Raw genomic sequence first — 56739 nt, 5'->3', positions numbered from 1 at the left:
AGACCGGGCGGCGGCCTCCTCCGTCTCGCGCGCGAAGGCATCCGCGGCGGCCCGCGCGAACGGCAGCCGCCAGGCGTACACCGCCCGCAGCGGCGCGCCGCGCAGGGCCGCGCTCTCGAACGCGAACGCCAGTACCTGCTCGGCCGGCCGCGCCGCGTCGACTCCGACGACGACGGTGCGGTACGGGGTGTCCGCCGTTGGACGGCCCTGCGCGTCCAAGACGTGTTCGTCCTCAGCCGTCTGGCCGGCCCGTACCAGGACGACGGGCCGTGCCACGTGGGTCACCGCCTGGAGTGCCACAGAGCCGGCCAGGAAGCCGCCGAGTCCGCTGAACGCCCGGCTGCCGATCACCAGCAGCTCCCCGGCGTCGCCCGCGGTGACGAGCGCCTGCGCGGCGGGCGGGGCGACCAGCTCGCCGCTGAGGTACAACTCGGGGTAGCGGTCGTTGAGCTGTTCAGTGGCCTCGCGCAGGATGCGGCGTGCCCAGTGGCGCGGGACCGCGAGCTCCGGCAGGTCCGACGCGCCGGTGACCGGCACCTCGGCCGCGTGCACGAGGCGCAGCGGCAGGCCGCGACGCAGGGCCTCCCGTGCCGCCCAGTCGGCGGCCGTGAGGCTCTCACGTGACCCGTCCAGTCCTACGACTACGGGACGAAGCACGACCCTCACCTCCCTCGGATCCGTGCCCGCGTCCGGTGCTGCGGGCTCCGCACTACCAACGTCTCCGTGCGGGGCCGGTCGGGGCAGGGGCTGCCTGGCCCCGGGAGCGGGCCGAAAGTCCCTCACCGCCGGAGGGAGGGCGAACCCGGCGGTGTTCCCCCCTCGGCCGTGTGGGCCGCGCGCCCTCACCCGGCGGTGAGCGTACGCACGAGCAGTACCCCCTGGCCGGATTCCGGGCCGGCAGTCGGGCCGCCTCCGCCAGCGCCTCCTCGACGACGAGCAGCCGTCTGACGCCCTCCCTGTAGACGTTCTGACAGTCGATCATGATCAGCGCAGAGTCCGTGAGCGGTGCCCCCCGGTCGCCCAAGCCGAGCACGCCGCGAAGTGTCACGGACGGAACTGCCGACGACATGGTCCTCAGCTCCTCCTGTGCGGCGTTCGGCGGTCGTCGTTCGCGTGCGGCCTGCTGCCGCGCGGGACCGGGACGGGCGCTCGTCTCGGCGCGCCCGACGCAGGTCAGTAGTGACACGGTGGGTGAAACCTATTCCGAGTGGTGCCGGCACTGCTCCGCGTGCGGCGGGGCGGGGGCCGGGGGGATCCTCGAAGGAGAGGACGAAACGCTCCCGGCATGCAGACGGCGCCGGACCAGCCACCGGGTTCGGCTTGCTCACCGTCGTCTCCAGCCTCGGACGAGATGGAGGCCGTTGTCATGCAACCAGTCGTCACCGTGGGCCTCGACGGCTCGCCCGAGAGCCTCGCCGCTGCCCGCTGGGCCGCCGACGAGGCCGAGAAGCGCAAGCTCACCCTGCGCCTGCTGCACGCGTGGCCGACGCTGGCGCCGGAACCGGCCCGCGTGCCCGCGGAATTCGACCAGAACTACTGGGCGAAGCGGCTCGTCCACACCACGCGGGCGGAACTGAGGTCATGCCATCCGGGGCTGTCCGTCGTCGAGAGCCTGGTCGCCGACGACGCCCAGGACGCCCTGCTCCACGCGGCGTCGGATTCGGAGATGACCGTGCTCGGTTCGCGAGGGCTGGAGTCCGTACAGAGCTACTTCCTGGGTGACGTCAGCATGCCCGTCGTGGCACGGGCCGAGCGGCCGGTCGTGCTGGTCCGCGCCGAGAGCCCGGAGGGGGGACCGCCCTCGGTCGTCCCGGGCCGCGTGGTCGTGGCCCTGAAACTGCACGGGCCCTGCGACGACCTGCTCGACTTCGCCTTCCATTCCGCCGCGGCCCGGGGTGTTCCGCTGCTGGCCGTGCACGGTCGCAGCGTGCCGCTCCACGCCCGGGTGCCCTGGGGTGTGGACCACGACATCGCCGAAGAGATACGGCGGGACGTCCAGGTGCGGCTGAGCAAGGCACTCCATCTCTGGCGCGAGAAGTACCCCCAGGTGGAAGTGGCCGACGGCATCGGTCTCGAAAGCCCGGCGAAGGCCGTCGTGCAGGCTGCCGAAGGCGCGGCGCTGCTGGTCGTCGGGCGACGGGAACACCGTCATGGGCCGGCGCCCCACCTGGGTCCGGTGGCGCAGGCCGCCATCCATCACGGGCGCTGCCCCGTCGCGGTCGTGCCCCATGGCTGAGCCGGGCCGCCGTGCGCAGACGGTGGGGCCGACGCGACAGCCGGATGTGTCCGTGCTCCGGTCGGGCGCCCGTCACCACGGCGGGCCGCCGGCGCGCGCCGAGGTGTGCGAGACCCACACCGCGATCGTGTTCTTCGCCGGCGACCGCGCCTACAAGGCCAAGAAACCCGTGGATCTGGGGTTCCTGGACCACACCACCGTCGAGGCCCGCCGGGCCGGCTGCGAGCGTGAGATCGACCTGAACCGCCGCTTCGCCCCGGACGTGTACCTTGGCGTCGGAGAGTTCCGCGGCCCCGACGCGACGACGCCCGAGCCACTCGTGGTGATGCGCCGCATGCCGGCGGAGCGCCGTCTGTCCCGGCTGGTGGGACAGGGGGCCGCCGTCGACGACGTCCTGCGGGCCGTCGCCCGGCAGCTCGCCGCGTGGCACGCGGTGGCCCCCCGTGGCCGGCACGTGGACGAGCAGGGCACCCGAGATGCGCTGTCATCGCGCTGGGAGGCCGGTTTCACGCAGGTCCGCGCGTTGACCGCCGACGGCGAACACGGCTTGGGGCCCGGGGCGGTACCGGAGGCCGAGCGGCTGGTGCGCCGCTATCTCGCCGGCCGCAAGAGGTTGTTCGATGCCCGTATCGAGCAGGGGCGGGTGGTCGACGGACACGGAGACCTGCTCGCCGAGGACGTCTTCTGCCTCGACGACGGCCCCCGCGTCCTGGACTGCCTGGAGTTCGACGACCACCTCCGCTACCTTGACGGCCTGGACGACGCCGCGTTCCTCGCCATGGACCTGGAACAGCTCGGCGCCCCGGAGGCCGCGACGTTCTTTCTCGGCCGGTACTGCGAGTACTCCGGCGATCCCGCGCCGCCGTCACTGTGGCACCACTACGTGGCCTACCGCGCTTTCGTACGGGCCAAGGTCTCGGTGATCCAGGCTTGTCAGGGCGCGGTCGGCGCGGAGACCGCGGCACGACGGCTGGTCGCGACGACGCTGCGCCATCTGCGTGTCTCCGCCGTCGGCCTGACACTCGTCGGCGGCCTGCCGGGCAGCGGGAAGTCCACTCTCTCCGGGGCACTGGCCGACCGGCTGGGCGTCACCCTCCTCAGCAGCGACCGCGTCCGCAAGGAACTCGCGGGCATCCCCGCGGAGCAGCCCGCGGCGGCCCGCTACCGCGAGGGCCTCTACACACCCGAGTGGACGGCCAGGACCTACGCCACCCTGCTCGACCGCGCCGCCGTCCTGTTGTCCTGCGGCGAGTCCGTCGTCCTGGACGCCACCTGGTCCGACCCGGCACAGCGTGCGGCGGCCCTGCGCCTTGCCGAACGCACCAGCGCCGACCTGGTGGCCCTGCACTGCCACGTGCCCGGCGACGTGTCGGCGGCCCGCCTGGCCACACGCGTCGCCGGCCCGTCCGACGCCGGCCCCGACATAGCGACCGCCATGGCGGCCGCGGAGCGGCCGTGGCCCGAGGCCGTCGCCGTCGACACCAGCGGCCCGCTGGAGTCCGCGGTCGCCCGGGCGCTGACCGCCGTACGCCCGTGGGGCACCGGCGGGACCCCGGTCTTCCGCCGCCCTTACATGGAACCGGACTGAGACACGCCGGACGGCCGACTGCCGGCTGCCGGACCCGTGGGGGTGACGAGGCCGTGAGTACCATGCGAGCGCTCGTCCAACCCGCACCCGTCCCGCGCACGGAGGCGCATTGGGAAGACAGCGGACAGCCCGTTGCCGCTGGTTCTCAAAGACTGTCGTACTGCGGCACGGCGGCGTCGCCCCCGGCCCGCAGGGCCTCCACCACCGCCTGGTGCAGGTTGCGGCTTCCTTCCCGAGAAGGGCACCGCACCGGACTGCCCGTCAGGGTGAACCACTCGGCAGTCCCGCTGTACTGGATCTTCACCTCGGCCTGCCCGCCGTTCCAAATGGTCTGCACGGTCAGCTCGCCGGTGACGGTCCCCGCCTCGTCGGTACGAGCTCCCCCCGGCCCCGTGAACACGCCAGTCGTCGTCCATGAGGTCCGGATCATGGCGCCCTCGGCCTTTCTTCGTGAGTGCCGGGGCCGGTTTCCGCCGTCCGCCGGCCTGTTTGCCGCATCACCGCGGCATCCGCGGAGAGTTCGTCCGCCGGACGCTCCGTGCGATCCTTCGGGTGCTGACCGAGCGGCGGTCGTCCGCACCCGTCTGCCGCGTCGTACGGTCATGATGCCCGTGCGGCACCGGCGACGACAGGGGCCGAGTGGTCCTGCACGGATTGGTCGGCCCGCTCCCGGTGACAGCGGGAGCCCCGCTCTGCTCGGCGAACGCGGTCGGCAGCCGCACTGTGTGGTGTACGTCCGTGACGGTGGTCCCGGCGTCCGGGGGCGAGCGGGGTGCTTACCCCTCCTCCAGCGTCCGCGCCGTTCAGGTTGCGCGTCCTTCGCCTGGGTCCGGATGGGGAACGACGGCGACCGGGCACGGTGCGTGGTGCAGCAAAGTGTGCGCGATCCTGCCGAGTTGCAGCCCGAACGGGCCGTGCCGGCGCCGGGCGCCGACGACCACCAGGTCGGCCCCCGCCGCCGCTTCCAGCATGACGCGATGGGCGGGACCCTCGACGACCCGCCGACGGACCTCGACCCGGGGGTGGTCCCGGACGACCTCCCGCAGTGCGTCCTCCAGCGCGGCTGCCGCTCGCTCCTCGCGCAGCCGGGCGGCGTCGTCGGCGATCAGCATGTGGTCCACCGGCTCCTGGGACGGGATCCGCCATGCCCGTACAGCCGTCACGGCGCAGCCGCGCACCTCGGCCTCACGCAGGGCGAACCGTACGGACTCTGTCCCGCCGGCCGTCCCGTCGGCCGTCTCACCGACCGCCACCGCGACGCTGCCGAGGGCTCCCTCGCGGTTGCGTTCCGCGCCGCGGACCACGACGACCGGGCAGAGGGCACGGGCGGCGACCGCGAGACTGACGGACCCCAGCAGCGTGCCGGCCACCTCGCCACGCCCGCGGCAGCCTGTGACCAGGGCGAACGCCTCGGTGCCCGTCCGCAGTAGAGCGTCCACGGCGTCCTCGGGAAGCACCTCCGCCGACACCTTGACGTTCGCGTCGCGCTGCCGGGCACGCTCCACGCAGGAGGCGATGACGTGCTCCGCCGTCACCTCCCCGGCCGGGCGGCCGGTGCTGAAGGACGGCCTGGCCGTCTCGTATCTCTCCCACAGCGAGGCGTGGACCAGGTGCAGCGGGAGCCCGTGCCGGGCCGCTTCGCCGACCGCCCAGTCGACCGCCGCGAGACTGGAGTCCGATCCGTCGACGCCCACGACCAGGGGGAGTTCCATCGCCGCCACCGCCTTCTCCGTACGGGTGCCGAGCCCCTGTGAATACCGTCGCACCGTCGGCGGTGCGCCGCGACACACCACCGGTCCTTCGGCCGGATCGCGGCGTGCCGGTGGGTGCGGTGATGCTGGTGGCGTACGGCCGGGCGACTCGCCCCGGCACGCGTTCAAGGAGCGGGACATGCCCGATGTCCCGCACATCGTCGGTGACGTGATGACCGTGCCCGCGGTGGGTGTGGGGCGCGACGCGGACCCGGACGAGCGAGACGTCGTCGACCGGGCCGCGGAGCATGACGCCCCCGTCCCGCACGGACATGTGGATGGCGCCGAGCGCCTCGTCGGCCGGTGAGCGGTCGGGAGGGACGTTGCCCCGCACCAGGCTGTACCTCGTGCCTGGTCTCGCGCTCGCTCGCTGATGGCCGCCGGGCTTTCGATGACGGGTTGCTCGCCGGCGCTGACTCGCATGACCGCCGCCCGCTCCGCAGAATGGTGCTGTATCCGACCTGTCATGCGGGACCACCGCCGAGTGGGGCGGGAGCGCCGAGTCTGCCAGGTGGGGCGGTTGTATCCGGGAGGCACCATGCATCACCGAACGGTCGAGGAGCTCATGAGCCGGCCGGTCGTCCGGGCGCGGCGGGACACCGAGTTCAAGGAACTGGTCCGGCTGCTGGCGGAGAACGACGTCACCGCCGTGCCCGTGGTGGACGACCTGGGGCGCCCCATGGGGGTGGTCTCGGAGGCGGACCTGCTGCGCAAGAGCGCCGACCAGGCCGACCCGTCCGGCAGGGCCCCGATCCCGCACCTGGAAGCCTGGGAACGGGCGAAGGCGGAGGGTTCCCGGGCCGAGGAGCTGATGTCGGCTCCCGCGGTGTGCGCGCGTCCGGAGTGGAGCGTGGTGGAGGCGGCCCGCCTCATGGAGACCCAGCACGTCAAGAGGTTGCCCGTGGTGGACGAGGCGGACCGGTTGCTGGGCATCGTCAGCCGTGGTGACCTGCTGCGGGTCTTCCTTCGCCCCGACGACGCCATCCGTGAGGAGATCACCCGCGACCTGCTGCACCGCACGCTGGGGCTGGAACCGGCGGACCTGACGGTGCAGGTGCGGGACGGGCGGGTCGAACTCACGGGCACCGTGGAGTACCGGAGTCTGGTCCCGGTCCTGGAGCAGCTGTGCCAGGGCGTGGACGGAGTGGTCTCGGTCGCCGGGAACCTGACCTGGCGCAGGGACGACGCCCGGCCCTCGCCCTCCGCTCCGTGACGTCGTGCCCGGGACCTCACGGTCCGGAACCGGCCGCCTCCCCGGACCTGCCGACCGGGAAGCGCGTGGCATCCGACAGCGTGGTGAGTTCCGGGTAGTCCTCCTCGTCGATACGGACTCCCGTGCGCTCGGACAGCAGCTCGACCAGGCTGAGGAAGTCGAGCGAGTCGAGTTCGAGCACGTCACGGAACCGGTCGTCCGGCCGGACGAGGGTGAAGTCGGCGTCGGGGCCGATCCGTGTGATCGACTCCTTGATCACCGCCGCTGAACGGCTACGCGCAGCCTCCGCACCGGTCAGAGGCTTCACAGGACTCACAGTTCCTCCGGTCGTTGCAGCAGTCGGTCGACCGCCGTGAGGTAACGCGCTCCCACGGCGCCGTCCGAGGCCCGGTGGTCGGCGGCCAGAGTCGCGGTCACCACCGGCCGTACGCCGAGACCCGGACCGTCAGCAACCTGGGCGAGCAGGGTGTGGAGAGCGTGTACGGCGTCATCCATCCGCCCCAGGCACCGGCCGTCTCGCTGCCGCCCAGCCGTCCCCGGCGGGCGCGTTCGACCAGGTCCCCGAGGCGTTCCATGAGGGCGTCGGGCGACAGGGTGTCTGCCTCGTGGATCACCGGCGCCGGCAGCCCGCCCTGCCTGACTGAGACGGCAACACCAAGACGGACCTCCCGCGCGAGGGCGAACCCGTCGTTCACCCGGTGGCCGTTGAGGCTCGGCACCTCACATACGGCCGACGCCCCGGCCCTCACGAGCAGGGCCGCGGGCACGAGCCGGCCGGCGGACGTGCGGCCACGGTTGGCCCGGCGCAGCCAGTCAGTGGCGGCCGCGAGGTCGATGGTGGTGGCATCGACTCCAGCAGAGCCAGCCGGTGGGCGGCCTGGCGGTCGGGGCGGGTGCGGGTGGTGGTACTCACGCGGACCGCTCCGTCCTCTGCACGGGCTTCCGCGGGGCCTCCTGCGAGCTCCCCTGCCAGGAGGAGACACCGTGGGCGTAGGTCCTCCAGGGCGGAGATGTCGCCCTCGGGCAGGCCGAGTTCACGCGCCCGCAGCAGACGGCGCATGACCTTGCCGCCTCGGATGTGCGGCAGGTGCTTCTCCCGGCGCAGGCTGGGCCAGGCCGTGGCACCCCTCCTTCGGGGCCTCCTCAGATCATCCGTCCGTCCGGCCTCCCCCGCAGCGGGGCGACAGGCCTCCAGCCGGCGGGGCACCGGCGCTGCGGTGTGGGGCACCGCTGTCGGTGCCCCACACCGCTTTCCCGTTCGTCGCCTCAACGACCGCCGTGGCCTCCGCCACCGTGGCCACCGCCGTAGCCACCGTGACCGCCGTGGCCACCGCCGTAACCGCCATGGTCACCGCCGTGGCCGCCGCCGTAGCCGCCGTGGTCACCGCCGTAACCGCCGTGGCCGCCGCCGTAGCAGTCGTTGCCCCACCAGTCGTCGCCACATCCACGGTCGGAGTGGTGGGAGTAGGAGGATTCGTGTACCGGAGCCGCCACCGCGGTCCCGGCCGCGCCGATCGCAGCCCCGCCGGCCATCAGGGCGCCGGCTGCGGCAGCCGCGAAGAGGCGCTTCGCGCGCTGAGTGTGCATGGCTGCACCTTTCCTTGTCTCGTGTCGCATCCTTGTCTCGTGTCGCACCGCGGGAAGGTGCGAGATGGATGGCCGCGCCTCAAAGGCTGGCTCTGCAACGCGGTCCTGGGCGTTGCCGCATGAGGTGGTGACACGCTCGACCCAGCCGTGCCGGGCTGTACCGCCCGCGCACTGTGCGGGCGAGCGCTGCGGCGGACACGGCTCCCCGTGGGGCCGGCCGGACGGGATGCGCCCGGTCCTGCGGCTTCACCGCTCGTACACAAGCCTCGTCTCCGACCCACGCTCTCGCCAGGGCCGAACGGCCTTGGATCACGAGCCGAACGACCCCGGTCCCGCGCGCAACGCACCGTCACAGCTCCGCTCGGCCGCCGACGTGCCGGGGTGTCAGGCGACGCGGGTCAGCGCGGGACACTGCCAGGTCGCGTCGATCACCTCGGGGCGGGGCCGGTACATGCGCAGGGCCACGAACCAGCTGCCCTTCTTCGCGGTGGGCAGCCAGTTGGCCTCCCTGTCCTGGCCGGGGGACTCGTTTTGCAGCCGAACGGTAAGCCCGCCGTCCGCGTCCCACCGCAGGCCGGTGCTGCGGTCGCCCACCGAATAGCGGTCGGCCGGGTTGGCGATGAGGTTCATGTCCTCCCCGTAGGCGGTCAGGGACCAGAACGCGTCGACCGGTGGCAGGGCGTCGCCCGGGAACCGCAGTTCGTACCGGCCTTCGGCGGCCGGCTTCTCGCCGTCCGCGTCTTCGAAGGTGAGCAGGTAGACCGCTTCGGCGGGGTCGTTGGCGGCGACACCGATCAACGACTGGTCGGCGGCGCGCTTGAGAAAGTCGTCGCCGAAGCGTCCCATCTGCGGGGGCGGGTAGCGCCAGCCGTGGACGAGGCGGGCCCAGTCACCGCTCAGGATCTGCTGTCTGAGCAGCGGCACACCGACGGCGGCGGCCCGGATGAGGCCGCGTTTCACCGGGTCCGGCTGGACCTCGACATCGAGGCCGGGGCCCACTCCGATCTGCGCGAACTGCTGGAGAAGCACGTGGTGATGGGACGGCGGCGGGTTCTCGGCCAGCATCGCGTTCAGTGTCTTCCACGGCCCCAGCGGGTCCTCCTCCGTCGGGACCGGCGTCAGGACGTCACGGCTCTCGGGAACCTGCGCGTGCGGCCTGCCGAACAGGCTCAGCGGGGTGAGCCGGTACCGCTCCTGGAGTTCCCGGACCCGCGGCACGTCGTCAGACCCGTCGACGAGGGTACGGCCGAGGACGAGGACCCAGGGGCTGGGGGCCTCCTTCAGGCGCCGCACCCCGGTGGGAAGTTCTCCCCGCCATCCCGGACCGACCAGGGCGAAGGCGCCCGCGTCCGAGCCGGTGGTGCGCTGACCCACGTAGTCGAAGTTGTCGGACGTGATCCCCACCATTTCGAACGTGAAGTAGCGGTCACCCATGTCGGGATGGGAGAGGACGACCGGTTCGTCGGCGAGGCGCACCCAGGCCGCCGAATACAGGGTGTCGTTGTTGGGGCACCCGCCGTCGCGGTAGGTCGCGTCCAGCAACCGCTCGGCGTGCCAGAAATGGTTGACAGCCGCGTACGGAACCGTCGCGGGATTCCGAGGCTGCGTCACCCAGTCGTGCCTGAGCCCGGCGTTGTAGATGTACGGAAAACCGTAGACGAACGCCTGCTGCCCCAGCGTGTAGGCGTACTCGCCGCGCCAGTCGTCCACGCGCCCGGTCAGGAGCGGCTTCACCGCCTGCTCCAGCACGGGCACGAGGTCCGGCAGATGGCGTGCCCGCTCCACCGTGGACTTCGGATGAAGGACCGCCCGCCCGGCGGCCCGTGCCACCGTGACTGCCGCGTCGGCCACGTCCTCGGGTACCCGCCGCCAGGCAGGGCTCTGTGATGTTTCGGCCATGGCTACACCACTTCACTCAGCGGCGTGGCGGGCGGGGTCCGCGGACCCCGGCCGCGTGGTCAGTCCCCCAGCGGCCATCCTCTCCCGCGGTGCCGGCCGGTGCAGCCGGAGAGGTCCCGACCAGGTCACCCAGGGCGGCCGCCCCCAGCGGGGGACGTACGACGATCTCCGTGGCGTGCCCCATGCCGAGACCGTCGACTTCACCGACGATCAGTTCCGCGCCCTGGACCCGACCGCGCCGGCGGCGGAGTTCCACGGAGACGCCATGTGGATGAACGGGCCACGCCGAGCGCTCATGGACACCGCCACCGCGGCACAGCTCACCGTGCGGCGCACCACCCGGTGGCTCTTCCCGGAGGGCGGCGAGGCACGCCGACCCGGACCTGGACGAGAAACAGCCGGCCACGCTCGGGCAGCGCCTGCGCCTCCCGGAAGGCGGGGAGTACCGCGTCCGCACGCTCGACGAGGACCTGCGGGTGGGAGCCCACGGCGACGCGTACGTCCTCGACGAGTACGAGAACAACTGCCAGCGCCACAGCTGATCCTCGTCCCGGCGGCCCTGCTCCCTGGTCCACCAGAGGACGGTAAAGTGGGGCAAAAGCCTGCATTCCGCACTTGGCTGTGGCCAGGGACGTACGGCCCCTGCCGTCCACCCGAGCGGTCGGAACCGCGTCCCCGCGGCCCCGGAGGCAAGCAGGAAGGCATCTGTACCGAAAGAGGCCTGCCATGACCGCCGACGCCGACGTGAACACCTCACCAGCCCTCGCGCCCGACGGGCTCGTCATGGGCAAGGACGGATTGGCGGCTCTGGTGGACGTGCTGATCAGGCACGGGTTCACCGTGGTCGGACCCACGGTACGGGACGGTGTGATCGTCCTGGCGGAGCTCCGGTCGGCCGACGAGTTGCCGTACGGCTGGGGCGTGGAGCTGGAGGCCGGGCGCTACCGGCTGCGTGAGCGGACCGACGGCGCGGCCTTCGCGCATGCGGCGGGCCCGCAGTCCTGGAAGCCGTTCCTCCACCCGCCGCGGGTGCGGCAGTGGAGCGCCGACCGGACGGAGGACGGGCTGGTCCTCACGGCCGATCAGCCCGCGCCCCCGCGCTGTGCCTTCCTCGGCGTGCGCCCCTGCGACCTGCGGGCCATCGCCGTCCAGGACCGGGTACTGACCGGCGGGGCGTACCGCGACCCCGGCTACGAGGGGCGGCGCTCCGGAGCACTGCTGATCGTGGTGGAGTGCACGGAGCCCGGGGCCACCTGCTTCTGCGTCTCGATGGACACCGGACCCGCCGCCGGCCCCGGCTACGACCTGGTCATGACCGAGGTGGTCGACGAGTACGGGCATCGTTTCTGGATCCGGAGCGGCAGCCCGGAAGGCTCCGCGATCCTGGCCGAACTGCCGACCCGCCCGGCGGACCCGGAGACGAGAGAGGCGGCCCGCGCGGGCGTCGCGGACGCCGCGGACCGGATGGGCCGCACCATGCCCGAGGCCGACCTGCGGGAGCTGATGGCCGGCACGCTCGACGCGCCCCGCTGGGACGACGTCGCCGGACGGTGCCTGACCTGCGGCAACTGCACCATGGTGTGCCCCACCTGCTTCTGCACCACCACCGAGGACGTAACCGACCTCACCGGCGACCACGCAGAGCGCTGGCAACTGTGGGACTCGTGCTTCGACCTCGACTTCTCCCAGCTGCACGGCGGCCCGGTCCGCGCCTCCTCGCGCGGCCGCTACCGGCAGTGGATGACCCACAAACTCGGCACCTGGTACGACCAGTTCGGCTCGTCCGGCTGCGTGGGCTGCGGACGCTGCATCGTCTGGTGCCCGGTCGGCATCGACATCACGGAGGAAGCCGCCGCCCTGCACGACTGGACACACTCCAGGGCACCGGACGAGGGGAGCGGGCCGCCGTGACCACCGTGGCGCCCCCGCTGCCGTACCGGGTCGCCGGCACCTGGGCGGAGACCGCCGACACCCGGTCCGTCGAGCTGGTGCCGACCGGACACGGACTCCCGCCGTTCGCACCGGGCCAGTTCGCGATGATCTACGCCTTCGGGGTCGGCGAGGTGCCCGTCTCGGTCAGCGCCCTGCGCGGCCCCCATGGTGGCCTCGTGCACACCGTGCGTGCCGTGGGCGCGGTCTCGGCCGCCCTGTACCGGCTGCGGCCGGGGGACACCGTCGGCCTCAGCGGGCCGTACGGTACCGGCTGGGACCTGGCGGAGGCGGCCGGACAGGACCTGCTGGTGATCGCCGGCGGTATCGGACTGGCCCCGCTGCGGCCGGTCGTGCACGCCGTCCTGGAACGGCGGCACGGGTACGGCCGGCTCGCGGTCCTGGTGGGCGCCCGTACCCCCGCCGATCTGATCTACCGGGAGGAGATCGACAGCTGGTGCGGCCCGGCGCATGTGGCGGTGACCGTCGACCGTCCCGGCCCCGGCTGGCGCGGTGCCGTCGGCGTGGTCACCACGCTCCTGGACCGCCTCGACCTGCGCCCCGAACGGACTCGCGCGCTGGTGTGCGGACCGGAGGTGATGATGCGCCACACCGCACGGGGCCTCGTGACCCGGCGTCTGGCCCCCGACCGCGTCCAGGTGTCCCTGGAACGCAACATGCGCTGCGCCACCGGCCATTGCGGCCACTGCCAGCTCGGCCCGCTCCTGCTGTGCCGGGACGGTCCGGTCGTCGGATACGACCGCGTGGCACACCTGCTCCTCGTGAGGGAGTTGTGACATGGCCACCGAGCCTGCACCGCCGTCCCCCGACCTCCGGCCCACGCTCGCCGTGTGGAAGTTCGCCTCCTGCGACGGTTGCCAGCTGACCCTGCTCGACTGCGAGGACGAACTCCTCGGCCTCGCCGACCGGGTACGGATCGACCACTTCCTGGAGATGACCTCCGCCGAGGGCGGCGCCGACGGGCAGCGCGGTCGGCTGGAGGGCCGGGGGCCGTACGACCTCTCCCTGGTCGAAGGCTCGATCACCACCACCGACGACGCCGAACGGATCCGGCACGTCCGCCGCGTCTCCCGGTACGTGGTGACCATCGGAGCCTGCGCCACCGCCGGCGGCATCCAGGCCCTGTGCGACTTCGCCGACATCGAGGAGTTCCTCGCCGCGGTCTACGCCCGCCCGGAGTACATCTCCACACTGGAGACCTCGACACCGATCTCCGCCCATGTCCCGGTCGACTTCGAACTGCGCGGCTGCCCCATCGACCGCCGCCAGCTCCTCGAAGTCATCACCGCCTACCTGGCCGGACGCAAACCCCGGATCCCGAGCCACAGCGTCTGCTTCGAGTGCAAGAGACGCGGCACCACCTGCATCACCGTGGCTCACGGCACCCCCTGTCTGGGCCCGGTCACCCACGCCGGATGCGGCGCGATCTGCCCCGCCTACGGACGCGGCTGCTACGGCTGCTTCGGACCGTCGAACCAGCCGAATCTGCGCTCCATGGTCGCCCAGTTGCACCACGACGGGATGAGCGAGCGGGACATCCAGCGTGTCTTCCGCACCTTCAACGCCACCTCACCGGAACATGCCCCCGTACCCGAACTCGCGGCCGAGGAGTGCCACAGCTCCCGGACCGGCACGGAAATCCGCCCGGAAAGGCCCGCATGAACCCTCGCGGAACCCGCGTCCTGCGACTGGACGCGCTGGCCAGGGTGGAGGGCGAGGCGGCCCTCCACCTGCGCGTCCAGGACGGTTCGGTCACCGAGACACGGCTGCGCATCTACGAACCGCCGCGCTTCTTCGAGGCCCTCCTGACCGGCCGGAGCCACACCGAGCCCCCCGACATCACCTCCCGCATCTGCGGCATCTGCCCGGTCGCCTACCAGATGAGCGCCTGCCAGGCGATCGAGAACGCCTGCGGAGTCACGGTGGACGGCTCCCTCGCGGACCTGCGCCGTCTGCTGTACTGCGGCGAATGGATCGAGAGCCACGCCCTGCACATCTACCTCCTGCACGCGCCGGACTTCCTCGGCCGCGCGGACGTGGTGGAGCTCGCCCGCGACCAGCGAGCCGCCGTGGAACGCGGGCTGCGGATCAAGCAGACCGGCAACGCGATCCTCGAACAGCTCGGCGGCCGACCCGTCCACCCGGTCAACGTCCGGATCGGCGGCTTCTACCGGACCCCGGCACCGGACGAACTCCAGTCTCTGACGGAACAGCTGCGACACGCCCGGGAAGACGCCCTGGAGACCGTCCGCTGGGTGGCGGCGTTCGACTTTCCCGACGCCCGGTGCGAGCACGCCCTGTTCGCACTGCGCGACCCCGGCCGCTACGCCATCGACTCCGGGACGCCCACGGTCATTGATCCGGCGCCGGGCGAGATTCCCCTGCCCGGCCTCGAGTTCCCCCTGTCCGAGTTCGAAGAGCACGTCCGGGAAGAACAGGTACCGCACTCCACCGCGCTCACCGCGGCCTTGGACGGCCGCCGTTTCCTGACCGGCCCGCTGGCCCGTTACGCGATCAGCGGGCGCTGGCTGCATCCCGTGGCCGCCGACGCGGCGCGGGACGCCGGGCTGGGCGATCCGGGCGTGGGCGCGGTCTGCGACAACCCCTTCCGGAGCATCGTCGTACGCGCAGTCGAGGTCGTACAGGCCGTCGAAGAAGCCCTGCGGATCATCGACGGCTACGCACCGCCTCCTCGGCCGGCCGTCGAGGTCCCGCCGAGCGAGTCGGTCGGGGTGGGAGCCACCGAGGCACCCCGCGGCCTGCTGTACCACCGCTACGCCCTCGCTGAGGACGGCACGCTCACGGGGGCCCGCATCATTCCGCCCACCGCCCAGAACCAGACGGCCATCGAGGAGGACGTCCGCAGAGCCGTCCAGTCGCGCCTGGACCGGGACGGATCCGATGCCGAGGACGAAGAACTCACCCACCTGTGCGAACGGGCCATCCGTAACCACGACCCCTGTATCTCCTGCGCCGCCCACTTCCTCGACATGACCGTGGAACGCACGTGAGCGGCAGGGTCGTGGTGATCGGTGTGGGCAATCCCCTGCGCGGTGACGACGGGATCGGACCGGCGGTGGTGGAGGCACTGCGGGGCCTGGTTCCCGACGGCACCGTGCTGGCGGTCAGCGACGGCGAGCCCGCGCGGCTGCTCGGCCTGTGGCAGGGCGCGGACACCGTGGTCGTCGTGGAAGCCCTCCGTACCCGCCCGGCCCGGCCCGGCGAGCTGCACACGCTGACAGCGGCAGAGGCCGCCGGGCACCTGCGGGGCGCGGCGAGCACGCATGCCTTCGGCCTGGGAGAATGCCTGGCCCTGGCAAAGGCCCTCGACCGGCTGCCACAGCAGCTCGTGGTGCACGCCGTGGAGGTCACCGACATGGAACTCGGCGCGCGGCTCAGCGAAGCAGTGCGCTGCGCGCTCCCCGAACTGACCGACCGCGTGGCCACCTCCGTACGACAGGCGTACGAGCGGAAGCGGGGACCGTAGAGGCCGCGGAAGCGCCCGGCACGGACCGAGTGCAGGGGAGCGCGGCCGCCCGTGGTGCCGTACCGGGCCCTACCTCGTCTCGGACCCCTTGGGCGGGGGGCCCGCACGCACGCGCGTGACTCCCCGCCCGTGTGCGTGCGGCTCTCAGCCGAACAGACTCCGCACGCGGATGGTCTGGACGCGCCGCCAGGTACCGTCCGGCAGCAGCACCCAGTCGTCCCCCGCCCCACGGGCAAGCGGACTCCGTCGCCCCGCCCTGGCCGACGGCAGCCGGGCCCCGCAGCGGGCTCGCCGGTCTCGCGGACCGACTCGGGTGCGCTTGCTCATGGTCTCTCCGTCCGCGGGGGCATCGCCCCAAATCGGCACGCTTCCGTGCAGACCGCCCCGGACACCGGCGATCCGGCCGAGCGGCAGTGTCTCGTCCATGAACCTCGCCTCACCTTCCGGCTCACCTGTGCAGCGGGACAGCCTGCGACACCTACAGCGTGCGGCGGCGACCGTTCGCTCCGGAGGGGGCCGATCGGCTCCCGGCAGGGACATCCGGTCGCGAGTTTCTGAGCCGGCAAGTCTCCCAGGGGGTCAAGGACCGGCCGGGCAGCACTCCGCGCAGGGGACACGACCGTTTCAGCCGAGTCGCCGACCGCCGCTTCGGCACGCCGTCCCCCGCCGGAGAGCTTCCCGGGCGTGCCGATCCGCGTCCGTGACCAGGTCTTCGGCAACCTCTACCTGACCGAGAAGCGCGGCGGGCTGTAGTCCGACGAGCAGGACGAGTGTCCCTACTGCTCACGCCGGCCACGGCGGCCGGCGTGGCGATCGACAACGCCCGCCTTCAAGTCACGCACGCGATGCGGGCCGCTCCGCGCGTCGTACTCACCTCGTCGGGGCAAACAGTCATACCAGGCCGCCGCCTCCGTAAGGGGCGTACAGATCGAGCAGGCGGACCCGGGAGGCATGCAGTCGTTGAGCGACGACCCGCCCGACCCAGACGGCGATCGCCCGGCCGAACACCGGGTCCTCGGCGCACAGCGCACGGACCGCCCCGGCGTCGAACTCCCAGGCCCGCACCGGGCTCATCGCCTCGGCCCCCAACTGCCACAGGTGCGGCGGGAAGTGCCAGGACCAGCCGACGAGTTCACCCTGTCCGAGTGTCTCGATGACAGCAGGTCGACGCCCGGGCACATGCAGGTCCAGGGCGACGGTCCCGTTGCGCACGACCCAGAATCGTTCGGCACGCAGGCCCTCCTCGAACAGGCGGGTTCCGGCCGCGAAGGAGACCTCCCGGGCGAGCCGCATCAGCCGTTCGCGGTGCGCGGGCTCGAGAGCTGCGGTCATGGTGGCGGCGGAGGTCATCGCACAGGCTCCCTTCACTGGGGTGCGTGTACTTCCAGCCTGAGCGCATCCGGTGCCGGCCACCACCGGCCGATGCGGGTCCTGCGGTGAGCACGCCACCTCCGACAGATCCAGGCGGGACGACTGGGCGTCAGCGACCACGCGATTGGTGTCTGTCGCCAGAGGACCGCCTGGACCGCCCGTCCCGCCATGTCCTGGTGACGCCACAAGTGCCGGCGGCGCTCCGCCCGCGGCGCCGCCCTTTCGCGGGCGACGGCGGGAATGCGCACCGATCAGCTCTCCGGGACCACCAGAGTGCGCGTCTGCCCGGGAGCGATGGTCACCGCGCGGTCGTCCAGGACCACGCGGATCGGCGTCTCCTCCGAGGCGGGCACCCGGATCTGAAGCTGTCCGTCCGTGCGCCGCAGGCCGATGCCGCGGTGGCCGCGATAGTGCAGGGTGAACCCGTACTCGGAGAGCGCCGGGAGGGGGACCGGGTCCAGCCACAGGGCGTCCTCACGGGTTTCCAGTCCCGTCAGGCCGCGCTGGACCAGGTCCAGGGTGCCGGCCATGGCTCCGAGGTGGATGCCCTCGCCGGTCGTACCGCCCTGGAGGTCGGCGATGTCCGACTCCAGGGCCTCGTGCACGTACTGCCAGGCCTCGGCCCGTCTTGCCTTGGCGAGGACGACCCCGTGAACGAGTTCGCTGAGGGTCGAGCCGTGGCTGGTGCGCCGGAGGTAGTAGTCGACCGTCCCGCGCCAGACGTCGTCGTCCAGCTCGTACCCGAGGCGCCGGAACAGGGAGCGCAGTTCGGCCGGTGCGAACAGGTATCCGAGCATCAGGACGTCCGCCTGCTTGGAGGCCTTGTAGCGGTTGACCGTGTCACCCTCGGCCTCCAGGATCCGGTCCAGGCGCCGGATGTTCCCGTACCGCGCGCGGTAGGCGGCCCAGTCGAGCTCCGCGAGACCCTCGTACCCGTCGAACTGGCTGATGACGCCGTCGTGGAACGGCACGCGCAGCCGGCGGGAGATCTCCTCCCACCGTGCCGGTTCACCGGCGTCCAGCCGGATCCGCGCCAGCAACTCCTCGGTGTGCCACGCGGGGAGGCGCCGCAGCAGTTCCAGGGCGCGGATGAGGACCCAGGCGGCGGTGACGTTCGTGTAGGCGTTGTCGTCGAGTCCCGGCCTGACCGCACCCGGATAGCCGTCGTGGTACTCGTCGGGGCCGACCACGCCACGGATGCGGTAGCGGTTCAGGACGGGGTCGAAGTCCGCGAGGCCGGCCCAGAAGCGGGCGATTCCCAGCAGCATCTCCGCGCCCTTGGTGTAGAGGTACTCGGTGTCGCCGGTGGCCTCGCAGTACTGCCACACGTTGTAGGCGACCGCCGAGCCCACGTGGTGCTGGAGCCGGGAGTGGTCCGGCAGCCAGCGACCCGAGGCCGGGTTCAGATGCTGCTCCTGGGTCTCCTCGCGGCCGTCGCTGCCGCTCTGCCACGGGTACATCGCCCCGGTCCGCCCGGCCGCGGCGGCCGACCGGCAGGCCCGCGGCAGGCGCCGGTGGCGGTAGTCCAGCAGGGCCCGCGACACGTCCGGGAAATGCAGGTTGAGGTACGGCAGGACGAACAGCTCGTCCCAGAAGACGTGGCCCCGGTACGCCTCGCCGTGCAGCCCCCGGGCGGGCACGCCCACGTCCAGGTCGGCGGTGTGCGGGGACAGTGTTTGCAGGACGTGGAAGAGGTGCAGGCGCAGGATCCGGCCGGCCTCACCACGGACCTGGATGTCCGCGTGCCGCCACAACCGCTCCCACGCGGCGGAGTGAGACTCCAGCAGGCCGGGGAAGTCAGCCGCCGCACACACCCGGTCGACGGCTTCACCCAGCGGATCGCTGATCGCCCTGTCCCGGGACGTGTGCAGCGCCACCGTCTTGTCCACCGTGACCGGCCGGCCGGGGGCGATCGGGACCACCATGCGGTGGACGGCCCGGTGCCGGGACGTGCGGAGCACGGAGTCGGCCGGAGCCCCGTCGGCGCCGACCGTCGTCCGCGCGGCCAGGGCGACACCGATGTCCGACGTGCTGGTCCGGCAGGCCAGCCAGACGATGTCCGGCTCCCGCATGCCGGTCCGTACGTGATGGAGATGGCGTCGTTCGAGTGCGCGGTAACGGTGCACGTTGCCGTTGATCACCTCGCCGTCGAGACAGCTCTCGATCTCGATCTCGCCCGACCAGTCCTCGGCCGTGAACACCGTCCGCAGTGCCGCCAGATGCGGGTCCTCCATGTGCACGAGGCGGGTCTGCTCGACACCGAGCACACCCGTTTCCTCGTACCGGTGCCGTAAGGCCCTGGTGAGCGTGGCGTGGCGCAGGTCCAGGACGTGCCGCTGCTCCAGGCGGGAGTGCGGGCGAGGGGAGAACCACGGCTCCCACTCCCCGGCGCCCCGGCGTGCGCGGAAACGCAGGGGCAGCCAGTTGGGAAGGTTGACCAGATCCTCGTTGACCACCCGCCGTCCCGCCACCGTGGACTCCAGGCGGTTGTAGCAGCCGGCCGCGTAGGTGCCCGGGTAGTGGACCAGTCCGGCCCGGCACTCGGGCACCGCGCCGCGAGTGGCGAAGTAGCCGTTGCCGAGCGTGCAGAGCGCCTCCCGCAGCCGTTCGGTGGCGGGGTCGTAGCCCGGCCACTCCCAGGTCCAGTCCGTCATCCGCCGCCTCTTCTCCTCACGTCGGCCGCAGAGCCGCCCTTCCGCCCCGCAGGCCACCCTGTACCGGCTTGGCGGACGAGGACCCAGGTCCCGATCCGTGCGGCGGCCCGTGGACGGACGGCGCCCGCCGTCCGTCGGCTACCGGTCCGCCGCGGTGATCCGGCGGCCCGTCAGACTCGTGGGCCGGATCGAGATCCACGTCTCACGCGCACCGCCCGGCCACGGGGTGGTGTGCGCACCCCGGACGAGCTCGTGCACGGCCTCCGGATCGGTCACGACGCTCGCGGGGCCGACCGCGAGCACGCTCCAGCCCTGGCTCAGGGCCTCGTCCACGTGATCCACCTCGAAGGCCACCTCCCTCTCGGCGGCCGCCGCGGGCAGCGAGTCGGGCGCGGTCCGGAAGACGATCGCGCCGCCCACGACCTCGTAGTTGACCGGGACGACCGCCGGCCGTCCGTCGGGTCCCGAGACCGCGATGCGCCCGACGCCGTGCGTGGACAGCAGGGCCCGGCATTCCTGTGCGTCCAGGTCGCGCAGCCGGGGACGGATCAGGGCGCGACCTTGTCCGGGCGCGAGATCCATGCCACCGCCACGCAGCGCCGCGACCGAGGTGCCCAGCGCGGCGGCCAGCCTGATCAGAGCCGCCATGGACGGGTCGGCGGGTCGTTCCTCCAGGTAGGCAAGGTAGCCGGGGGCCATCCGGGCGCGCCGGGCGGTCTCCGCGCGGCTCAGTCTCCTCCTACGCCGTTCCTCCGCCACCCGGCGCCCGATGTCACCGGAACCGGCCGTCCCGGCCGGGCGCGCGGCCCCCGCCACGCCCGGCTCCGCCTCATGGCCGGTGCCGGGCCGGCCGTGCTCAAGATGGTGGATGTGGGCGTCGGCGCCGGGGAAGACGAGCGTCACCTCGTCGGTGTCCGACCAGCGCACGTCGTACGGGGGAGTGCCGTCCTCGTGGTGGAGTCCGACGATCTCGCCGTCGCGCCTGGCGGCACCGGTCGCCGGGCTTTCGATGACGAGCTGGTCGCCGAGGTGAGCTCGCATGATCGCCGCCCTCTCCGTGAAATCCCGCTGCGTCCAAGCTGCCACGCGCGCCGTGCCCCCGCACGGGCGAACGTGCTGCGCGTCTCCGAGGGTGACGGTCCATGCCCGAGGAGGCACGACGTCCCCCTCGGCACTCGTGAGGCTCAGGCCCGTGACGGCCTCCGGCGGAGCGCGTCGGCGAGGGATGTCCGCAGCGGCGTTCCTCGGGTGCGCCGCCCGCGCGCTGGCGGCATCAGACGGGCCAAGCGGCGGTCTGCCGGGTGTTCGGCCGGGATCCGGCCATGCCCTGGATGTCCCGGTCGGCGGTGTTCAGCAACTGCTGGGCGAGGTCGTCCATGGCCCTGCCCACCGCGAGTTCGTCGCCGATCTCCGGCACGTTCCGGTCCGCCGGGTTGCAGTGTGCGGTCCCGCTGCCGGACATCTCCGTCGTCCCGGTGTCCAGGACCACGTGCGCCTTCGTCGTTCCGTCGTCCTCCTCGAAGAGGTGGAGGCGTACCTTCCACTCACCTGTGTGCGACATCGCCTGCTCCTCGCCTCGGTCACGGGTCGTCTCGGCGGTAGCCGCCGCGACCCGCGAGCGGTCTCACGGCGGGGGACCGGCGGCCTCGCGGAGCCGGCTGACGACCGCCCGTCCGCCCTCCGTCCCCGACGGACCGCCGGCCGAGAGCCAGTTGCCGCTCGGTTCCCCGGTTCCTCCCACCATGGGACGCGGCCGCCGCACACCACAGGGCCGAAAGTCCCTGGCAGCCCGACGTCCGGCCCAAGGAAGCGGTGGATCATCGGTCCTGCTCCCGGACCACTCGGTACCGCTCCCCGGCCAGTCAGCCGACCCCGCCCGGCCGTGCCCACGACTCGGTCACGGTGCGAGGGAGAAGTAGTTCTCCTCTTCCTGGGTGAAGTGCAGGCGCAGCACGGTGTTCAGGCCGTAGAGGCAGGAGCGCAGATCGTCGAGTTGCTCGGTGGCCAGGCCACCGTCGGCACGGGCGAGCCGCAGGTGGGTGGCGATGCGGCGGGAGAGACGTTCGATCTCGGCGTGGGCGCGGCTCATGGTGGCGGTGGCCTCCGGACCGCCGAGCGACGGCGCGAGAGCGGGGTAGAGCTCGTGCTCCTCGGCGTACTCGTGCGGCAGCAGCCGTTCGGTCAGCAGCCGGTGGGTCTCCGCGACGGCCGCCAGGGCCTGGGGCCCGGGACTGTCGCAGAGGCGGTCGGCCGCGTCGCGCACGGCTTCCAGGACGTCCTGGAGGTCGTCGTGTTCGGCGGCGAAACGGTGGATGAGAGCTTCGGCGGCGGGCGTGACGGCCGGCCGCGCGCCCTGGCCGACGCGCAGAGAGCGCAGCGCGTTGAGAATGACGGCGATGTCGATGCCCTCCTGGAGCAGGGCGCCGGCCGCGGGCGGCAGGAGGCCGGCGGCGGCCGCGGCCATGGCGGCCAGGGACATCAGCATGCCCCCCAGGGCACTTTGGACAGCGATGCGCCGGGCACGCTGGGCGATCGTCACGGCGTCGGCCAAGCGGTCGACGCGGTCCGAGGTGAGCACGATGTCGGCGGCCTCAGAGGAGGCGGTGGAGCCGCGGGCACCCATGGCGACGCCGATGTCGGCGGCGGCGAGGGCAGGCGCGTCGTTGACGCCGTCGCCGACCATCACGGTGACCGCGCGTTCTCGTTCCGCGCGTACGGCGGCGACCTTGTCGGCCGGACCGAGTTCCGCGCGTACGTCGTCGAGGCCGAGAACGGCGGCGACCTCATGGGCGGGCGCGGCGCGGTCGCCGGTGAGCATCAGCAACCTGTCGATGCCCGCCGCACGCAGGTGGCGCAGGGTGCGCGGGGCGTCGTGGCGCAGGGGATCGCGCAGGAGCACGGCACCGGCCGCGGCTCCGTCGACGGTCAGCCAGGCGACGGCCGCGCCGTCGAGAAGCGCGCGGTTGTCGACTGCCTTCGCCCAGCCCGGCCGGACGGTCACGGCGCCCATACGGCCTACGGAGATCCGGTGTCCGTCCACCGTGCCCGTGGCGCCCCGGCCGGGCTCCTCCGTCACGTCGGAGGGGACCGAGAGCACCAGACCGCGTTCCCGGGCGGTGTCGACGATGGCCCGGGCGAGGACGTGCGGGGAGTACTGGTCGAGCGACGCCGAGAGGCGGAGGACTTCAGCGGGCTTGATGTCGGGCGCGGCGATCACGTCGAGGACGCGTGGGCGGCCGCGGGTGAGGGTGCCGGTCTTGTCGAGCAGGAGGGTGCGGGCGCGCCCGAGGTTCTCCAGGGCGCCGCCGTCGCGGATGACGACTCCGAGGCGGGAGGCACGGGAGAGGCCGGAGACGATCGCGACAGGGGCGGCCAGCAGCAGCGGACAGGGCGTGGCGACCACCAAGACGGCCACCGCCCGTACCGTGGAGCCGCTGACCAGCCAGGCCAGTCCCGCCACCACCAGGGACAGCGGGAGGAACCAGGCCGCGTAGCGGTCGGCGAGCCGCACGACCGGCGCGGACTCGGCGCCGGCCTGCCGGGCCAGCCGCACGATCCCGGCATAGGTGCTGTCCCGCTCGGTGGCCGTGGCCCGCAGCTCGAACGCGCCTCCGGCGTTGACCACCCCGCTGCGCACCGGCTCGTCCCGGGCCCGCTCTACCTGAAGGGACTCCCCGGTGAGTACCGACTCGTCGAGAACAGCAGCCTCGCTCCGCACCCGGCCGTCGACGGGGACCACCTCGCCCGGACCGACCACGAGCAGGTCACCGACGGTGACCTCGGCGAGTGGCACCGTGACCACGCCGGCCCCGGTACGGCGGCGCGCGGAACGGGGCGCATGCTCCAGCAGGGCCCGCAGGTCGTGACAGGCGCGCCGCTGGGCCGCGGCCTCCAGGGTGCGGCCCGTGGCGAGCATCAGCGCGATCAGCGCACCGGCCAGGTACTCGTGGACGGCCAGAGTGCCGCCGAGCGCGAGCACGGCGATGAGGTCGACACCCGCGTTCCCCTGTCGCAGCGCGGCGAGCACCCATCCCACGGCGGGGACGACGGCCGACAGGGCACCGAGCCCCCAGAGGAGGTCGGCCAGATTGCCGGCGCCCGTGAGCCAGGCGATGCCGCCGCCCGCCAGAGCGGCTGCGGTGACGGCCAGGAGAACGGGTTCGAGGCGTGACGACACGAGTGCCGGGGCCAGGTGGCGCAGCCGTGTGCTGAACGTGTGGTGGGTCATGGCGTACCTCGGTCCGTCCGGCGCGACGATCGTGGGGCCGGTCCCCCTCCAGCACACCGCGCCACCGGGTGCCGACGGGAGGGGACGTCCGACCCTGCTTCAGGGCCATGCGGACGATGGCTGCCCTTTTCGGTCATGACCGGGCCACGGTCAGGGCGGATGACCAGGGGAGCGGGGGGCGACGACTCGGCGGCACGGACCCGCAGTCGATCGGGTGCCGCCCGGTCCTTCACGACGGGGTGGTCCCGTGCGCCGAGGCCCGACCAGTTCGGGGAGCGTTCTCCGCCCTGCGTATCAGGGGCGTGGTGCAGTGCTCCTCCTGCCACGGAGGACGGGTCATGTGCTGCCGGTGTGCCGTTGCATCTGGAGAAAGCGGCCGTGCCAGGTGTGGTACCAGACCTGGCCGGTGCTCGCGTTCACCGAGAGCATGCCCACGATCCGGCCGTCACGCAGGGTGTGCAGCGTGAAGTAGCCGGGGAACCGGTCGGGTTCGGCAGCGTGCAGCCCGGGCCGGTGCTCGCTCAGCCACCGGTCGGCGATCCGCACCGCCTGGTCGGGTCCGATCGCCTCGGTGCCGGGCCGGGTGCCGGCGGGCATCATGCCGTAGGCCGTGTTCCACATCATGGCCGGGCCGAACTCCAGCCGGACGGTGCCGCTGAGCGAGTCGACGAGGACCGCGGTGGCGCCATTGCCGCCGGAGTCGAGGAGCTGGGCGTAGTAGCCGTTGCTGAACCGCATGACCTCCCCGACGTGCAGGTCCCACCGGTCGCCGAAACGTGCCGCGGCGCGTCCGGCGCCGGCCAGGTCGTGCACCTGGCCCTCGCGGGAGACCGCACGCGTCATCGTCCAGGGGCCCGGTCGCCACGACGGGGAGCTGTCTGCCGTCCACACGATCGAGGCGATCAGACCTGCCAGCGAGGCGACCAGTACGGTCAGTTGCAGCCAGCGGCCGCGGGGCCTGGTCACCGTGGCCTCGGACGGTGTGTGGCGAGACGTTCGCGGGTCTCGGTGTAGGTGTCCGTGTCGATCTCACCGGACGCGTAGCGGCGGTCGAGGATCTCCTCCGGGCTCTCCCGGTGCTCCTGGCTCTCCCAGCCGCGGCTGTGCTCCGGACGCCCGTGGGCCGAACCCTGCGTCAGGCGGATCACCGCCCAGACGGCCAGGCCGACCAGCGCGATCCACAGCAGCGGCATCAGGGCCATCCAGGCCCAGCCACCGCCCCAGCCGTTGTCCCAGTACATCATTGTGCCCACCTCCAAGGCGGCTTCTGCTCCCCACTCTCCGCACGGAGTACGGCGCGGGACAGGGGCCCTTCGGCTCGATCGCCGGACCGATCGGCTCCACTGAGCAGAGGCAGGCGTGCGGTAGCCACCTGACGCTCAGAGCTCGCGAATACCGTGGTGCCGCCGAGGGCCGCCACCGCGATCAGGTCCACACCGGCGTGTCCCCGGCGCAGGGCCTCCAACCCCCAGGCGACGGCGGGGACGACGGCGGCGAGGTGCCGTTCACGACGGTCCTCGGCCGGTCGAGGCCGGTCGACCACAGGCCGTCAGCCGTGGAGCCGTTCATGACACACACCTCCGGTGCCGGCACGGCAGCGGAGGAAGGGCGCCGCGCAGTTGTTGCCGCTACCGGACTCCGCGCCCGCAAGCCCCTGAGGAGGGCCGGTCGGTGCGCCGCTGGGTCCGGACGGCCCAGTGCGGGCCCCAACGGTCAGGCGGACGCTGACACCCGGACAGTGCGGCGGTTGCCGCCCGGCTACGGGCCCCGGCCGCACCATGCCGCCGCGTCCCGGTGCCCGGGAGAGGACCCGCGAAGAAGAAGGGGAGGGCCGCCATGAACGGTCCGGTTGTCGTGGAAGTGGACGGCTCACCGTCGAGCCGGGCCGCGGTGGAGACCGCCGCCTGGGAGGCCCGCCGGCACGGGGTGGGACTCAGGCTGGCGCATGCCTTGGCCTCGCCCGCGCGGGACGAGTGGTCCGACGCCGCGGGCTGGGATCCGGACGGCGGCGGGCTCCGCGACCGGGTGAAGGGCCTGCTCGCCGAGGCCGAGCGCCGCGCGCTCCGGGTCGCCCCGCACCTGTCGATCACCAGTGACGTCCTGATCGGCGAGCCGGTCACCGTGCTGAAGTCCGAGGCGGAGGACGCGTCGCTCGCGGTGCTGGGCGGTCCGCTCCCACGCGGCTCCGGCATCGGTCGGCTGATCGCGCCCGGCCAGTGCCCCGTGCTGGTGACACGGGGCCGTCCGACCCCGTCCGGCACCGTCGTGCTGGCGGTCGGCGCTCCGTCGGGTTCCTGGCGGGCCGCCGAGTTCGCCTTCGCCGAGGCCTCGGCACGCGGCGCCGACCTGGTCGTCCCGCACGCGCTGACCGTCTCCGCCGCGCGGCTGCTCGACGGCCCAGGTGGGGCGATCCCCGCGCTGCGCAAGCGGTATCCGGAGGTCACCGTGCGCCCGCGCCGGGGGCGCACCCGCCGCGCCCTGCTCCGAGCCGTCGCGGACGCCCAACTCGTGGTCGTCGGCGCACATGGCAGGCAGGGACTCGCCCCGGGCTCGGCAGGCCGCACGCTGTTGCGGCACGGGCACTGCTCCGTCGCCGTGGTCCCGGCCGGGAAGGCGTGACGTCCGGCGTGATCCCGGAGCGCCGTCCCGGGACCATCAGCACGTCCGCGGGCCGTACGGCCGCTCCCGCCGCACGGCACGGCGCAGAACCATCGGTTGCGCATCCCCACCGATCACCGCGCCCGGCACTTGTCAGCGCCACGCACAAGGAGCACAGCCATGTCCACGACCCCGACGGCCGGAAAGCGCGCCGCGCCTCCGGCCGCCCTTGGCCTCCCGGCCGCATCCGCCCTCGTGATCGGCAGCATCATCGGGACGGGAGTCAGGAAGCGGCTACCAGACCGTCTACTACGGGCTGTTCGTTCTCCTGCTGGGCGTGCCGGTCTACGTCTGGCTCAAGCGGGGCCAGGGCGTCTACGGCGAGGCGGCCACGGCCGCGCGGACGGTCATGCTCCCGTCCCAGGAGCAGCGGGCGCCGGACACCCTTCCGCCCGCCCCGCGCCTCTCCCGCGCCCTGCGCACCAACCGCGTCGGCGGCCGCCGCGGGCGCGACGACGCCCACCTCCACGACTGACCACCACACGACCGGTTTCCGAGCCGGGGCCGATCACACGACCGGCTTCCTAGCCGAGGCCGATCACACGACCGGCCTCCGTGCCACCGCCGACCGTGCGAGCGGCCTCCGCAACACCGCCGCTCGTACCTCCTGCCTCGTACCTCCGGGCCGTACCTCCGCCCCCCTACGACCGCCCTCCTGCCCCGCCGGCAGAAAGTCCCCGCCATGAACACCTTTCACGTCGACTCCGAGGTCGGCCCGCTGCGCCAGGTGATCCTGCACCGCCCGGGCCTGGAACTCGCCCGTCTCACCCCGCGCAACGTCGACGCGCTGCTCTTCGACGACATCCTGTGGGCCAAGCGCGCCCGCGAGGAACATGACGCCTTCGCCCAGGTGCTCCGCGACCACGGCACCCGCGTCCACTACTTCGCCGACCTGCTCGCCGGGTCCCTCGGCATCCCCGAGGCCCGAGACTGGCTGCTGGAGCGGGTCGTCACCCCGGCCACCGTCGGCCCCGCCCTCGTCGACCCCGTCCGCGACCTGTGCGCCGAACTCGACGGCGAGACGCTCGCCGGATACCTCATCGGCGGGATCCTCAAGAGCGACCTGCCGCTGGCCACACCGCACAGCCTCGTCTGGAGCGCGCTGGACGCGGACGACTTCGCGCTCGCGCCCCTGCCGAACCACCTCTTCCCGCGCGACAACTCCTGCTGGATCTACGACCGTCCGTCGGTCAACCCGATGGCCAAGCCGGCCCGGCGGCGCGAGAGCCTGCACGCCGAGGCCATCTACCGCTTCCACCCGCTGTTCGCCGGCACATCCCTGCTCGACGGTGCGGCACGGGCGGCGGAGGCGTCCCCGTCACCGCGGACCCCGACACCGGAGCCCTCACCGGCGTCGAGGCGGTCGTCGACAAGGACCTCACCGCCGCCCTGCTCGCCGCGGAGCTCAAGGCCGACTTCCTGCTCATCCTCACGGACGTGCCGTGCGTGTACGAGGGCTACGGCACCGAGCGACAGCGCCCGCTGGACGACGCCACCCCGAGCCGACTGCGCCAGGGCGGCTTCCCGGACGGCTCCATGGGCCCCAAGACGGAGGCCGCCGCCCGGTTCGTCGAGCGCACCGGCGGGCTGGCCGCCATCGGCGCCCTGGACGCCGCGTACGAGATCGTCCACGGCCGCTCGGGGACCCTGGTCCGCCCGGACCTCATGGGCCAGTGAGCGGCTGCGCGGGGGCCGTCCGGCCCCGCGACCGGGACCGGGCGGCACTCCCTGTGATCGCCGCCAGCGACCACCATCCGGAGTGAGAGCCACCGAGGCGAGGAGAGAACCGACGATGACGGCCACCACGACCGCCGGCTTTCGCACGACCGATCCCTGGCGCGGCTTCGCCGGCACCCACTGGTGCGAGCACATCGACGTGCGCGCCTTCATCCAGGCCAACTACACCCCGTACGAGGGTGGCCCGGAGTTCCTGAACAGCCCCACCGAGCGGACTCGTACGGTCTGGGAGAAGGTCAGTTCACTGTTCCCCGAGGAGCGGCGCCGGGGCGTCCTCGCCGTCGACACCGCCACCCCGTCCACGATCACCTCGCACGCACCCGGTTACATCGACCGTGACCGCGAGCTGATCGTCGGCCTCCAGACGGACGCCCCGCTCAAGCGCGCGATCATGCCCAACGGCGGGCTGCGGATGGTGGAGAACGGCCTGCGGGCGTACGGCTACGAGCCCGCCCCGTTCGTGACCCGCGTCTTCGGCACCTACCGCAAGACCCACAACGACGACGTCTTCGACGCCTACACGCCCGAGATGCGCGCCGCCCGCAAGGCAGGCGTCATCACCGGGCTGCCCGACGCCTACGGCCGCGGCCGGATCATCGGCGACTACCGGCGCGTGGCGCTCTACGGCACAGACCGGCTGATCGAGGCCAAGAAGGCCGAGCGGGCCAAGCTCGACGCCTGCGGGTCCGGCACCGAGGTCATCCGTGACCGGGAGGAACTCGCTGAGCAGATAAGGGCGTTGGGTGAGCTGACGCAGATGGCGGCGATGTACGGCTGCGACGTCTCACGGCCCGCCGCCACCGCACACGAGGCGGTGCAGTGGCTCTACCTCGGCTACCTGGCCGCCGTGAAGGAGCAGAACGGCGCAGCGATGTCACTCGGCCGCACCTCCACCTTCCTCGACATCTACCTCCAACGGGACCTGGCCGACGGCGTCATCGTCGAGAACCGTGCGCAGGAACTGATCGACGACTTCGTGATCAAGCTGCGGATCGTGCGATTTCTGCGCACCCCGGAGTACGACGCCCTGTTCTCCGGTGACCCGACCTGGGTGACGGAGTCCATCGGCGGCATGGGCGAGGACGGCCGCCCCCTGGTCACCCGCACCTCCTTCCGGTTTCTACAGACTCTCTACAACCTCGGCCCCGCCCCCGAACCCAACCTGACCGTGCTGTGGTCGCCACGGCTGCCCGCCGGTTTCAAGGAGTTCTGCGCCCGGGTCTCGATCGACACCAGCGCCGTCCAGTACGAGTCCGACGAACTGATGCGCCCGCGCACCGGCGACGACACCGCGATCGCCTGCTGCGTGTCGGCCATGCGGGTCGGCCGGCAGATGCAGTTCTTCGGCGCCCGGGTCAACCTCGCCAAAGCCCTGCTGTACGCCGTCAACGGCGGCCGCGACGAGATGACCGGCGAACAGGTCGCGCCCGCCATGCCCCCGCTGACCGGCGAGTACCTCGACCACGAGGAACTGTCGGCGGCCTACGACCACGTCCTGGACTGGCTGGCCCGGACGTACGTCAACGCACTCAACGTCATCCACTACATGCACGACAAGTACGCCTACGAACGCATCGAGATGGCCCTGCACGACTACCCCGTGCACCGCTTCATGGCATGCGGCATCGCCGGTCTCTCGGTCGCCGCCGACAGTCTGTCCGCCGTGCGGTACGCCCGGGTCAAGGTGTTGCGGGACGCCACCGGACTCGCCGTCGACTTCCGCACGGACGGCGACTTCCCGGCGTACGGCAACAACGACGACCGCGCCGACGACATCGCCGTCGGCCTGGTGGAGTCCTTCATGGCGAAGGTCCGCCAGTACCCCACCTACCGGGGAGCCGAGCACACCCAGTCCGTCCTCACCATCACCTCGAACGTCGTCTACGGCAAACACACCGGCAACACCCCCGACGGCCGCCGCGCCGGACAGCCCTTCGCCCCCGGCGCCAACCCCATGAACGGCCGCGACCGCCACGGGGTGGCGGCCTCCGCCCTCTCGGTGGCCAAGCTGCCCTACGAGCAAGCCCGCGACGGCATCTCCCTGACCACGACGATCACGCCCGAGGGCCTGGGCCACAACCCGGCCGAACGCGCCGGCCACCTGGTGGGCATCCTCGACGCCTACACGGCGGCCGGCGGCTTCCACATGAACGTCAACGTCCTCGACCGGACCACTCTGGAGGACGCGATGGCGCACCCGGAGAAGTACCCGGACCTGACCATCCGCGTGTCCGGCTACGCCGTCAACTTCGTCCGCCTGACCCGCGAGCAGCAGCTCGACGTGATCAGCCGCACCTTCCACGGATCGCTGTGAGCACGATGACGGCGACCGGCCGGATCCACTCCTGGGACCTGTCCACCGGCGTGGACGGTCCCGGGACCCGGTTCGTCCTCTTCGTCTCCGGCTGCCCCCTGCGCTGCCTGTACTGCGCCAATCCCGACACCTGGCACATGCGCGACGGCCGGGAGACAACCGTCGAGGAGGTCATGGCCGAGATCGGGAGATACCGCGCCTTCGTCACCACGGCCGGCGGCGGAGTGACCGTCACCGGCGGCGAACCACTCCTGCAACCCGCCTTCACCGGCGAGATCCTGCGCCGCTGCCAGGAGGCCGGGCTGCACACCGCCCTCGACACCTCGGGCTTCCTCGGCGCCCGCGCCCCGGACTCCCTCCTCGCCGACACCGATCTGGTCCTGCTGGACATCAAGGCCTTCGACGTCCCCACCTATCGGGCTCTGACCGGTGGCGACCTCGCCCCCACCCTGACCTTCGCCGCCCGGCTCGACCGCCTCGGCGTACCCATGTGGATCCGCTACGTGCTGGTCCCGGGCTGGACCGACGCCCCGGAGGCCGTCGACGGCCTGGCCCGCTTCGTCGCCGGCCTGCCGGCCGTGCGACGGGTGGACATCCTGCCGTTCCACAAGCTCGGCGCGGCGAAGTACGACGCGCTCGGTATCCCCTTCCGGCTGCGCGACGCACCACGTCCCTCCGCGGACCTGGTCGAACGGGTACGGGAGCAGTTCCGCGCGCAGGGACTGGCGGCCTGCTGACCGGCGGGCCGGCGATGCACGACCGCCGGCCGGGGTCGGTCGGTCCCCCGCCCGGGACCACTGGCCCATGCCCTGCGACCGCGCCCGGACCCGACGCTGAACTCGAATCCGCCGCGCCCGGCCCGCTCGGCCGGCGGATCCCGCTCCCCAGGAGGTGGAGATCATGCTCCGTACCGTCACCGTAGGCCTCGACGCCTCGCCCGAGAGCCGGGCCGCCGCCGAATGGGCCGCCCGAGAGGCAGGACAGCGCGGTCTGGTCCTGAAAATCGTCCATGTGCGGGAGCCCGCTCCTGCCCATGTCGCACAGGCGCCGCCGGTCGGAGCCGAGCCCCGGGCGACCTGGGCCGAGGAGCTTCAGCAGGAGTCCGCGGAGGGACTCCGGCTCCGCCACCCCGGTGTCGAAATGATCACCGAACTGCTCACCGGGGGCCCACGAGAGCTGCTGACCCAGGAGGCGGACGCCGCCGAACTGCTCGCCCTCGGCTCCCGAGGCCTCGGCGGCTTCGGCGGTTTCCTGCTCGGCTCCGTCGGGCTGCACGTAGCGGCCCACGCCCGGCGGCCGGTGGTGCTGGTCAGAGCGGGGGAGCAGGCAGCCGACGAGCATCTGACGGACCCCGCGGGCATGCCGTCCGCGGCGGCACCGTTCCGGCCTGTCGTCCTCGGGCTCGACATCGAGGAACCGGACGAGGCACTGCTGGGCTTCGCCTTCGACAACGCCGCCCGCCGTGCCGCGAGGCTGCGGGTCGTCCACGGCTGGAGCCTGCCCCCCACCTACGAGTACGGCGCAGCCGTCGGCTACGACCCCAGGGACACGTTCGGGCGGCACATGGCGGCCGAGCTGGCCGAGGTGCTCCGCCCCTGGCGGCAGAAGTTCCCGGACGTCGAGGTGGTCGAGGCGAGCCGGTACGGCAGTGCCGCGTCGACCCTGCTGCAAGCGGCCCGGGACGCCTCGCTGGTCGTCGTCGGCCGCCGGATCCGCACGGGCGGTCTCGGCGCGCACATCGGCCACGTCACCCACGCCGTCCTGCACCACTCCACCGCCCCCGTCGCCGTGGTTGCGCACGGCTGACCCACCTGAACCCCTGAGGAGCAGACACCATGAAGGCAGCGGTCGTACGAGCCTTCGGCGAGCCCCTGGTCATCGAGGACCGCCCCGACCCCGAGCCCGGACCCGGCGAGGTCCGTATCCGCGTCGAGGCGTCCGGGCTCTGCCACACCGACGTCCACGCCGCGCGCGGCGACTGGCCCGTCAAGCCGAACCCGCCGTTCGTGCCCGGTCATGAGGGTGTCGGACGCGTCGAGAAGCTCGGCGAGGGCGTCACCCACCTGAGCATCGGGCAGCGGGTGGCCGTCCCGTGGCTCGGCAAGGCGTGCGGGCGGTGCGAGCACTGCCTTTCCGGCTGGGAGACCCTGTGCGAGCAGCAGGTCAACACCGGCTACGGCTGCGACGGCGGGTACGCCGAGAAGATGCTGGCCTGGGCGGACTTCGCCCAGCCCGTGCCCGACGGCGTCACGGCCGTCGACGCCGCCCCGCTGACCTGCGCCGGCGTGACGACGTACAAGGCACTCAAGGTGGCCGGTGCGCGGCCCACCCAGCTCGTCGCGGTCTCCGGGATCGGGGGCCTCGGCCATCTCGCGGTGCAGTACGCGAAGATCGCCGGAGCCACCGTCGCGGCCGTCGACGTCACCGACGAGAAGCTCGAACTCGCCACGGCGCTCGGCGCCGACCTCGTCATCGACGCCCGCAAGGACGATGTCGGCGCGGTGCTCAAGCGGCACGGCGGCGCCCACGCGGCCATCGCCCTCGCCGTCGACGACGCCGCCTTCGAGGCCGTCAACTCCGGGCTGCGGCGCGGCGGCAAGCTGGTCATGGTGGCGCTGCCCGCGCACGGCACCGTCCGTGTCCCGGTCTTCGACACCGTCCTGAACGGCACCAGCGTCATCGGCTCCATCGTCGGCACCCGCCAGGACCTCGCCGAGGTCTTCCAGCTGCACGCGGCGGGACAGACCCAGGTCATCAGTGAGACCCGCCCGCTGGACTCCGTCAACGAGTCCATCGACGAGGTGCTGCGCGGCCAGGTCAAGGCCCGGATCGTCTTCGACCTCGCCACGGGCCGGTGAGGACGGTGACTGAGCCGATCGTCGTCGGTGTCGACGGCTCCGAGGCGAGTCTGCGGGCCGTCGACTGGGCGGCCGACGAGGCCGTCCTGCGCGGCACGCCGCTCCGGCTGGTGCACGCCTCGCTGTGGGAGCGCTACGAGGGCACCGGCCTCGCCCACGACCTGCACAAGCCGTCCGAGGAGAGCACGGCCGACGACATCGTCGACACAGCGGCGCGGCGCGCCCGCCAGCGTCATCCCGCCGTGACGGTGTCCACCGAGGTACTGGTCGAGGAGCCCGAGTACGCGCTGGTCCGGGAGAGCCGGGAGGCCGCCCTGCTGGTGACCGGCACCCGGGGGCGCAGCGGCCTCGCCGAGGCGTTGCTGGGCTCCGTGAGCCTGACCGTCGCCGGACACGCGCACTGTCCGATGGTCGTGGTCCGAGGCAGCCACGACAACCAGGCCGCGACCCCGGTCCACGGCCGGGTGGTGGTGGGCGATCTCCACCGGTCCTGGCCGGTCCACCGCCTCGCCGGCCGCCGCGCCCACCGCCACGCCCGGATCCGCGACCACGGCACCGGCCTGCACGAGGTCGCCGACCGGAACCGGAACGCCTGAACACCCCCACGCGGAAAGGAGTTCGCCACCATGACCGTACGCGTCGGCATCAACGGCTTCGGCCGGATCGGCCGCACCTGCCTGCGCGCCGCCCTCGACCGAGCCGAAGCAGGTACCCAGGACGTCGAGGTCGTCGCGATCAACGACATCACCTCACCGGCCACCCTCGCCCATCTCCTGGAGTACGACTCGACGTTCGGGCACATCGGGCGCGAGGTCGTGCACGACGACAGTTCGATCACCGTCGACGGGCAGCGCATCGCCGTCACCGCGGAGCGCGACCCGGCCGCCCTGCACTGGTCCGACTACGGGGCCGGGATCGTCGTCGAGTCCACCGGGCGTTTCCGGGACCGCGACTCGGCGGCCCTGCACCTGAAGGCGGGGGCCCGCACGGTGCTGCTGTCGGCGCCCGGCAAGAACGTGGACGCCACCATCGTGATGGGGGTCAACGACCGCAGCTACGACCGGCAGCGGCACCAAGTCGTCTCGGCCGCTTCCTGCACCACCAACTGCGTCGCCCCCATGGTGAAGGTGCTGCACGAGACCTTCGGCATCGACCGCGGGGTGATGACCACCATCCACGGCTACACCAACGACCAGTCCCTCCTCGACAGCCCGCACAAGGACCTGCGCCGGGCCCGCTCGGCGGCGCTGAGCATCATCCCGACCAGCACGGGCGCCGCCCGCGCGGTGGGCCTGGTGGTGCCGGAGCTGGCCGGGGCCCTGGACGGGATCGCCGTACGGGTTCCGGTGGAGGACGGCTCGCTCACCGACCTCGCTGTGGTCCTGGACCGCGAGGCGACCGCGGAGGAGATCAACGCGGCGTTCGAGGCCGCCGCAGAGGGCCCCCTCAACGGCATCCTGCGAGTTTCGAAAGCCCCCATCGTCTCCCGCGACGTCATCGGTGACCCGGCCGCCTGCGTCTTCGACCCGGCCCTCACCCAGGCCAACGGCACCCTGGTCAAGGTTTTCGGCTGGTACGACAACGAGTGGGGCTACACCAACCGCCTCCTCGACCTCACCGCCCTCGTCGCCGAGGACTGACCACCGGGACGGCGGGGCACGGCCGTCCGGAACGGCGGGGCAAGGCCGTCCAGGGCGGCGGGGCAAGGCCGTCCGGAACGGCGGGGCAAGGCCGTCCGGGGCGGAGGGGCAGGGCCGACCGGCCCTCACCTCCGCCCCGGACAGCCCATGGGATCACCTCCGCCCGCACCGGATGCTCGAAGTACCGACCGCTTCGGAGGAGACCCGCGATGACGGACGACCTGCTCGACCGACCCCCCGCCCACGCACTGCTCGCGGACGGCACCACCACCTGTATCCGCCCCGTCGTGCCGGCCGACCACGACCGGCTGGAGCGGTTCTACGACGACATGTCCCCGGACAACCTCCGTCTGCGGTTCTTCGGGGTGAGCAGGCGGTCGGCCGCCATGGCCGCCGACCGGGCCTGCGCCCCCCGACCCGGGCACCGGGCACTGCTCGCCGAGGCCCACGGAGACGTGCTCGGCCTCGCCGAGTACGACACCGGCGGTGAGGAGGGCCCGGCGGAGATCTCCATCGCCGTCGCCGACGGAATCCACCACCGGGGCGTCGGCACCCTGCTGATCGAGCACCTGGTCTCGGCGGCCCGTGCCGCCGGCATCGACACCTTCACCGCCGACGCGCTCAGCGAGAACCGAGAGGTGCTCCGCCTCTTCGCCGACCTCGGCCTGCGCACCTCCCGCCGGTTCGAGGGCCCGGAAGCGCGCTGCACCATCCACCTCGACGAGGACGACGCCTACCTGTCGGCCGTCGAGGCCCGCGGTCGCGCCGCCGACGTGGCGAGCCTCGTGCCGCTGCTGCGCCCGGACGCCGTCGCGGTCGTCGGCGCGGGCCGCAAGCCCGGCTCGGTCGGCCGGGCGATCCTCCACCACCTGCACTCCGGCGGCTGCACCCGCCGCCTCTTCGCGGTGAACCCGAGCGTCACGTCGGTGCTCGGCGTGCCCTCGTACCCGAGCGTCCGCGCCCTGCCGAAGACCCCGGACCTCGTCATCGTGGCGGTGTCCGCCGCCGGGGTCGCGGCCTGCGCCGAGGAGTGCGGCAAGGCCGGCGTCCGCGCCCTCGTCGTCGTCACCTCGGGCCTGGACGCCGCCCAGGCACGGGCCCTGCTGACCGCCTGCCGCACCCACGGCATGCGTCTGGTCGGCCCCAACTGCCTCGGCGTCTCCAACACGGACCCCGATCTGCGTCTCGACGCCACGTTCGCCGCCGACCACCCGCGCCCGGGCAACGCCGGAGTCGCCGTACAGTCCGGCGGCATCGGCATCGCCCTGCTCGACGGGCTGTCCCGGCTGGGTATCGGCGTCTCCTCCTTCGTCTCGCTCGGCGACAAGTACGACGTCAGCGGCAACGACATGCTCCAGTGGTGGGAGACGGACGGCCGCACCGACCTGGCGCTGCTGCACCTGGAGTCCTTCGGCAGCCCGCGCGCCTTCTCCCGTACCGCGCGCCGGGTCACCCGGCGGATGCCGGTGCTGACCGTGGACGCGGGACGCTCGCAGGAGGGCCGCCGGGCCGCCGCCTCGCACACCGCCGCGGCCGCCACCCCCACCATGACCCGCCAGGCGCTGTTCGACCAGGCAGGTGTCACCGCCACCCGCTCGGTCGGCGAACTCCTGGAGACCGCCGCGCTGATGTACTCCCAGACGCTGCCCGAGGGAACGCGCGTCGCGATCGTCACCAACGCGGGCGGCGCGGGCGTCCTGGCCGCCGACGCCTGCGCCGAGGCCGGCCTCACCCTTCCGCAGTTCACACCGAAGACGGTCGACGAGCTGGCGGCCGTCCTGCCCGACGGGGCGTCCTTCGGCAACCCTCTCGACGTCACGGCCGCCGTCAGCGAGGAAGAGCTCAGGCGGTGCGTGGAGCGGCTCATCGGGACCGCGGGCGTCGACGCCGTACTGGTGGTCCTCGTCCCGACCGCGGTCGCCGCCGCCACCGGCGACAACCTGATCCGGGCCCTCACCTGGGCACCGGGCCGCCGGACGAAGCCCGTGGTCGCGGTGCGCCTGGAGCAGGACCTGCCGGTGAAGCTGCTGCCCGCCCTCGACGACGGCACGATCCCGAGCTATGCCGAGCCGCAGGCCGCCGCCCGTGCGCTGGCGCACGCGGCCCGCCGTGAGGCCTGGCTGGCCCGGCCCGTCGGCACCGCGCCCGTGCTCGACGACATCGACACCGAACGGGCCCGGGCGCTGGCCGACGCCTACCTGGCCGCGCACCCCGAAGGCGGCTGGACGGATCCCCAGCTCACCGCCGACCTGCTCGGCTGCTACGGCATCCCGCAGATCCGCTGGGCCTGGGCCGAGACCGAGGACGAGGCCGTACGCGCCGCGGACCGGTTGCGGGGCGCCGACGGCCGAGTGGTGATGAAGGCCCACTGGCCGGGCCTCCTCCACAAGACGCAGGAGCGCGCGGTCCATCTCGACCTGCGCGGCGAGCAGCAGGTCCGGGCCGCCTTCCGCGACCTGGAGACCCGCTTCCACGGACTGCTGACCGGAGTGGTGCTCCAGCCGCTGTCCGACCGGGGCACCGAACTGTTCGCGGGCGTCGTTCAGGACGAGGTGTTCGGACCGCTCGTCCTGTTCGGGCTCGGCGGCACGGCCACCGAGGTACTCGCCGACCACGCCGCCCGGCTCGCCCCGCTCACCGACCACGACGTGCACGATCTGATCACCTCCCCGCGCTGCGCACCCCTGCTGTTCGGCGCGGACGGCGACGGGCCGGTCGACCTGGAGCGTCTGGAGCAGCTTCTGCTGCGGCTGTCCCGGCTGGCGGAGGACCTGCCGCAACTGGCCGAGGCCGACCTCAACCCGGTGCTCGCCGCACCCGGCGGGATCACCGTGCTCGACGCGCGGATCCGCCTGCTGCCGCGGCACGCCAAGGACCCCTATCTGCGCCGGCTGCGCTGAAGCCGAGGAGGTAACGGACATGAAGCACGACAAGGTGGGCTCCGTGATGACCACGGACGTCGTCAACGCCACCAGCGGCACCCCGTTCAAGGAGGTGGCGCGGCTCCTCGCGGACCACCGGATCAGCGGCCTGCCGGTGCTCGACGAGGACGACAAGGTCATCGGGGTCGTCTCCGAGACGGACCTGATGGTGCGCCAGGCGGCGACCGCCGGACCCTATGAGCACAGGCACCGTACGACGCCGATGGGGCAGTGGACCCGCGGTGCCCGGCGGCAGGCCGCCAAGGCCGACGCCCGTACCGCCGGGGACCTGATGTCCGCACCGCCGGTCACGGTCCACGCCGAGGACACCATCGCGGCAGCGGCCCGCACCATGGCCGAACGGCACGTGGAGCGACTCCCCGTCCTCGACGTGGAGAACCGGCTGGTGGGCATCGTCACCCGGCGCGACCTGCTGCGGGTGTTCCTCCGCCCGGACCCGGAGATCCGTCAGGAGGTCATCGACGAGGTGCTGGTACGCGCCCTGTGGGTGCCGCCCAGCACCGTCGAGGTCTCCGTCACCGAAGGCGTCGTGACGCTGACCGGCCACATGGAACGCCAGGCCGAGACGGAGATCGCCGTCTCCATGACCCGGCAGGTCGACGGCGTCGTCGACGTGGTCGACCAGCTGACCCACCGCGTCGACGACGCCCGCGTCCGCGGGGAGCAGGCCCTGCACGGCGCAGCCGACGACTGGCTGAGAGGAGGCACCTGACCATGACGGGCACGGTGCCGGTCACCGACGGGACCACGAACGGATCGACGGCACGGATCGTGCGGGCCGTCGCCGACGCCTGGCGCGAGAACGGCCTGACGGGCGGAACCCGCCCGGCCGGCTCCGTCACCGCCGTGACGCCCTACGACGCGGCCGTGGTCCGGCGATCGAGGCATGGGTTTCCCGGCCGACGGCACAGGACGGCCGGCCGATCACGGTCAGCGCCGCGTTCGTCGAGCAGTGGAGCAGGGAGCCTCGGCCGGCGTGAACAAACCGACGTCGTCCAGGACTTGTACCTCGGGACGCCGGGCGCGCCACGGGCGCGGTACGTCCGCGAGGAGCTGGACCTCCTGGTCCTGCCAGGCGGCGCGGTCGGTTTCCGGGAGGCCGAAGTGCGGTAGGGCCGCTGCCGGGGGCAACCGGCCAGCGTGTACCGCGTGGAGTCGGCCACCCGGTACGCGGGCGCTGCCGAAGGCGAAGCGGAGCGCGGCCGGGGCGGTAGCGCGGGCTTCATCGCTCAGCCCGTCCTGTGGCCCCAGTGCGGTCCGACGAGATCCCACTCCTGCCCCCACAGCGCCGTCCGCCGCTCGTCCAGCCGCCACCGGGCGATCGCTCCGGCACCCAGCACGGCCCCCGCGGCGGCGCACGCTGCCGCCGTACCCAGCACCGCGGCCTCGACCCCGGCCGCTGCCGCGCTCGGTGGCTCGGAGACCAGGTGGCCGCGGCCGTCCTCCCAGGCCACCACCGACGTGCCCGCGCTCAATCCCGAGTCCACCCGGGTGAGGCCGGAGCGGGCGAGCCCGTCGGGCGCCGTGTACCGGACCGTGGCGAGCCTGCGATCGTCCGCCACCCCGCCGGTCACGGCGCTCGTCGGCACACTGGTGAGGAGTGCCGCCTGGACGGGACGGCGTTCGGCCCGCTGCCGGGCGAACACCTCGTCGGCGGACTTGGCCGTCACCGTACCGGCCACGGCGCCGCCCAACGCGACGAAGGCCCACACGGCCAGGACGAGCCAGGCTTCCAGGATGTCGTCGTGTCGCCGCAGCGGGTTGTTCCGCCACCGCCACAACCACAGACGTTTCTTCGCGTTCTTGGCTCCGCGCATCGCACCGTTCCTCCTCCTCGTCGTGACGCTCTCGAAGGTGTCAGTCCGTGCGTCGCCGGGGGAGGGGCCGGGAAGGTGTCACCGCTGGGTCACTCGGCCTCAAATAGCCCTCAGTAGTGGGACGTTCAGGCCCTCCGAAGCGTGTCCAGCCGAAGTGTCGGCCCGCCTCGGACAGTGCTGCCGAGGTCCGCGGGCGGGTGACGGGTGGAACAGTCCGAAGGCGCCGTTCAGCCCGGCGCGGCACAGCAGCCGCAGGAAGGCGTGGTCCGCTGGAACGAGGCGGAGACGGCCGTGCCGGGACCGGATCCGGCTGCGCTTCCGGCAGAGCATGCCGAGTCCGGAGCGGTCGAGGAAAGAGACGGCGCGCAGGCCGAGGAACAGATCGGGTTCCGGGCGGGCGCGGTGGTCGCGTTCGAAGGCGACGCGGTCGACGCCGACGCGCAGTCGGGCTGGGGCGTCGTCGGCACCGGTCCTGCGACCGTGGTGAGCGATCCCGCCGTACACGAACGGCTGGCCCGCACCGGCCCGCGCTCATGGGCGCCCGCGCCGCACGAGGTCTTCGTGCGCGTCGAGCCCGAACTGGTCACCGGACGGCAACTCGTCGGCGGGCGCAGCACGTACGGACTGGACCTCCCGTCCTGATCCGCCGGCAGGGCGGTGGTCGTCGGCCGGCGTCGGCGCCGCGCCCGGCTCGGCCCGCGCGTCGGACCGGTCGCCGGCACCGTCCTGCGGCACGCCCTGGCGCCCGTCGCCCGCGTACCGCACGAGAGAGCGCTCGCCCGACACCTCGCCCGCGTCGCCGACGAGGACGGTCCCGGTCACCAGCTCGGGGTGAATACGGACCGCGTGTTCCATGGCCCGGTCCAGCCATGGGCGCAACAGCGCCTCGTACCGGGCGAGTTCGCGAGGGTCGGTCACCAGGTGGGCGTAACCGGTCACCACCACGCTCCAGCCCAGGTGCGTGTCCGGATCGATGAGGTCCGCCTCGTAGGCGACCACGACGCCCGTGCCGTCGGCCTGTCCGGTGCGGGACGTCAGGGCGGCGCCCTCGTGGGTGCGGATGACGATGTCACCGTCGACCAGCACATGGTTGACCGGGCGGACGGTGGGCAGCGCCCGCCGGGTGAAGACGATCCGCCCGAGGGACACCGTGCCCAGCAGCCGTAGCGCCTCTACAGCGTCGAGCTCGATGGACCTGCGCGTACCCGGATCGGGAGCGGGCCGGTTGTCGTCGTAGGCCATGGCGGGGTTTCCGTCGGTCAGTGGTCCGTCGGCGTGGCGGGCACGCCTGGTCGGGAGGGCGAAGGTCCGGTGGGACCGGCGGAGCGGCACCACGGGGGACCGGTGCCGCTCCTGACTCAACTATGTCCCTGTCCGTGCTCCGGGACAGGTGCTCTTGGTCCCGCGACCTGGGCCGATCGGCCCTACATGCCGGACGGGGTGCTCCGGTCCGGTCCCGTGGGTCCGCCGCGCCACGGTGGCGGTGCGGCCGACCGGCGGGCCGTGTCCGCCCGGTGCACGGCCTCCTCCACTCGCGCGCACCCGGTCCTCCAGCCGGCCCGCGAGTTCGTGGGCCGTCGCCTCCTCCGCGTGGACGACCACGACGGTACCGGCCGCCTGGAGCCGGGCCGTGGCCGACCACGGCCGCTGGACGTGCTGCGCGGCGGCCCGGACGACGGTCAACGTGCCCTGCGCCGGCGGGAGCCCCAGTCGGTCGAAGGCCGCGTCGACCTTCGACCGGACAAAGCCGAGCACCTCCTCGTCCACCTCGCCCTGGGCGCGCACCCGTACGGCGTCCCTGGTGGTCATGTGCGCCACGTCCTCTCGTTCGCTTTCGCTGCTGACAGGCTGTTCACCGGCTGTCGCTCACGCCGGTCCCGGGGAGGGCGGCCCGGCCGGCCTCCAGCCGGGCCACCGGGATCCGGTAGGGGGAGCAGGAGACGTAGTCCAGTCCCGCCTCGTGGAAGAAGTGCACCGACTCGGGATCGCCGCCGTGCTCGCCGCACACGCCGATCTCCAGGTCGGGGCGTGCGGCACGGCCCTCGTCGACGGCGATGCGGACGAGTCGTCCCACGCCCTCGCGGTCGATCGTCTCGAACGGCGAGGTGGGGAAGACGCCCTTGTCGAGGTAGGCGGTGAAGAACGCGGCCTCGACGTCGTCGCGGGAGAAACCCCAGGTGGTCTGGGTCAGGTCGTTCGTGCCCAGGGAGAAGAACGAGGCCTGCTCGGCGATCCGGCCCGCGGTGAGCGCGGCCCGGGGCAGCTCGATCATGGTGCCGATCGGGCAGTCGAGCGGTACGCCGGACTCCTCGGACACTTCGGCCAGGACGCGTTCCACTTCCTCGCGGGCGAGCCGGAGTTCCTCCACGGCGCCGACCAGCGGCACCATGATCTCCGCCTGGGGAGAGCCGCCGGCCCGGGTGCGGGCCACGACCGCCTCGGCGATCGCCCGCACCTGCATGGCGAGCAGACCGGGGACCACCAGTCCCAGGCGCACGCCCCGCAGGCCGAGCATCGGGTTCTCCTCGTGCATCCGGTCCACCGCGGCGAGCAACTCGACGTCGTACGAGGGTGGTTGCTCGCCCCGGGCCTCGGCGGCGCCCACGCGCACGGCGAGTTCGGTGCGGTCGGGCAGGAACTCGTGCAGCGGCGGGTCCAGCAGCCGGATCGTGACGGGCAGGCCGTCCATCGTCTTCAGGATGCCGGTCAAGTCCTGCCGCTGGAGCGGCAGCAGAGCCGCCAGCGCCCGCTCGCGCCCGGCGTCGTCCCGGGCCAGGATCATCTCCTCGACCAGCTTGCGGCGCTCGCCCAGGAACATGTGCTCGGTCCGGCACAGTCCGATGCCCCGCGCGCCGAACCGGCGGGCGCGGGCCGCGTCCTCGGGGGTGTCGGCGTTCGCCCGGACCTCCAGCCGCCGTACCGCGTCTGCCTGTTCCAGCGCGCGGGCGACCGCCGCGACGACGGAGTCCGGCTGTTCTCCGGTCTCCAGATACCGCATCACGGTCGAGGGGACCAACGGCACCTCGCCCGCGTACACGGCCCCGGCGGAGCCGTCCACCGAGACGACCGTGCCCTCTTCCACGACGGTGCCGTCGGGTGCGGTGAAGCGGCGGGCCTCGGTGTTCACGGTCAGCTGCTCCGCGCCGCACACGCACACCCTGCCGAGCCCGCGGGCGACGACGGCCGCGTGACTTGTCTTGCCGCCGCGGCTGGTCAGCACGGCCTGGGCGGCCAGCATGCCGGGCAGGTCGTCGGGGGTCGTCTCCTGCCGGACCAGGACCACCCGCTCGCCGGCGGCGGCCCGCCGTACGGCCTCGGCGGAGTCGAAGACGGCCGCGCCGACCGCGGCGCCGGGCGAGGCCGGGATGCCGTGGGCGAGAGCGGTGCCGGTCACCGCGCTGTCGAAGCGCGGGAACATCAGCCGGGCCAGTCCTTGTCCGCTCACCCGGGCGAGTGCCTCGTCCGGGGTGATGAGTCCCTCCTCGGCCAGCTCCGCCGCGATGGCGAAGGCGGCCTCGGCGGTGCGCTTGCCGACCCGGGTCTGCAACATCCACAGCCGGCCGCGCTCGATGGTGAACTCGATGTCGCACAGGTCCCGGTAGTGCCGCTCGAGGGTCGTCATGTGGTTCCGCAGCTGCCGGTGAACGGCCGGGTCGAGCCGCTCCAGGTCGGCCAGCGGCACGGTGTTGCGGATACCGGCGACCACGTCCTCGCCCTGGGCGTCGGCCAGGTAGTCGCCGTACAGGCCGGGACGGCCGGTGGCCGGGTCACGGGTGAAGGCGACGCCGCTGCCGGAGTCGGGACCGAGGTTGCCGAACACCATGCACTGCACGGTGACGGCCGTGCCCAGGTCGTCGGCGATGTGCTCGCGGCGGCGGTAGACGCGGGCGCGTTCGCCGTTCCAGGAGCGGAAGACCGCGCGGACGGCGAGGCGCAGCTGCTCGGCGGGGGACTGCGGGAAGTGCCGTCCCGTCTCGTCGAGGATCAGCCGCTTGTAGGTCTCCACCAGCCAGGCGAGGTCGGTGGCGTCGAGGTGGACGTCGTCGGGGGCGTCGCGGGCCTCCTTGAGCAGGGTGATGGCCTCCTCGAACAGCGCGGGGCCCACGCCCATCACCGTGCTGCCGAACATCTGGACGAGCCGGCGGTAGGAGTCCCAGGCGAAGCGCTCACTGCCGGACGCCTTGGCCAGGCCCTGTACGGTGTCGTCGTTCAGGCCGATGTCCAGGACCGTCTCCATCATGCCGGGCATGGAGAACCTCGCGCCGGAGCGCACGGACAGCAGCAGCGGGTCGTCCCGCTGCCCCAGCGACCGCCCGACGGCGGCCTCCAGGCCCGACAGGTGCCGGGCGATCTCCTCCGCCATGCCCTCCGGCTCGGCACCCGTGACCAGGAAGCTCCGGCAGGCCTCGGTGGTCACGGTGAATCCGGGCGGGACCGGCAGGCCCAGCCGGGTCATCTCGGCCAGGTTCGCTCCCTTGCCGCCGAGCAGGTCGGCCATGTCACGGCCGCCACCGGCGAAGTCGTACACGTAGCGGGCCATGACGCCGGTCTCCTCCGACTGACAACGAGCTGCTTCCGGCTCCAGCGTCGGACGTTCCGGGCCGGTGGGGCAGGTGCTGTCCGTCCCCTGCGATGGGCCGACCGGCCCCCTGGACCTGACCCGTTCCCGGTCCCCTCCGGTACCGGTGCCGACTAACGTGTCCCCTGACCGGACCTGCCGGTACGCGTGAGGCGACTGGATCTGGAGGACGGCCGTGGAGGGCAGGCAGGAGGCTCGTGTCCGGCTGCCGCAGCTCAGGCTCGACGAGCTGCTGGAGGAGTTGCAGGCGCGGCTGGACGCGGCCCGTGGCACCCGGGACCGGGTGCACAGTCTGCTGGAGGCGGTGCTGTCGGTAGGCCGGGAGCTGGACCTGGAGCAGGCCCTCAACAGCATCGTCGAGGCGGCGGCGGCCCTCGTCGACGCCCGGTACGCGGCCCTCGGCGTGATCGGGCCGGACGGCAGCCGGCTGTCCGCCTTCCACACGGTCGGCGTCGCCGAGGAGGACATCGCCCGGATCGGTCCCTACCCGGAGGGCCACGGGATCCTCGGCGAGCTGATCCGTCACCCCGAGCCGCTCCGCCTGGCGAAGATCTCCGAACACCCGGCCTCGTACGGCTTCCCGCCCCACCACCCGCCGATGAACACCTTCCTCGGCGTCCCCATCCGGGTGCGCGACCAGGTCTTCGGCAACCTGTACCTCACCGAGAAGCGGGGCGGGGCGCAGTTCGACGACGAGGACGTCTCGGTGACGTCGACGCTCGCCGTGGCAGCGGGCGTCGCCATCGACAACGCCCGTCTCTACGAGGAGTCCCGGCAGCGGGAGCGGTGGCTGCGGGTCAACGCGGAGATCACGCACAGTCTGATGTCCGACAGCGACCCCGGCGCGGCCCTGGCCCTGATCGCCGAGCGGGCCCGGGACATCACGGGATCGGCGCTGGCCGCCGTCGCGATGCCGATGGAGGAGACCGGCCCGCTCGGCGTGGAGATCGCCGTCGGCACGGACGCGGACGCCCACCGCGGCCTGGTGCTGCCGCTGGACCGGACGTTGATGGGCCTGGCCTTCTCGGCCGGTGCTCCCGTCTCCAGCGAGGACGTCACCCACGACGAGCGGATCACTCCCGAACCGCCCCGCTTCCTGGGGCTCGGCCCCGCCGTGGCCATCCCCATCGGCACCGGCGACAGCGGAGTGCGCGGTGTGCTGCTGCTGGCGCGCGAGTCCGGCGGTCCGCTCTTCGCCGCAGACCAGACGGAGATGCTGCGGGGCTTCGCGGCGCAGGCGGCGATCGCGCTGGAGCTGGCCGAACGACGGCGGTCCGCCGAGGAGATCGCCGTCCTCCAGGACCGTGACCGCATCGCCCGGGACCTGCACGACCTGGCCATCCAGCGGTTGTTCGCCACCGGGATGACGTTGCAGAGCGCCGGCCGCTTCATCGAGCACACCGAGGCGTCCGAGCGTGTGCTGCGGGCCGTGGACGACCTCGACGAGACCATCAAGATCATCCGTTCGACGATCTTCGGGCTCCAGGCTCGCGAAGGCGGCCCCGGCGCGGGGCTGCGGGCTCGCGCGGTGCGGGCGGCCGGGGAGGCGGCCCCCGTCCTGGGCTTCGCCCCGAGCCTTCGTATGGAGGGCCTGCTCGACACCGATGTACCCAAGGAGATCGCCGACCACGCGGTGGCCGTCCTCTCCGAAGCCCTCACCAACATCGCCCGGCATGCCCACGCCGGTCGCGCCGAGGTCGTCCTCTCGACCGACGGCCGTGACCTGCTGCTGACGGTCCAGGACGACGGTGTGGGCATCCCGCCCGGCGGCCGGCGCAGCGGGCTGCGCAACATGGCGGAGCGGGCGGCGGAACTCGGCGGCGGCCTGGAGTGGGACTGTCCCGAGGGCGGCGGTACGACGCTGGTGTGGCGGGTGCCCGTCACGACGCCGTAGGCGCCGCTGCCCCTGCGGGGAGGGGATCGGACCGCCGCGGAAGGGCGCTCGGCCTCTGCCCCGGCGGGAGCGGGCGACCGAGGCTGAAGGTGTCGTAGGACGGCACCAGCCCCGTGGAGGTCGCCATGACCGGTACCCGTCCGTCGTGCGCGACGTGATGACCTGCTCGGTCGTCGCCCTTGGTGGAGGCCTGGATCCTGCTCGTCCTCCGGACGCCGGCCCTCGTCGGCGGTGCTGGTCGGCTGGGCCGTGTGGGGTGTTTCCCAGGGCGACGAAGACGTCCGTGGCGGGGAGGCAGGGGAGGGAAGGGACGGAGGGGGCGGCGCCCGGATTCGTGGGGCCGCCGGATCGCCGGTGACGTGGCAGACACGGCCGAGGAGCGTTCGCGTACCGCGGGCGTCCCGGGAGCCGGATCAGAACCCATGCGGCGCTCCGCCCGCGCGGTCGCGTTCCGACGGTTCCTGTAGCACGGTGCGGGCGACCGGCCCCAGGAGGTCGGCCAGCCGGCGGAAGACATCGAGGAGCAGGTCGTCGGTGGTGAGCACGCCGACCACCCGGCCCAGTTCCAGGACCGGCAGCCGGCGCACGCCGGTACGGCGGAAGGCCCGGTAGGCCGCCTGGAGGTCGTCGCCCGCGTCGACGGTGACCACCCGGGGCGACATGACCGCCTCCACCGTCGTGTCCGGGGCCTGGCCGCCGCCCAGACCCCGCAGGGCGATGTCGCGGTCGGTGACGATACCGGCGAGTGCCCCCTCGTCGTCGACGACGAGCAGCGACCCGACGGCGGCCTCCGCCATTCGCCGGGCCGCCTCCGCAAGCCGTACGCACGGAGTGACCGTGACGGGCGGCGAGGTCATCACCTCGGAGACCTTCATACGACCACTCCTCATCGCAGATCATGGAAGCGGACGACGCCGGTCACGGCCTGCTCACCGCGTCCGGGACGACGTCCAGCACCTCGGTCACCGGGCGCCGGGGACTGGGATGGCCTTCTGGGCCGTAGCCGAGCCGGATCACCATCTGCACGTGGGCGATCCCGGAGCTCGGGTCGCGGGACACCCACCGCAGTTCCGGCCACTCCAGCGTCTGGGACGTCATCGACGTGGCCAGCCCGCCCGCCGTGGCCGTCAGCAGGACCCGCTCCAGGGCCTGGCCCGCGCGCAGCCAGTCCGCCGGTCCGTCGTGGCCGGTACCCAGCAGCGCGATATGCGGATTGCGTTCGAACACCGCCCAGCCGCGTCCGGGCACCGGGCGTCCGGCTGCGAAGTCCCGTACCGGGGTCGCCGGACCGTACCGGGCGGGGCCGAACGCCTCGGCGGGTATCCCGTCCGACGCCCGGCCGCCGCCCGACGGCCCCGTCCGGGTCCAGCGGGCCGTCTCCGCGCGCAACTCCGGGTCCAGCGCCTCGCGGCCCTCGGCGTCCTGCACCAGCTCCAGCAGCTCCTGCACATGCCAGGCACCGGGGAAGACCAGCTGCACAGCCTCGGCACTCGCCGCGTCGCACAACCGGTCCCGCAGGTCGGCCGGTATCGGCCGCTCGCTGTAGGGATGGCGGCTGGAGTGGCGCCGGGGGATCGCAGGACACAGACCGGCGAGGGTCTGATCGGGCCGGTCGGCGCCGGCCAGGGTCACTTCGGCGAGGAGCGTCGGGTCCGTCGGATCCGGCAGCAGTCGTACGACCGGGGCTCGTCCGGCCGCGACGGCGGCCACGCGCAGGTTGAGCAGCGCGGCCCCGCAGCCCATGTGCAGGCCGCGGGCGTCGGGGTCGGTGCGGGGCAGCGCACGCGACACGTCGGCGTACAACAGCAGGACGCCGTCGGCGGACAGATAACGGAATCTCCAGGGTTGCGCGTTGTGCAGCGACGGCGCAGCCGTGGCGTCGGCCACGAGCGCGGTGAGCGTGCTCGCGTCCACGGGTCGAGCGGTCACGGTGACTCCCTTCGCCGGGCCCCGCTTCCAGCGTGGGCGATCACCGGCGCCGCGGGGCAGGGGCCGCATGGACCCGGTGAGGGGCCAGGCGGACCTATGGCCACGGCTGCTCAGGCCGTCGCAGCCGCCGACGGAACGACCAGGACGGGGCACCGGGCATGGTGCAGCACACCCTGGCTGACCGAGCCCAGGAGCATCCCGGCGAAGCCGCCGCGCCCCCGGGTGCCGACCACCAGGCCCAGCGCGTGCGCCGAGGCCTCGGTGAGCATCTGTACGGGATGTCCGACGACCAGTTCGTGACGCAGGTCCACCTCCGGGTGGCGCACGTGGCGCCCGGCCACGATCTCCGAGAGCAGACGGCGGTCCTCCTGCTGAGGTTCGTACTCGTCGAAGATCCGCAGCGGCCCCGGCTGCCACACGTACAGGGCTCGCAGCTCGGCCCCACGGAAGGCCGCCTCCTCGAAGGCCAGGTCGACGGCGGGGGCGCAGTGCTCGCTGCCGTCGACGCCGACGACGAAGAACGCGGGTTCCTGCGTCGTGTGTTCCGGTTCCGGTACGACGACCACGGGACAGTGCGCGTGGGCCATGACCGGCACGGCGACCGAGGCGGTGCCGAGCACCTCCTGGGCCCGGCTCAGGTGCTGCGAGCCCAGGACGACGGCCTGGGCCTCGCGGCTCTGCTCGCGCAGCACCCAGACGGCATCGCCCTCCGCGAGAAGGGTGTCCGTCTCGACGTCCGGGTGCCTCGCCGCGACGAAGTCCACGGCCTCGTCGAGCAGGTGCCGCCCCGCCTTGTGCAGGGAGGCGTTCCACTCCTCCCAGGAGGGCGGGACCTCCCGCCCCCGGTAACCGCGCGTCGGCACGCCCTCGGCATGCACGACACGCAACGGCAGCCGACGGCGGGCCGCCTCGTCGGCCGCCCAGGCCAGCGCCGTCCGCAGGCCGGGATCCGGAGCGAGCCCCACCACGATCGGCCGTCGGTCACCTGCCCTGGTCATGGCTGCCTCCGGCCGCCGGTTCGGGTGCCGGCTGCCTGACCTACGCGGCGGGTCCCGCGAAGCAGGGGCACCCGCCCGTCGTCGGGCCGGTACACGTCGTACGGCGAGGTGCCGTCCGGATGATGGCGCACACCGACGATCTCGCCGTCCCGGCCCACGACCCCGTCCGTGGTGCCGTGCACGACGATCTCGTCGCCCACGCGGGCACGCACGGAGGCGCGGGTGGCCTCGGGGCGGGTGCGCGGGTCCGTCTTCCTGATCGGTGCGGGAGCGGTCATCGTCCTCGTCTCCTCCACGGCGGTGTGGACAGCAGCCGCCGTGGATTCCATCAAAGCCCTCCGCGTGCGGTGGCTGCCAGGGCCATTGGTCCCGCGATGCCGGCCACGCGGGGACCGGGGCGCCGCGAGGTCCTGGACCCGGGGGACTCCGGTGGCTGCCGCCGGTGGGCCGTCGCACCCGTTCACCGGTCTCGCCTCGGGCACGCAGAGAGGGCGCGGAGTACGACGGGATCCCGTACCGCGACGCGGGGTCGGCCAACCGGCGGGCACGCTGCCCGGCCGCATCCCGCGTCCGGGGCCGGCCCCGGGCCCGCACGCCGAAGTACGTGTTCCTGCGCGGGAGTACGTGTTCCTGCGCGGGCCGGTAGATCAGCGCCCGCGGTCCGAACCCACGCTTGACGAGCTGCCATGTGGCCTTGGCCGGTGTTTGAGGACGGGGTGGCCTTCCTTCAGGCGCAGTCCGCGGCGGTCCTCCAGACGCTCGGGAGACCGAACCTGACGGCGGCCTCGCGGGTCAGGGGGACCAGCGGGTCGGAGTCCTTGCCGCGCCGGCGCAGCCGGGACGCACCCAGCCCCCGCGTCTCGCAACGCCAGCGCGGCGAGCAGCGGGGTGGCATATCGCGGCGGGGGCAGGCAGTTTCATGCGTTCCGCCGTGAGTTCCGTTTCGCGCCGCGCGGACCGGTGCCGCGCGGTTCGCCCCATCGGGGGAGATTGCTGAAGTCCGGGGAGTCCTACCGGCGCGCTGTGGGAGTCTCGGCGAATCGTTTCTTGTATGCCTTGACGAAATGGCTGCTGTCGGTGAAGTGCCAGCGAGCGGCGATCTCGGACACCGTCAGGCGCGTCGAGAGCAACTCCGCCCTGGCGCGTTCGAGACGGCGTTCGCGCACATACCCCATGACCGGCGACGCGACCCCTTGACCGAATGCGCGGTAGAGGGTGCGGACGGACACGTTCAGGGCCGCCGCGATCCCCTGGGGGCTGAGGTCGGGGTCGGCGAGCAGCCTGGCCTCGATGTGATCCATCGCCGCCCTGAGGAGCGCGGGTGCGAACTCCGCATCGTCGATGACCTGGTCGTACATCAGCCCTCTGAACAGTTCCAGAGTCGCGTTGCGGGCGGCGCCGGCAGCGACGGCACCGAGTCCGTCCGCCAGTTCCGCCCACAGTCGGAGCTGGGCGAGCAGAAGAGCCGCGGCGGGCGACGCCTGTTCTGCGGTGACCGCCCGCGTGTTCGTCGGGAAGCGGATCTCGCTCGCGGGAAGGACCAGGGTGACCGCCCGGGTGCCCCGGGCGACCTCGAAGTCCCACGGGTCCTCGTTCCTTCGCACGCAGAGCATTCCGGCCGCCGCGGTGGCCCGCTGACTCCCCGTGTCGAAGCGCCATTCACCGCTGAGCGTCACGCTCGTCACGATCCGGTCCTCGAGGTGTCCGCCTGGACCTCCGGTGCTCCCCGCGACCGCGTCGCTGTACTGGTCCTCGAGGAAGAAGTCGAGCAGGTTCTGTTTCCAGATGCGAGCGCGGTACGTCCCTGCGCCGTGCCGCGGCAGCCGGATGGGCGGGGCCGGCACCTGTTCGCTGCCCTGCCGCCGCCACTCCCTGAGCAGCACACGGTTCCGGTTCTCGTTCGCGTACGGCACGGCGATGTCAATCACCGGCGTGGAGGGGTCCCCGACCCGCCACGGGGACACGCTGGCTTCGGTGCTCATCCAGATCAAGTTACTCCGCCCCTGGGCACCACCGCCGGGCCAGGCCCGCCGTGCGGCCATGGGGCACGGAAGTACAACGCACGGGGCCGACTGGTACAAGGCGCCGGCCGCCGGGCCCTGTGATCATGAGCGGGCGACTTCTGCCTTCCCCGGAGAAGAGCGTGGCGCCGGACCTTCGGGGCCTGGTTCCGACTGCCTGGGCGCTGATCCGTCTGTCCAGGACCGATCCACCCACCGACTGGAGTTTTCGGTGCCCGAATCCGTCGTGACTCTCGTCGAGAGTCTCGTTGGCGCTGAGCCGCCGCACGACGCATCTTTCCTGTGGAGTACGCGCAGTTCGTCGGAACGTCCATGACCAGCTGGGTCCGGTAGCCACGGCAGGCGCGACGGACATGAAAAGAAAGAGGTGCAAACACGTGAGTGCCAGAGGCGTCATCGACGAGACCGGCACAGGACGGGTCGGCCCCGGAGCGCCGTCGGCTCCCGCGCCGGACAGGATCGAGGGGGGTCTCTCGGGGGAGCGGTTGGTGCTGTTCACCGATGCGGTGACGGCGATCTCCATCACCCTGCTGATCCTGCCGCTGGTGGACCTCGTCCCCGAGGCCGCGTCCGCCCACGAGGGCGCCGGCGAGGTGATCACCGGTCACCTCGACCAGGTCTGGAGCTTCCTGCTCAGCTTCGCGGTCATCGCGAACATCTGGCGGGAGCACCACCGGGCCTTCTCGACGGTCAACAAGGCCACCCGTTCCCTGACGGTGTGGAACATGGGGTGGCTCCTGTCGGTCGTCGTGCTCCCGCTCCCGGCGGAGATGATCGGCGCCTTCGGCCGCGACCGGTTCGTGGCGGCGTTCTACTACGCGGTGCTCCTGGCCGGCATGGTGTGCCGACTGGCCATGTTGAAGATCCTCAAGGGCAACCCGCTCATGGTCGAGGGGGATGGCGAAGAGACCCGCCGGAGGATCGCACACCTGTACACCGACAGCTACGTCAACGTCATCGCCGTGGCCGTCGCGTTCGTCATCGCCCTCGCCGTACCGGTGTTGCAGTACTGGAGCCTTCTGCTACTGATCCTGCCGGGACGGGTGCGCCTCACGGGCCGGCGCAGCTCGCGCTGACCGCTGGAACGGCCGTGCCGGGCACCCGTCTGAGCCCAGGGGGCAACTTCCCCGCGGCTCAGGCACCCGTCTGAACCCAGAGGGCAACTGCCCCGCCCCTCGGGGATGCTGCGGCCACGGTGCGCAGGGTGGGGCCGGGCAGAACACCATCTGCCCGGCCCCACTGCTACCCGTGCCTCGGTCTTGATCACGAAACTTCGCCGGCGCGGCCGGACCGTAGCCGGCCCTGCCCCCCACCCGACCGGCTCTCGCCGAACTTCAGCAGGGCCTACGGCCGATGTGCTGACCGTTGTGGTCGCCCGGTCCTGCTCTGCTTCGGAGGTCCGGTTGCGAGCGTAGAGCAGCTCTTCGGCGAGGATGCGCTGACAACGCTCGACCTCGCTGTTGTGCTGAGGTGCGCAGGGCCCGGTTCGCTGGTGTCGGGAGGCCACGAGGCCGAGCTGCGCGTGATGACCGCGGCGCGGTAGTCGGCGCCGTTCCCCGCCGAACAGCGCCGCACAGCTGCCCCGGGTCCAGGACCATCTCCGAATCCTTCCCTCGCACGCCCAGGTGGTCACTGGGGGACAGGCCCTGCCGGGCCAGGGGTACTTAGGAGATCTTCGGGCCGGTCATCACCGTCCAGCCCTCCAGCGGTGACGAAGAAGCCCTCCGTCTCGCCAACGGAGTGCGGTACGGTCTCGCGTCCTCGGTCTGGACGCGGGACCACCGACGCGCGATGACCATGGCCCGGAAGATCGACGCCGGCTGTGTCTGGATCAACTGTCACATCCCGGTCGCCGCCGAGATGCCCCACAGTGGCTTCCAGCACTCCGGCTACGGCAAGGACCGCACTCGCCGGCCCACGGTGACGGAGGGCCGGCGGTTTCATCCCAGCGCAATGAGCCCGATGGCAAAGGCCGCACAGGCCAGACCGGCGGTCTGAGGGCGGTTCAGGCGCTCCTTCAGGAGCACCAGGGCGAGGAGGACAGGGATGGCGGGGTACAGGGCGGAGAGTACGGTGGCGATGGCCATGAGCTGTTGCCTGGTGGCCTCCAGATACAACACGACGGCGAGGGTGCCCAGGGCGCCGGCGGCCACGGTGGCCGCCCATGGCCATCCCGTCGACCTCCAGCCGGCACCGTGGGATCCGAGAACCGCGGCTATGACCGCGACAGAGACCACTCGGCTCACCACAACCGGCCACAAGCCGCTGTCCTTGTCCACCTGTGCCATGGCCAGGAATTGAACACCGAACCCCGCACTGGCGATGAGGGCACTGGGCACACCTGCGGACACCGCCCCTTGCTGCTTGTCGTCGGGGTCCGGCGTACTCTGCGAGACGAGCCACAGCGCCGGAAGGACAGCAGCGATCCCCACCCATGCGGGCAGCGCCGGGCGCTCCCCGAGGAAACACACCCCCACCAGGACCGGAAGGGCCACGGCTCCCACGTCGCTGACCGGGACGACCACGCTCATCGCGCCCTGCGACATCGCGCGGTACAGGAAAGCCACACCCACTCCCGTCCCCACCCCCGAGATCGCTCCCCACGCGTAGTCGGCAAGCGTGGCGGATCCGGCTTCCAGGAACAGAGCCAGGAGCAAGCCAAGCACGGTACCGCCCAGTTGGGCATGGAGCGCCACGGTCAGGCCATTGTGTCTGCGCGACACCAGCCCGTTGACGAAATGCGTGATGCCGAAACACAGGGCGGACAGCAGGGCGAGCAGTTCACCCATGGTCACGCTCGCGGCTCACCTGGTGGTCCCGGTCCGCCTGGCCCACCGGGCAGCTCTCACCCCCCACGACACAGACGCTCCGGTCGCACAGCCGACAGATCTTCTCAGCGTCACCAGGCTGCCGGTACAAACCCGTCAACAGCTTGCTCAGCAACGTGCCGAGCTGTTCCCGCTCACCGTCGTCGAGGTGGCTCAGGGCCTGGCGCAGCACGTCGCTCCGGCAGGCGAGAAGAGTGCGTGCCGCTTGCTCACCCAGATCACTGAGCCGGAGACGGACCCATCCTCCCCAACTGGCTTCCTTGTGTACCAATCCCTGACTCTCCAGGCCGCCGACCATACGAGCCGCCGCGGACTGGCTCAGCCCCACGCGCCGCCCCAGCTCGGTCACGCTCAAGCCGGGATCCGTGGACAACACCACCAGCGCGGCAGCCCCGCTCGAACTGGTGCCGGCCGCCCTGGTCGCCTCGGCCACCACCACGTCACTGAGGGCCAGCGTGGCGGCCCCCAGAAGATTCGCTGTACGGAAATCGTCATGCATGACTCATGCGTGATCCTGCTGAGGTGCTGTAAACCCGACGTTTCACGGCTCGGGAAGACACCTGGAATGGCACCGGCAGCCGCTCGGAGGTGCCGGGCTGCCGCGCCGTGTCGGCCGGCGCGGCGAACGTGGTGAGTAGGTCCGCTACATTCTCTAGACATCCCATATATAGGCTATGTAGAGTACGAGTATGGGTAGTCCGCGTATGACCCTTCAGACCCAACTGGTGCTGCGGGCTTTGCTGGAGGATCCCGCCAAGCAGTGGTACGGCCTTGAGCTGTGCGAACTGGCGGGACTGCCGTCGGGCACGATCTATCCGATCCTCGCCCGGCTGGAACAGGCCGGCTGGGCGGACAGTGTCTGGGAAGACCCAGCCGTGCACGAGGAAGCCGGACGGCCGCGCCGCCGCTTTTACCGGATCACCGACGATGGAGCCGAACAGGCCCGACTGGCCCTCGCGCGGGCCTACCGCGCCCGCAAAAAGCCGTTGCCGGGCTGGGTGGCAGCGCACCCGGTCGGCGAGGGGGGAGTGTCATGAAGGCACGGCACCGGTTAGCCACCCGGCCGGGCAGCCGACACGGCATCAGCCCGTCCCTCGACAGCCTGCTGGGCGCCGTGCGGGTACACCACCCCGCCGCCGACCTCGCTCCCGTCGAACTCGCCCACGAGGAGGCCGCCCGCTGGCACGCGGGACAGACTCGCCGCAGCGGCGACCCGTACCTGACCCACTGCCTTGCCGTCTCCCATATCGTCGCCGACGTCGGTATGCCGCCGACCGTGGTCTGCGCCGCCCTCCAGCACGCCCTCCCCGGCCACCCGAAACGGCAGCACCTGACCTCGCCGGCAGCAAGTCTCCCCAACAACGGGGGCACTGCCCCTTTCGGTGATCAAGCCCGAATGGTTCGGCGGTCAGTTGCCCACGGCCGGGCCGGGAGCAAGCCGTCAGCCACTCGTGCGCGCGGTGAAAGCAGCACGCCCCTCGCCCGGCCGATCGCTCCACAGCGACCGAGCTTGGGAGATCAGGCAACGTAGTGACAGGTCGACGAGGCTGTCGACGAAGTGGAGGTCGACCAGCCTGGATCCGGTGGGTGCACCTCCCGCACGCTCAACCATTCCCTCAGCACGTAGGCAGTGCTTCGTGCCAGCCACGGTTGATCCCTCGCCGCAGGTGTCTGACGCCCGCCAGTCGCCCCCGTCCACGCCTGGTCCAAGTCCTCGAGCACTGCTGTGCACAGGGCCCGCAGGCAGAGCCGGAACTCGACGGCCGCCTGGGGGCGGCAGCCCCCTCGCGCTCGGCCACCTCGATGTCCGCCACGACGGCATCACCGCCGAGCTGAAGGTGGAACGCAAGGCCAGGTCACCGAGCAGAGCGCCCCCAAGTACATGGGGCAGCCCTCCCAGTTCGCGGCCGCCGACGGCGCACGCCTGTCGATCCTGTGCATCCTCGACATGAGCCGCAAGACATCCCCCCATCGCCGTCCCGGAGAACTACCTCGCCACCCTCCAGCCGGCCCTCCACGGCCTGGCCACCCCCGAGGCGCCGTCCCTCGTCGCGGCCATCGTCGTCAACGGCAACCTGCCGAGCCCAGCACATGGTCGCGCCGCAGGGCACCCACACAGCAAGCCTCCTCACCCTGAGCCCGCCCGGCACTTTGCCCCCCTGGGCAGAGCGTGCCGGGCGGGGCGCGCCGCCTACTGCTCGTACAGCACGTCAGCGTCGGCTGCCTCTCCCACCGTGTTCCGCAATCAGCACGGAGGAGCCACGCTCCATGCGCCGGCGCACAACGACGCCCGGCTGTTGGGGCCTTCACCGCGAGCTGGTAGCCGTCCGATCCGTCGTCGCAGGACTCGAACCCCGGCTGGGTCCGGAAGACCACGGGCTCAGACTGGGCGGCAACGGTGCAGCCGCGCCTGCGGTACCAGCGCATGGTGACGAAGGCACCGATCCGGACCTTGGCGAAGGCCAGATGACTGCCGGCTCTACGAGCTGTCTCCTCGGCCACGGCCGGCAAGGCGGTGGCGATGCCCCGGGAGTCTCAATGACGAAGTCAAGCCGACTGC

At 72.5% G+C, this 56739-nt stretch carries 52 protein-coding genes and 4 pseudogenes (1 of these 56 only partly in view); 28 read left to right on the top strand and 28 right to left on the bottom strand.

Annotated features, from left to right (window positions below; translation table 11 throughout):
• On the bottom strand, positions 1–657 hold the 5' portion of the coding sequence (locus AAW13_RS20940; RefSeq protein ID WP_046729451.1) for a universal stress protein. Its footprint begins 234 nt before the window's first position; only the first 657 of its 891 coding nucleotides appear in the window; the start codon lies at positions 655–657; its stop codon lies off the left edge, out of view.
• A gap of 709 nt (positions 658–1366) precedes the next feature.
• Between AAW13_RS20940 and AAW13_RS20935 the strand changes: the two genes are divergently transcribed.
• Together AAW13_RS20935 and AAW13_RS20930 are read left to right on the top strand one after the other, a co-directional pair.
• Entirely contained in the window at positions 1367–2236 is an 870-nt protein-coding gene (locus AAW13_RS20935) for a universal stress protein (protein WP_046729452.1), read from the top strand.
• A gap of 103 nt (positions 2237–2339) precedes the next feature.
• Positions 2340–3824 carry a bifunctional aminoglycoside phosphotransferase/ATP-binding protein gene (locus AAW13_RS20930; protein ID WP_046729499.1) on the top strand — a complete coding sequence of 495 codons (1485 nt, stop codon included), beginning with the start codon at positions 2340–2342 and terminating at the stop codon, positions 3822–3824.
• 145 nt (positions 3825–3969) lie between these two features.
• Here the strand turns inward: AAW13_RS20930 and AAW13_RS20925 are convergent, their stop codons facing one another.
• Together AAW13_RS20925 and AAW13_RS20920 are read right to left on the bottom strand one after the other, a co-directional pair.
• A complete protein-coding gene (locus tag AAW13_RS20925) occupies positions 3970–4254 on the bottom strand; it encodes a hypothetical protein (RefSeq protein ID WP_046729453.1) in 285 nt (94 codons plus the stop codon).
• Positions 4255–4627: 373 nt separating this feature from the next.
• Positions 4628–5536, bottom strand: a complete 909-nt coding sequence (locus AAW13_RS20920) for a universal stress protein (protein WP_046729500.1) — start codon at positions 5534–5536, stop codon at positions 4628–4630.
• A 178-nt stretch (positions 5537–5714) separates the two neighbouring features.
• Between AAW13_RS20920 and AAW13_RS45975 the strand changes: the two genes are divergently transcribed.
• Both AAW13_RS45975 and AAW13_RS20915 read left to right on the top strand, forming a co-directional pair.
• Positions 5715–5882: a hypothetical protein gene (locus AAW13_RS45975; RefSeq protein WP_167391722.1), complete on the top strand. Its 168-nt coding sequence runs from the start codon at positions 5715–5717 to the stop codon at positions 5880–5882.
• A gap of 231 nt (positions 5883–6113) precedes the next feature.
• Positions 6114–6788, top strand: coding sequence for a CBS domain-containing protein (locus AAW13_RS20915; protein WP_046729454.1), 675 nt, complete (start codon positions 6114–6116; stop codon positions 6786–6788).
• A 16-nt stretch (positions 6789–6804) separates the two neighbouring features.
• On the opposite strand, the gene AAW13_RS20910 is transcribed toward AAW13_RS20915, so the two are convergent.
• The 6 genes from AAW13_RS20910 to AAW13_RS20885 form a co-directional block, all read right to left on the bottom strand.
• Positions 6805–7095 carry an acyl carrier protein gene (locus AAW13_RS20910; protein ID WP_046729455.1) on the bottom strand — a complete coding sequence of 97 codons (291 nt, stop codon included), beginning with the start codon at positions 7093–7095 and terminating at the stop codon, positions 6805–6807.
• A 5-nt stretch (positions 7096–7100) separates the two neighbouring features.
• Positions 7101–7208, bottom strand: coding sequence for a 2-oxo acid dehydrogenase subunit E2 (locus AAW13_RS47435; RefSeq protein ID WP_167391721.1), 108 nt, complete (start codon positions 7206–7208; stop codon positions 7101–7103).
• Positions 7202–7771, bottom strand: coding sequence for a 2-oxo acid dehydrogenase subunit E2 (locus AAW13_RS20900; RefSeq protein WP_071659624.1), 570 nt, complete (start codon positions 7769–7771; stop codon positions 7202–7204). The genes AAW13_RS47435 and AAW13_RS20900 overlap by 7 nt, the downstream gene beginning before the upstream one ends.
• A 283-nt stretch (positions 7772–8054) precedes the next feature.
• The gene (locus AAW13_RS46410) at positions 8055–8375 is read right to left on the bottom strand and encodes a hypothetical protein (protein ID WP_046729456.1); all 321 of its coding nucleotides are present in this window, start codon (positions 8373–8375) and stop codon (positions 8055–8057) included.
• Between the two features lie 384 nt (positions 8376–8759).
• Positions 8760–10274 (bottom strand): DUF1254 domain-containing protein, encoded by a 1515-nt coding sequence (locus tag AAW13_RS20890; protein WP_079178879.1) that lies wholly within the window; start codon positions 10272–10274, stop codon positions 8760–8762.
• Between the two features lie 320 nt (positions 10275–10594).
• Entirely contained in the window at positions 10595–10810 is a 216-nt protein-coding gene (locus AAW13_RS20885) for a hypothetical protein (RefSeq protein WP_046729457.1), read from the bottom strand.
• A gap of 190 nt (positions 10811–11000) precedes the next feature.
• On the opposite strand from AAW13_RS20885, the gene AAW13_RS20880 reads away from it, so the two are divergent.
• The 5 genes from AAW13_RS20880 to AAW13_RS20860 are packed head-to-tail and all read left to right on the top strand — an operon-like array spanning position 11001 to position 15711.
• Positions 11001–12185 (top strand): 4Fe-4S dicluster domain-containing protein, encoded by a 1185-nt coding sequence (locus tag AAW13_RS20880; RefSeq protein ID WP_046729458.1) that lies wholly within the window; start codon positions 11001–11003, stop codon positions 12183–12185.
• A complete protein-coding gene (locus AAW13_RS20875; RefSeq protein ID WP_046729459.1) occupies positions 12182–13000 on the top strand; it encodes an FAD/NAD(P)-binding protein in 819 nt (272 codons plus the stop codon). Before AAW13_RS20880 ends, AAW13_RS20875 begins: the two co-directional genes overlap by 4 nt.
• Position 13001: 1 nt before the next feature.
• Positions 13002–13886 carry an NADH-quinone oxidoreductase subunit B family protein gene (locus AAW13_RS20870; RefSeq protein WP_046729460.1) on the top strand — a complete coding sequence of 295 codons (885 nt, stop codon included), beginning with the start codon at positions 13002–13004 and terminating at the stop codon, positions 13884–13886.
• Entirely contained in the window at positions 13883–15235 is a 1353-nt protein-coding gene (locus tag AAW13_RS20865; protein ID WP_046729461.1) for a Ni/Fe hydrogenase subunit alpha, read from the top strand. The genes AAW13_RS20870 and AAW13_RS20865 overlap by 4 nt, the downstream gene beginning before the upstream one ends.
• Complete coding sequence (locus AAW13_RS20860; RefSeq protein ID WP_046729462.1) at positions 15232–15711, top strand: hydrogenase maturation protease; 480 nt, start codon at positions 15232–15234, stop codon at positions 15709–15711. Before AAW13_RS20865 ends, AAW13_RS20860 begins: the two co-directional genes overlap by 4 nt.
• Positions 15712–16602: 891 nt before the next feature.
• Here AAW13_RS20860 and AAW13_RS20855 read toward each other — a convergent pair.
• From AAW13_RS20855 to AAW13_RS20825, 7 genes are all read right to left on the bottom strand, one after another.
• Positions 16603–17061 carry a Crp/Fnr family transcriptional regulator gene (locus AAW13_RS20855; protein WP_046729463.1) on the bottom strand — a complete coding sequence of 153 codons (459 nt, stop codon included), beginning with the start codon at positions 17059–17061 and terminating at the stop codon, positions 16603–16605.
• Positions 17062–17333: 272 nt separating this feature from the next.
• Positions 17334–19736, bottom strand: a complete 2403-nt coding sequence (locus tag AAW13_RS20850) for a glycoside hydrolase family 65 protein (protein WP_046729464.1) — start codon at positions 19734–19736, stop codon at positions 17334–17336.
• 138 nt (positions 19737–19874) lie between these two features.
• The gene (locus AAW13_RS20845) at positions 19875–20777 is read right to left on the bottom strand and encodes a pyridoxamine 5'-phosphate oxidase family protein (protein WP_046729465.1); all 903 of its coding nucleotides are present in this window, start codon (positions 20775–20777) and stop codon (positions 19875–19877) included.
• A 232-nt stretch (positions 20778–21009) separates the two neighbouring features.
• Entirely contained in the window at positions 21010–21297 is a 288-nt protein-coding gene (locus AAW13_RS20840) for a DUF1876 domain-containing protein (protein ID WP_046729466.1), read from the bottom strand.
• 336 nt (positions 21298–21633) lie between these two features.
• The gene (locus AAW13_RS20835) at positions 21634–23964 is read right to left on the bottom strand and encodes a heavy metal translocating P-type ATPase (RefSeq protein ID WP_107483369.1); all 2331 of its coding nucleotides are present in this window, start codon (positions 23962–23964) and stop codon (positions 21634–21636) included.
• A 336-nt stretch (positions 23965–24300) separates the two neighbouring features.
• A complete protein-coding gene (locus AAW13_RS20830) occupies positions 24301–24930 on the bottom strand; it encodes a hypothetical protein (RefSeq protein WP_046729467.1) in 630 nt (209 codons plus the stop codon).
• The gene (locus AAW13_RS20825) at positions 24927–25208 is read right to left on the bottom strand and encodes an SHOCT domain-containing protein (protein WP_046729468.1); all 282 of its coding nucleotides are present in this window, start codon (positions 25206–25208) and stop codon (positions 24927–24929) included. The genes AAW13_RS20830 and AAW13_RS20825 overlap by 4 nt, the downstream gene beginning before the upstream one ends.
• A gap of 592 nt (positions 25209–25800) precedes the next feature.
• On the opposite strand from AAW13_RS20825, the gene AAW13_RS20820 reads away from it, so the two are divergent.
• The 13 genes and pseudogenes from AAW13_RS20820 (at position 25801) to AAW13_RS20765 (ending at position 39226) form a co-directional block, all read left to right on the top strand.
• Positions 25801–26583, top strand: coding sequence for a universal stress protein (locus AAW13_RS20820; RefSeq protein WP_046729469.1), 783 nt, complete (start codon positions 25801–25803; stop codon positions 26581–26583).
• A gap of 316 nt (positions 26584–26899) precedes the next feature.
• Positions 26900–27097, top strand: a complete 198-nt coding sequence (locus tag AAW13_RS20815) for a hypothetical protein (protein ID WP_046729470.1) — start codon at positions 26900–26902, stop codon at positions 27095–27097.
• 207 nt (positions 27098–27304) lie between these two features.
• Positions 27305–27931, top strand: a pseudogene (locus tag AAW13_RS47795) (arginine deiminase family protein); the annotation flags it as partial.
• Positions 27922–28299 (top strand): annotated as a pseudogene (locus AAW13_RS47790) (amino acid kinase family protein); the annotation flags it as partial. The pseudogenes AAW13_RS47795 and AAW13_RS47790, both read left to right, overlap by 10 nt.
• A gap of 115 nt (positions 28300–28414) precedes the next feature.
• The gene (gene pflB, locus AAW13_RS20805) at positions 28415–30673 is read left to right on the top strand and encodes a formate C-acetyltransferase (RefSeq protein ID WP_046729471.1); all 2259 of its coding nucleotides are present in this window, start codon (positions 28415–28417) and stop codon (positions 30671–30673) included.
• Between the two features lie 5 nt (positions 30674–30678).
• The gene (gene pflA, locus AAW13_RS20800; protein WP_206306258.1) at positions 30679–31410 is read left to right on the top strand and encodes a pyruvate formate-lyase-activating protein; all 732 of its coding nucleotides are present in this window, start codon (positions 30679–30681) and stop codon (positions 31408–31410) included.
• A gap of 163 nt (positions 31411–31573) precedes the next feature.
• Positions 31574–32479, top strand: coding sequence for a universal stress protein (locus AAW13_RS20795; protein WP_046729504.1), 906 nt, complete (start codon positions 31574–31576; stop codon positions 32477–32479).
• Between the two features lie 29 nt (positions 32480–32508).
• Positions 32509–33531: a zinc-dependent alcohol dehydrogenase gene (locus AAW13_RS20790; protein WP_046729472.1), complete on the top strand. Its 1023-nt coding sequence runs from the start codon at positions 32509–32511 to the stop codon at positions 33529–33531.
• A gap of 5 nt (positions 33532–33536) precedes the next feature.
• Positions 33537–34007, top strand: a pseudogene (locus AAW13_RS20785) (universal stress protein); the annotation flags it as partial.
• A 150-nt stretch (positions 34008–34157) separates the two neighbouring features.
• Complete coding sequence (gene gap / locus AAW13_RS20780) at positions 34158–35171, top strand: type I glyceraldehyde-3-phosphate dehydrogenase (protein ID WP_046729473.1); 1014 nt, start codon at positions 34158–34160, stop codon at positions 35169–35171.
• A gap of 209 nt (positions 35172–35380) precedes the next feature.
• Entirely contained in the window at positions 35381–38071 is a 2691-nt protein-coding gene (locus AAW13_RS20775; protein ID WP_046729474.1) for a bifunctional acetate--CoA ligase family protein/GNAT family N-acetyltransferase, read from the top strand.
• A 19-nt stretch (positions 38072–38090) separates the two neighbouring features.
• Positions 38091–38825: a CBS domain-containing protein gene (locus AAW13_RS20770; RefSeq protein WP_046729475.1), complete on the top strand. Its 735-nt coding sequence runs from the start codon at positions 38091–38093 to the stop codon at positions 38823–38825.
• Positions 38826–38827: 2 nt separating this feature from the next.
• The gene (locus AAW13_RS20765) at positions 38828–39226 is read left to right on the top strand and encodes a hypothetical protein (protein WP_052768552.1); all 399 of its coding nucleotides are present in this window, start codon (positions 38828–38830) and stop codon (positions 39224–39226) included.
• 116 nt (positions 39227–39342) lie between these two features.
• On the opposite strand, the gene AAW13_RS20760 is transcribed toward AAW13_RS20765, so the two are convergent.
• On the bottom strand, positions 39343–39930 hold the full coding sequence (locus AAW13_RS20760) for an Rv1733c family protein (protein WP_046729476.1): 588 nt from the start codon (positions 39928–39930) through the stop codon (positions 39343–39345).
• A 99-nt stretch (positions 39931–40029) separates the two neighbouring features.
• On the bottom strand, positions 40030–40260 hold the full coding sequence (locus tag AAW13_RS47620) for a hypothetical protein (protein WP_338059054.1): 231 nt from the start codon (positions 40258–40260) through the stop codon (positions 40030–40032).
• Here AAW13_RS47620 and AAW13_RS44920 point away from each other — a divergent pair.
• Entirely contained in the window at positions 40192–40572 is a 381-nt protein-coding gene (locus tag AAW13_RS44920) for a pyridoxamine 5'-phosphate oxidase family protein (RefSeq protein WP_052768553.1), read from the top strand. The two genes, AAW13_RS47620 and AAW13_RS44920, sit on opposite strands and share 69 nt — an antisense overlap.
• Positions 40573–40719: 147 nt before the next feature.
• Here AAW13_RS44920 and AAW13_RS46815 read toward each other — a convergent pair.
• The 3 genes and pseudogenes from AAW13_RS46815 to ppdK all read right to left on the bottom strand — a co-directional run.
• A pseudogene (locus tag AAW13_RS46815) lies at positions 40720–41172 on the bottom strand (pyridoxamine 5'-phosphate oxidase family protein); the annotation flags it as partial.
• A 120-nt stretch (positions 41173–41292) separates the two neighbouring features.
• Entirely contained in the window at positions 41293–41739 is a 447-nt protein-coding gene (locus AAW13_RS20740) for a hypothetical protein (protein WP_338059053.1), read from the bottom strand.
• 43 nt (positions 41740–41782) lie between these two features.
• The gene (ppdK, locus tag AAW13_RS20735; protein WP_071659623.1) at positions 41783–44470 is read right to left on the bottom strand and encodes a pyruvate, phosphate dikinase; all 2688 of its coding nucleotides are present in this window, start codon (positions 44468–44470) and stop codon (positions 41783–41785) included.
• A 214-nt stretch (positions 44471–44684) separates the two neighbouring features.
• Between ppdK and AAW13_RS20730 the strand changes: the two genes are divergently transcribed.
• Entirely contained in the window at positions 44685–46403 is a 1719-nt protein-coding gene (locus AAW13_RS20730; protein ID WP_046729478.1) for a sensor histidine kinase, read from the top strand.
• A 413-nt stretch (positions 46404–46816) separates the two neighbouring features.
• Here the strand turns inward: AAW13_RS20730 and AAW13_RS20725 are convergent, their stop codons facing one another.
• The 5 genes from AAW13_RS20725 to AAW13_RS20705 form a co-directional block, all read right to left on the bottom strand.
• On the bottom strand, positions 46817–47278 hold the full coding sequence (locus AAW13_RS20725) for a CBS domain-containing protein (protein ID WP_046729479.1): 462 nt from the start codon (positions 47276–47278) through the stop codon (positions 46817–46819).
• 43 nt (positions 47279–47321) lie between these two features.
• Positions 47322–48332, bottom strand: coding sequence for an Acg family FMN-binding oxidoreductase (locus AAW13_RS20720; RefSeq protein WP_046729480.1), 1011 nt, complete (start codon positions 48330–48332; stop codon positions 47322–47324).
• Between the two features lie 110 nt (positions 48333–48442).
• On the bottom strand, positions 48443–49330 hold the full coding sequence (locus AAW13_RS20715; protein ID WP_071659622.1) for a universal stress protein: 888 nt from the start codon (positions 49328–49330) through the stop codon (positions 48443–48445).
• Complete coding sequence (locus tag AAW13_RS20710) at positions 49327–49608, bottom strand: DUF1918 domain-containing protein (RefSeq protein WP_206306253.1); 282 nt, start codon at positions 49606–49608, stop codon at positions 49327–49329. The genes AAW13_RS20715 and AAW13_RS20710 overlap by 4 nt, the downstream gene beginning before the upstream one ends.
• A 732-nt stretch (positions 49609–50340) precedes the next feature.
• Positions 50341–51312: a helix-turn-helix domain-containing protein gene (locus AAW13_RS20705; protein WP_046729481.1), complete on the bottom strand. Its 972-nt coding sequence runs from the start codon at positions 51310–51312 to the stop codon at positions 50341–50343.
• 416 nt (positions 51313–51728) lie between these two features.
• On the opposite strand from AAW13_RS20705, the gene AAW13_RS20700 reads away from it, so the two are divergent.
• On the top strand, positions 51729–52427 hold the full coding sequence (locus tag AAW13_RS20700) for a TMEM175 family protein (protein ID WP_240528666.1): 699 nt from the start codon (positions 51729–51731) through the stop codon (positions 52425–52427).
• Positions 52428–53022: 595 nt separating this feature from the next.
• Positions 53023–53349: an aldehyde dehydrogenase family protein gene (locus tag AAW13_RS44215; protein WP_167391723.1), complete on the top strand. Its 327-nt coding sequence runs from the start codon at positions 53023–53025 to the stop codon at positions 53347–53349.
• Here the strand turns inward: AAW13_RS44215 and AAW13_RS20690 are convergent.
• On the bottom strand, positions 53292–54140 hold the full coding sequence (locus AAW13_RS20690; RefSeq protein WP_046729511.1) for a GRP family sugar transporter: 849 nt from the start codon (positions 54138–54140) through the stop codon (positions 53292–53294). The two genes, AAW13_RS44215 and AAW13_RS20690, sit on opposite strands and share 58 nt — an antisense overlap.
• Positions 54133–54678, bottom strand: coding sequence for a MarR family winged helix-turn-helix transcriptional regulator (locus AAW13_RS20685; protein WP_046729482.1), 546 nt, complete (start codon positions 54676–54678; stop codon positions 54133–54135). Before AAW13_RS20685 ends, AAW13_RS20690 begins: the two co-directional genes overlap by 8 nt.
• A 205-nt stretch (positions 54679–54883) precedes the next feature.
• Between AAW13_RS20685 and AAW13_RS20680 the strand changes: the two genes are divergently transcribed.
• Together AAW13_RS20680 and AAW13_RS47785 are read left to right on the top strand one after the other, a co-directional pair.
• On the top strand, positions 54884–55216 hold the full coding sequence (locus tag AAW13_RS20680; protein WP_046729483.1) for a PadR family transcriptional regulator: 333 nt from the start codon (positions 54884–54886) through the stop codon (positions 55214–55216).
• On the top strand, positions 55213–55710 hold the full coding sequence (locus tag AAW13_RS47785; RefSeq protein ID WP_071659620.1) for an HD domain-containing protein: 498 nt from the start codon (positions 55213–55215) through the stop codon (positions 55708–55710). Before AAW13_RS20680 ends, AAW13_RS47785 begins: the two co-directional genes overlap by 4 nt.
• Positions 55711–56739: the final 1029 nt, after the last annotated feature.

This window comes from Streptomyces humi (assembly GCF_001005085.2).
Lineage (GTDB): Bacteria > Actinomycetota > Actinomycetes > Streptomycetales > Streptomycetaceae > Streptomyces > Streptomyces humi.
The sequence above is the reverse complement of the archived record's forward strand: the minus strand, read 5'-3'. Positions and strand labels throughout refer to the sequence as shown.

Coding starts and splice junctions, on each gene's coding strand:
- AAW13_RS20935 (WP_046729452.1), top strand. CDS start 1,367: ATGCAACCAGTCGTCACCGTGGGCCTCGACGGCTCGCCCGAGAGCCTC.
- AAW13_RS20925 (WP_046729453.1), bottom strand. CDS start 4,254: ATGATCCGGACCTCATGGACGACGACTGGCGTGTTCACGGGGCCGGGG.
- AAW13_RS20920 (WP_046729500.1), bottom strand. CDS start 5,536: ATGGAACTCCCCCTGGTCGTGGGCGTCGACGGATCGGACTCCAGTCTC.
- AAW13_RS45975 (WP_167391722.1), top strand. CDS start 5,715: ATGCCCGATGTCCCGCACATCGTCGGTGACGTGATGACCGTGCCCGCG.
- AAW13_RS20915 (WP_046729454.1), top strand. CDS start 6,114: ATGCATCACCGAACGGTCGAGGAGCTCATGAGCCGGCCGGTCGTCCGG.
- AAW13_RS46410 (WP_046729456.1), bottom strand. CDS start 8,375: ATGCACACTCAGCGCGCGAAGCGCCTCTTCGCGGCTGCCGCAGCCGGC.
- AAW13_RS20890 (WP_079178879.1), bottom strand. CDS start 10,274: ATGGCCGAAACATCACAGAGCCCTGCCTGGCGGCGGGTACCCGAGGAC.
- AAW13_RS20880 (WP_046729458.1), top strand. CDS start 11,001: ATGACCGCCGACGCCGACGTGAACACCTCACCAGCCCTCGCGCCCGAC.
- AAW13_RS20870 (WP_046729460.1), top strand. CDS start 13,002: ATGGCCACCGAGCCTGCACCGCCGTCCCCCGACCTCCGGCCCACGCTC.
- AAW13_RS20865 (WP_046729461.1), top strand. CDS start 13,883: ATGAACCCTCGCGGAACCCGCGTCCTGCGACTGGACGCGCTGGCCAGG.
- AAW13_RS20855 (WP_046729463.1), bottom strand. CDS start 17,061: ATGACCTCCGCCGCCACCATGACCGCAGCTCTCGAGCCCGCGCACCGC.
- AAW13_RS20850 (WP_046729464.1), bottom strand. CDS start 19,736: ATGACGGACTGGACCTGGGAGTGGCCGGGCTACGACCCCGCCACCGAA.
- AAW13_RS20845 (WP_046729465.1), bottom strand. CDS start 20,777: ATGCGAGCTCACCTCGGCGACCAGCTCGTCATCGAAAGCCCGGCGACC.
- AAW13_RS20840 (WP_046729466.1), bottom strand. CDS start 21,297: ATGTCGCACACAGGTGAGTGGAAGGTACGCCTCCACCTCTTCGAGGAG.
- AAW13_RS20835 (WP_107483369.1), bottom strand. CDS start 23,964: ATGACCCACCACACGTTCAGCACACGGCTGCGCCACCTGGCCCCGGCA.
- AAW13_RS20825 (WP_046729468.1), bottom strand. CDS start 25,208: ATGATGTACTGGGACAACGGCTGGGGCGGTGGCTGGGCCTGGATGGCC.
- AAW13_RS20820 (WP_046729469.1), top strand. CDS start 25,801: ATGAACGGTCCGGTTGTCGTGGAAGTGGACGGCTCACCGTCGAGCCGG.
- pflB (WP_046729471.1), top strand. CDS start 28,415: ATGACGGCCACCACGACCGCCGGCTTTCGCACGACCGATCCCTGGCGC.
- pflA (WP_206306258.1), top strand. CDS start 30,679: ATGACGGCGACCGGCCGGATCCACTCCTGGGACCTGTCCACCGGCGTG.
- AAW13_RS20795 (WP_046729504.1), top strand. CDS start 31,574: ATGCTCCGTACCGTCACCGTAGGCCTCGACGCCTCGCCCGAGAGCCGG.
- AAW13_RS20790 (WP_046729472.1), top strand. CDS start 32,509: ATGAAGGCAGCGGTCGTACGAGCCTTCGGCGAGCCCCTGGTCATCGAG.
- gap (WP_046729473.1), top strand. CDS start 34,158: ATGACCGTACGCGTCGGCATCAACGGCTTCGGCCGGATCGGCCGCACC.
- AAW13_RS20775 (WP_046729474.1), top strand. CDS start 35,381: ATGACGGACGACCTGCTCGACCGACCCCCCGCCCACGCACTGCTCGCG.
- AAW13_RS20770 (WP_046729475.1), top strand. CDS start 38,091: ATGAAGCACGACAAGGTGGGCTCCGTGATGACCACGGACGTCGTCAAC.
- AAW13_RS20765 (WP_052768552.1), top strand. CDS start 38,828: ATGACGGGCACGGTGCCGGTCACCGACGGGACCACGAACGGATCGACG.
- AAW13_RS20760 (WP_046729476.1), bottom strand. CDS start 39,930: ATGCGCGGAGCCAAGAACGCGAAGAAACGTCTGTGGTTGTGGCGGTGG.
- AAW13_RS47620 (WP_338059054.1), bottom strand. CDS start 40,260: ATGCTCTGCCGGAAGCGCAGCCGGATCCGGTCCCGGCACGGCCGTCTC.
- AAW13_RS20740 (WP_338059053.1), bottom strand. CDS start 41,739: ATGACCACCAGGGACGCCGTACGGGTGCGCGCCCAGGGCGAGGTGGAC.
- ppdK (WP_071659623.1), bottom strand. CDS start 44,470: ATGGCCCGCTACGTGTACGACTTCGCCGGTGGCGGCCGTGACATGGCC.
- AAW13_RS20725 (WP_046729479.1), bottom strand. CDS start 47,278: ATGAAGGTCTCCGAGGTGATGACCTCGCCGCCCGTCACGGTCACTCCG.
- AAW13_RS20715 (WP_071659622.1), bottom strand. CDS start 49,330: ATGACCAGGGCAGGTGACCGACGGCCGATCGTGGTGGGGCTCGCTCCG.
- AAW13_RS20710 (WP_206306253.1), bottom strand. CDS start 49,608: ATGACCGCTCCCGCACCGATCAGGAAGACGGACCCGCGCACCCGCCCC.
- AAW13_RS20705 (WP_046729481.1), bottom strand. CDS start 51,312: ATGAGCACCGAAGCCAGCGTGTCCCCGTGGCGGGTCGGGGACCCCTCC.
- AAW13_RS20690 (WP_046729511.1), bottom strand. CDS start 54,140: ATGGGTGAACTGCTCGCCCTGCTGTCCGCCCTGTGTTTCGGCATCACG.
- AAW13_RS20685 (WP_046729482.1), bottom strand. CDS start 54,678: ATGCATGACGATTTCCGTACAGCGAATCTTCTGGGGGCCGCCACGCTG.
- AAW13_RS20680 (WP_046729483.1), top strand. CDS start 54,884: ATGACCCTTCAGACCCAACTGGTGCTGCGGGCTTTGCTGGAGGATCCC.
- AAW13_RS47785 (WP_071659620.1), top strand. CDS start 55,213: ATGAAGGCACGGCACCGGTTAGCCACCCGGCCGGGCAGCCGACACGGC.